At 42.9% G+C, this 57,014-nt stretch carries 64 protein-coding genes and 1 pseudogene (2 of these 65 cut by a window edge); 28 read left to right on the top strand and 37 right to left on the bottom strand.

Annotation, left to right across the window (positions count from 1 at the left end; all coding sequences use genetic code 11):
- The 13 genes and pseudogenes from uvrA to APA_RS07795 all read right to left on the bottom strand — a co-directional run.
- Positions 1-2,554, bottom strand: the 5' portion of a protein-coding gene (uvrA, locus tag APA_RS07855) for an excinuclease ABC subunit UvrA (RefSeq protein ID WP_201321728.1). Its footprint begins 317 nt before the window's first position; only the first 2,554 of its 2,871 coding nucleotides appear in the window; the start codon lies at positions 2,552-2,554; the stop codon falls past the left edge of the window.
- 81 nt (positions 2,555-2,635) lie between these two features.
- The gene (locus APA_RS07850) at positions 2,636-2,992 is read right to left on the bottom strand and encodes a CU044_2847 family protein (protein WP_201321727.1); all 357 of its coding nucleotides are present in this window, start codon (positions 2,990-2,992) and stop codon (positions 2,636-2,638) included.
- A gap of 50 nt (positions 2,993-3,042) precedes the next feature.
- Entirely contained in the window at positions 3,043-3,261 is a 219-nt protein-coding gene (locus tag APA_RS07845) for a toxin-antitoxin system HicB family antitoxin (RefSeq protein WP_201321726.1), read from the bottom strand.
- 38 nt (positions 3,262-3,299) lie between these two features.
- A complete protein-coding gene (locus APA_RS07840; RefSeq protein ID WP_201321725.1) occupies positions 3,300-3,599 on the bottom strand; it encodes a type II toxin-antitoxin system RelE/ParE family toxin in 300 nt (99 codons plus the stop codon).
- Between the two features lie 6 nt (positions 3,600-3,605).
- The gene (locus tag APA_RS07835; protein WP_201321724.1) at positions 3,606-3,863 is read right to left on the bottom strand and encodes a type II toxin-antitoxin system ParD family antitoxin; all 258 of its coding nucleotides are present in this window, start codon (positions 3,861-3,863) and stop codon (positions 3,606-3,608) included.
- A 292-nt stretch (positions 3,864-4,155) separates the two neighbouring features.
- Positions 4,156-4,602 carry a PIN domain-containing protein gene (locus APA_RS07830; RefSeq protein WP_236579451.1) on the bottom strand — a complete coding sequence of 149 codons (447 nt, stop codon included), beginning with the start codon at positions 4,600-4,602 and terminating at the stop codon, positions 4,156-4,158.
- A gap of 121 nt (positions 4,603-4,723) precedes the next feature.
- Positions 4,724-5,167 carry a helix-turn-helix domain-containing protein gene (locus tag APA_RS07825; RefSeq protein ID WP_201321723.1) on the bottom strand — a complete coding sequence of 148 codons (444 nt, stop codon included), beginning with the start codon at positions 5,165-5,167 and terminating at the stop codon, positions 4,724-4,726.
- An 87-nt stretch (positions 5,168-5,254) separates the two neighbouring features.
- Positions 5,255-8,401, bottom strand: a complete 3,147-nt coding sequence (locus APA_RS07820) for an AAA-like domain-containing protein (protein WP_201321722.1) — start codon at positions 8,399-8,401, stop codon at positions 5,255-5,257.
- Positions 8,398-8,823 carry an HNH endonuclease gene (locus APA_RS07815; protein ID WP_201321721.1) on the bottom strand — a complete coding sequence of 142 codons (426 nt, stop codon included), beginning with the start codon at positions 8,821-8,823 and terminating at the stop codon, positions 8,398-8,400. Before APA_RS07815 ends, APA_RS07820 begins: the two co-directional genes overlap by 4 nt.
- Positions 8,820-9,218 (bottom strand): STAS/SEC14 domain-containing protein, encoded by a 399-nt coding sequence (locus APA_RS07810; protein WP_201321720.1) that lies wholly within the window; start codon positions 9,216-9,218, stop codon positions 8,820-8,822. Before APA_RS07810 ends, APA_RS07815 begins: the two co-directional genes overlap by 4 nt.
- A 15-nt stretch (positions 9,219-9,233) precedes the next feature.
- A pseudogene (locus APA_RS07805) lies at positions 9,234-9,570 on the bottom strand (XisI protein).
- Between the two features lie 7 nt (positions 9,571-9,577).
- Positions 9,578-10,201: a restriction endonuclease subunit R gene (locus tag APA_RS07800; RefSeq protein ID WP_201321719.1), complete on the bottom strand. Its 624-nt coding sequence runs from the start codon at positions 10,199-10,201 to the stop codon at positions 9,578-9,580.
- Between the two features lie 3 nt (positions 10,202-10,204).
- A complete protein-coding gene (locus APA_RS07795) occupies positions 10,205-11,812 on the bottom strand; it encodes an AAA-like domain-containing protein (RefSeq protein ID WP_201321718.1) in 1,608 nt (535 codons plus the stop codon).
- Positions 11,813-11,978: 166 nt separating this feature from the next.
- Here APA_RS07795 and nth point away from each other — a divergent pair, with 166 nt between their 5' ends.
- From nth to APA_RS07775, 4 genes are all read left to right on the top strand, one after another.
- Positions 11,979-12,638 (top strand): endonuclease III, encoded by a 660-nt coding sequence (gene nth / locus APA_RS07790; RefSeq protein WP_201321717.1) that lies wholly within the window; start codon positions 11,979-11,981, stop codon positions 12,636-12,638.
- Between the two features lie 151 nt (positions 12,639-12,789).
- Positions 12,790-13,263 carry a photosystem I reaction center subunit XI gene (locus APA_RS07785; protein ID WP_201321716.1) on the top strand — a complete coding sequence of 158 codons (474 nt, stop codon included), beginning with the start codon at positions 12,790-12,792 and terminating at the stop codon, positions 13,261-13,263.
- A 100-nt stretch (positions 13,264-13,363) separates the two neighbouring features.
- Positions 13,364-13,474 (top strand): photosystem I reaction center subunit VIII, encoded by a 111-nt coding sequence (locus tag APA_RS07780; RefSeq protein ID WP_071590184.1) that lies wholly within the window; start codon positions 13,364-13,366, stop codon positions 13,472-13,474.
- A 202-nt stretch (positions 13,475-13,676) separates the two neighbouring features.
- Positions 13,677-14,162 (top strand): pentapeptide repeat-containing protein, encoded by a 486-nt coding sequence (locus APA_RS07775; protein ID WP_201321715.1) that lies wholly within the window; start codon positions 13,677-13,679, stop codon positions 14,160-14,162.
- Positions 14,163-14,187: 25 nt separating this feature from the next.
- On the opposite strand, the gene APA_RS07770 is transcribed toward APA_RS07775, so the two are convergent.
- Positions 14,188-17,367 (bottom strand): adenylate/guanylate cyclase domain-containing protein, encoded by a 3,180-nt coding sequence (locus APA_RS07770; protein ID WP_201321714.1) that lies wholly within the window; start codon positions 17,365-17,367, stop codon positions 14,188-14,190.
- A gap of 332 nt (positions 17,368-17,699) precedes the next feature.
- On the opposite strand from APA_RS07770, the gene gltB reads away from it, so the two are divergent.
- The 6 genes from gltB (at position 17,700) to APA_RS07740 (ending at position 24,742) form a co-directional block, all read left to right on the top strand.
- Entirely contained in the window at positions 17,700-22,286 is a 4,587-nt protein-coding gene (gene gltB / locus APA_RS07765) for a glutamate synthase large subunit (protein WP_201321740.1), read from the top strand.
- Positions 22,287-22,371: 85 nt separating this feature from the next.
- Positions 22,372-22,929, top strand: coding sequence for a DUF3782 domain-containing protein (locus APA_RS07760; protein ID WP_201321713.1), 558 nt, complete (start codon positions 22,372-22,374; stop codon positions 22,927-22,929).
- 141 nt (positions 22,930-23,070) lie between these two features.
- Positions 23,071-23,391: a S1 RNA-binding domain-containing protein gene (locus APA_RS07755; protein WP_201321712.1), complete on the top strand. Its 321-nt coding sequence runs from the start codon at positions 23,071-23,073 to the stop codon at positions 23,389-23,391.
- A gap of 76 nt (positions 23,392-23,467) precedes the next feature.
- Positions 23,468-23,749, top strand: coding sequence for a type II toxin-antitoxin system RelE/ParE family toxin (locus tag APA_RS07750; protein WP_201321711.1), 282 nt, complete (start codon positions 23,468-23,470; stop codon positions 23,747-23,749).
- An 11-nt stretch (positions 23,750-23,760) separates the two neighbouring features.
- The gene (locus tag APA_RS07745; RefSeq protein ID WP_201321710.1) at positions 23,761-24,063 is read left to right on the top strand and encodes a HigA family addiction module antitoxin; all 303 of its coding nucleotides are present in this window, start codon (positions 23,761-23,763) and stop codon (positions 24,061-24,063) included.
- A 160-nt stretch (positions 24,064-24,223) separates the two neighbouring features.
- Positions 24,224-24,742 carry a hypothetical protein gene (locus tag APA_RS07740; RefSeq protein WP_201321709.1) on the top strand — a complete coding sequence of 173 codons (519 nt, stop codon included), beginning with the start codon at positions 24,224-24,226 and terminating at the stop codon, positions 24,740-24,742.
- On the opposite strand, the gene APA_RS25125 is transcribed toward APA_RS07740, so the two are convergent.
- Positions 24,730-24,903 (bottom strand): hypothetical protein, encoded by a 174-nt coding sequence (locus tag APA_RS25125; RefSeq protein WP_236579450.1) that lies wholly within the window; start codon positions 24,901-24,903, stop codon positions 24,730-24,732. The genes APA_RS07740 and APA_RS25125 overlap by 13 nt on opposite strands.
- A 22-nt stretch (positions 24,904-24,925) precedes the next feature.
- On the opposite strand from APA_RS25125, the gene APA_RS07735 reads away from it, so the two are divergent.
- From APA_RS07735 to APA_RS07715, 5 genes are all read left to right on the top strand, one after another.
- Positions 24,926-25,297 carry a type IV pilin-like G/H family protein gene (locus APA_RS07735; RefSeq protein WP_236579449.1) on the top strand — a complete coding sequence of 124 codons (372 nt, stop codon included), beginning with the start codon at positions 24,926-24,928 and terminating at the stop codon, positions 25,295-25,297.
- 159 nt (positions 25,298-25,456) lie between these two features.
- Entirely contained in the window at positions 25,457-25,804 is a 348-nt protein-coding gene (locus tag APA_RS07730; protein WP_201321708.1) for a hypothetical protein, read from the top strand.
- A complete protein-coding gene (locus tag APA_RS07725; protein WP_201321707.1) occupies positions 25,801-26,226 on the top strand; it encodes an HNH endonuclease in 426 nt (141 codons plus the stop codon). The genes APA_RS07730 and APA_RS07725 overlap by 4 nt, the downstream gene beginning before the upstream one ends.
- A gap of 99 nt (positions 26,227-26,325) precedes the next feature.
- A complete protein-coding gene (locus APA_RS07720) occupies positions 26,326-26,565 on the top strand; it encodes a hypothetical protein (RefSeq protein ID WP_201321706.1) in 240 nt (79 codons plus the stop codon).
- A gap of 7 nt (positions 26,566-26,572) precedes the next feature.
- Complete coding sequence (locus APA_RS07715; RefSeq protein ID WP_236579448.1) at positions 26,573-27,025, top strand: HNH endonuclease; 453 nt, start codon at positions 26,573-26,575, stop codon at positions 27,023-27,025.
- Between the two features lie 219 nt (positions 27,026-27,244).
- Here APA_RS07715 and APA_RS07710 read toward each other — a convergent pair whose 3' ends face one another.
- The 3 genes from APA_RS07710 to APA_RS07700 form a co-directional block, all read right to left on the bottom strand.
- Positions 27,245-27,514, bottom strand: coding sequence for a BrnA antitoxin family protein (locus tag APA_RS07710; RefSeq protein ID WP_201321704.1), 270 nt, complete (start codon positions 27,512-27,514; stop codon positions 27,245-27,247).
- A complete protein-coding gene (locus APA_RS07705; RefSeq protein WP_201321738.1) occupies positions 27,492-27,764 on the bottom strand; it encodes a BrnT family toxin in 273 nt (90 codons plus the stop codon). The genes APA_RS07710 and APA_RS07705 overlap by 23 nt, the downstream gene beginning before the upstream one ends.
- Positions 27,765-28,024: 260 nt before the next feature.
- Entirely contained in the window at positions 28,025-29,581 is a 1,557-nt protein-coding gene (locus tag APA_RS07700) for a site-2 protease family protein (RefSeq protein WP_201321703.1), read from the bottom strand.
- Positions 29,582-30,098: 517 nt separating this feature from the next.
- On the opposite strand from APA_RS07700, the gene APA_RS07695 reads away from it, so the two are divergent.
- The gene (locus APA_RS07695; protein ID WP_201321702.1) at positions 30,099-31,124 is read left to right on the top strand and encodes a sulfate/molybdate ABC transporter ATP-binding protein; all 1,026 of its coding nucleotides are present in this window, start codon (positions 30,099-30,101) and stop codon (positions 31,122-31,124) included.
- A 49-nt stretch (positions 31,125-31,173) separates the two neighbouring features.
- On the opposite strand, the gene APA_RS07690 is transcribed toward APA_RS07695, so the two are convergent.
- Complete coding sequence (locus APA_RS07690; protein WP_201321701.1) at positions 31,174-32,028, bottom strand: Rpn family recombination-promoting nuclease/putative transposase; 855 nt, start codon at positions 32,026-32,028, stop codon at positions 31,174-31,176.
- Between the two features lie 246 nt (positions 32,029-32,274).
- Between APA_RS07690 and APA_RS07685 the strand changes: the two genes are divergently transcribed.
- From APA_RS07685 to APA_RS07670, 4 genes are all read left to right on the top strand, one after another.
- The gene (locus tag APA_RS07685) at positions 32,275-32,862 is read left to right on the top strand and encodes a TetR/AcrR family transcriptional regulator (RefSeq protein ID WP_201321700.1); all 588 of its coding nucleotides are present in this window, start codon (positions 32,275-32,277) and stop codon (positions 32,860-32,862) included.
- A gap of 138 nt (positions 32,863-33,000) precedes the next feature.
- Positions 33,001-33,708: a glutathione S-transferase family protein gene (locus APA_RS07680; RefSeq protein ID WP_201321699.1), complete on the top strand. Its 708-nt coding sequence runs from the start codon at positions 33,001-33,003 to the stop codon at positions 33,706-33,708.
- A gap of 107 nt (positions 33,709-33,815) precedes the next feature.
- The gene (locus tag APA_RS07675; RefSeq protein ID WP_201321698.1) at positions 33,816-34,097 is read left to right on the top strand and encodes an antibiotic biosynthesis monooxygenase; all 282 of its coding nucleotides are present in this window, start codon (positions 33,816-33,818) and stop codon (positions 34,095-34,097) included.
- 98 nt (positions 34,098-34,195) lie between these two features.
- On the top strand, positions 34,196-34,534 hold the full coding sequence (locus tag APA_RS07670; protein WP_201321697.1) for a hypothetical protein: 339 nt from the start codon (positions 34,196-34,198) through the stop codon (positions 34,532-34,534).
- Positions 34,535-34,666: 132 nt separating this feature from the next.
- Here the strand turns inward: APA_RS07670 and APA_RS07665 are convergent, their stop codons facing one another.
- The 5 genes from APA_RS07665 to APA_RS07645 all read right to left on the bottom strand — a co-directional run bounded on the left by APA_RS07665 (position 34,667) and on the right by APA_RS07645 (position 39,223).
- Positions 34,667-35,461, bottom strand: coding sequence for a tetratricopeptide repeat protein (locus APA_RS07665; RefSeq protein WP_201321696.1), 795 nt, complete (start codon positions 35,459-35,461; stop codon positions 34,667-34,669).
- Positions 35,462-35,690: 229 nt separating this feature from the next.
- Complete coding sequence (locus APA_RS07660; RefSeq protein WP_201321737.1) at positions 35,691-36,377, bottom strand: isochorismatase family cysteine hydrolase; 687 nt, start codon at positions 36,375-36,377, stop codon at positions 35,691-35,693.
- 71 nt (positions 36,378-36,448) lie between these two features.
- Positions 36,449-36,802, bottom strand: coding sequence for a cupin domain-containing protein (locus tag APA_RS07655; protein WP_201321695.1), 354 nt, complete (start codon positions 36,800-36,802; stop codon positions 36,449-36,451).
- Between the two features lie 61 nt (positions 36,803-36,863).
- The gene (locus tag APA_RS07650; protein WP_236579447.1) at positions 36,864-38,492 is read right to left on the bottom strand and encodes an ABC transporter ATP-binding protein; all 1,629 of its coding nucleotides are present in this window, start codon (positions 38,490-38,492) and stop codon (positions 36,864-36,866) included.
- Positions 38,493-38,539: 47 nt separating this feature from the next.
- The gene (locus APA_RS07645; protein WP_201321694.1) at positions 38,540-39,223 is read right to left on the bottom strand and encodes a cysteine hydrolase family protein; all 684 of its coding nucleotides are present in this window, start codon (positions 39,221-39,223) and stop codon (positions 38,540-38,542) included.
- A 124-nt stretch (positions 39,224-39,347) separates the two neighbouring features.
- Between APA_RS07645 and APA_RS07640 the strand changes: the two genes are divergently transcribed.
- Complete coding sequence (locus APA_RS07640; protein ID WP_201321693.1) at positions 39,348-39,911, top strand: YdeI family protein; 564 nt, start codon at positions 39,348-39,350, stop codon at positions 39,909-39,911.
- A gap of 154 nt (positions 39,912-40,065) precedes the next feature.
- Here APA_RS07640 and APA_RS07635 read toward each other — a convergent pair whose 3' ends face one another.
- From APA_RS07635 to APA_RS07610, 6 genes are all read right to left on the bottom strand, one after another.
- The gene (locus APA_RS07635; RefSeq protein WP_201321692.1) at positions 40,066-40,692 is read right to left on the bottom strand and encodes a carbonic anhydrase; all 627 of its coding nucleotides are present in this window, start codon (positions 40,690-40,692) and stop codon (positions 40,066-40,068) included.
- A 194-nt stretch (positions 40,693-40,886) separates the two neighbouring features.
- A complete protein-coding gene (locus APA_RS07630) occupies positions 40,887-42,560 on the bottom strand; it encodes a bifunctional UDP-sugar hydrolase/5'-nucleotidase (protein WP_201321691.1) in 1,674 nt (557 codons plus the stop codon).
- A 117-nt stretch (positions 42,561-42,677) separates the two neighbouring features.
- Positions 42,678-43,910 (bottom strand): LL-diaminopimelate aminotransferase, encoded by a 1,233-nt coding sequence (locus APA_RS07625; RefSeq protein WP_201321690.1) that lies wholly within the window; start codon positions 43,908-43,910, stop codon positions 42,678-42,680.
- A 79-nt stretch (positions 43,911-43,989) separates the two neighbouring features.
- The gene (locus tag APA_RS07620; RefSeq protein ID WP_201321689.1) at positions 43,990-44,271 is read right to left on the bottom strand and encodes a type II toxin-antitoxin system YafQ family toxin; all 282 of its coding nucleotides are present in this window, start codon (positions 44,269-44,271) and stop codon (positions 43,990-43,992) included.
- Complete coding sequence (locus tag APA_RS07615; RefSeq protein ID WP_201321688.1) at positions 44,252-44,482, bottom strand: hypothetical protein; 231 nt, start codon at positions 44,480-44,482, stop codon at positions 44,252-44,254. The genes APA_RS07620 and APA_RS07615 overlap by 20 nt, the downstream gene beginning before the upstream one ends.
- 27 nt (positions 44,483-44,509) lie before the next feature.
- Positions 44,510-44,821 carry a DUF433 domain-containing protein gene (locus APA_RS07610; RefSeq protein ID WP_201321687.1) on the bottom strand — a complete coding sequence of 104 codons (312 nt, stop codon included), beginning with the start codon at positions 44,819-44,821 and terminating at the stop codon, positions 44,510-44,512.
- A 174-nt stretch (positions 44,822-44,995) separates the two neighbouring features.
- Between APA_RS07610 and APA_RS07605 the strand changes: the two genes are divergently transcribed.
- On the top strand, positions 44,996-45,220 hold the full coding sequence (locus tag APA_RS07605) for a hypothetical protein (RefSeq protein ID WP_201321686.1): 225 nt from the start codon (positions 44,996-44,998) through the stop codon (positions 45,218-45,220).
- A gap of 103 nt (positions 45,221-45,323) precedes the next feature.
- Positions 45,324-47,234 carry a restriction endonuclease gene (locus tag APA_RS07600; protein ID WP_201321685.1) on the top strand — a complete coding sequence of 637 codons (1,911 nt, stop codon included), beginning with the start codon at positions 45,324-45,326 and terminating at the stop codon, positions 47,232-47,234.
- Positions 47,235-47,255: 21 nt separating this feature from the next.
- Here the strand turns inward: APA_RS07600 and APA_RS07595 are convergent, their stop codons facing one another.
- Positions 47,256-47,627, bottom strand: a complete 372-nt coding sequence (locus APA_RS07595) for a DUF433 domain-containing protein (protein ID WP_201321684.1) — start codon at positions 47,625-47,627, stop codon at positions 47,256-47,258.
- Positions 47,628-47,669: 42 nt separating this feature from the next.
- Positions 47,670-48,242 (bottom strand): Uma2 family endonuclease, encoded by a 573-nt coding sequence (locus APA_RS07590; RefSeq protein ID WP_201321683.1) that lies wholly within the window; start codon positions 48,240-48,242, stop codon positions 47,670-47,672.
- Between the two features lie 72 nt (positions 48,243-48,314).
- Between APA_RS07590 and APA_RS07585 the strand changes: the two genes are divergently transcribed.
- The 4 genes from APA_RS07585 (at position 48,315) to APA_RS07570 (ending at position 52,742) form a co-directional block, all read left to right on the top strand.
- Positions 48,315-48,938 (top strand): Vat family streptogramin A O-acetyltransferase, encoded by a 624-nt coding sequence (locus APA_RS07585; protein WP_201321682.1) that lies wholly within the window; start codon positions 48,315-48,317, stop codon positions 48,936-48,938.
- Between the two features lie 108 nt (positions 48,939-49,046).
- Positions 49,047-50,117: an FAD-dependent monooxygenase gene (locus tag APA_RS07580; RefSeq protein ID WP_201321681.1), complete on the top strand. Its 1,071-nt coding sequence runs from the start codon at positions 49,047-49,049 to the stop codon at positions 50,115-50,117.
- A gap of 81 nt (positions 50,118-50,198) precedes the next feature.
- Positions 50,199-50,669 (top strand): DUF3598 family protein, encoded by a 471-nt coding sequence (locus tag APA_RS07575; protein ID WP_201321680.1) that lies wholly within the window; start codon positions 50,199-50,201, stop codon positions 50,667-50,669.
- A 453-nt stretch (positions 50,670-51,122) separates the two neighbouring features.
- Positions 51,123-52,742, top strand: coding sequence for a radical SAM protein (locus APA_RS07570; RefSeq protein ID WP_201321679.1), 1,620 nt, complete (start codon positions 51,123-51,125; stop codon positions 52,740-52,742).
- A 468-nt stretch (positions 52,743-53,210) separates the two neighbouring features.
- Here the strand turns inward: APA_RS07570 and APA_RS07565 are convergent, their stop codons facing one another.
- The 5 genes from APA_RS07565 to APA_RS25455 all read right to left on the bottom strand — a co-directional run bounded on the left by APA_RS07565 (position 53,211) and on the right by APA_RS25455 (position 56,922).
- Positions 53,211-53,528 carry a hypothetical protein gene (locus tag APA_RS07565; RefSeq protein WP_201321678.1) on the bottom strand — a complete coding sequence of 106 codons (318 nt, stop codon included), beginning with the start codon at positions 53,526-53,528 and terminating at the stop codon, positions 53,211-53,213.
- A gap of 993 nt (positions 53,529-54,521) precedes the next feature.
- Complete coding sequence (locus tag APA_RS07560) at positions 54,522-55,781, bottom strand: competence/damage-inducible protein A (RefSeq protein ID WP_201321677.1); 1,260 nt, start codon at positions 55,779-55,781, stop codon at positions 54,522-54,524.
- A 66-nt stretch (positions 55,782-55,847) separates the two neighbouring features.
- A complete protein-coding gene (locus tag APA_RS07555) occupies positions 55,848-56,225 on the bottom strand; it encodes a KH domain-containing protein (RefSeq protein WP_201321676.1) in 378 nt (125 codons plus the stop codon).
- 38 nt (positions 56,226-56,263) lie between these two features.
- Entirely contained in the window at positions 56,264-56,512 is a 249-nt protein-coding gene (gene rpsP / locus APA_RS07550) for a 30S ribosomal protein S16 (protein ID WP_094532087.1), read from the bottom strand.
- 287 nt (positions 56,513-56,799) lie between these two features.
- A complete protein-coding gene (locus APA_RS25455) occupies positions 56,800-56,922 on the bottom strand; it encodes a hypothetical protein (protein ID WP_268961899.1) in 123 nt (40 codons plus the stop codon).
- A 28-nt stretch (positions 56,923-56,950) separates the two neighbouring features.
- On the opposite strand from APA_RS25455, the gene APA_RS07545 reads away from it, so the two are divergent.
- Positions 56,951-57,014: the 5' end (the start) of an aspartate carbamoyltransferase catalytic subunit gene (locus tag APA_RS07545; RefSeq protein WP_201321675.1), read on the top strand. 905 nt of this gene lie beyond the right edge of the window; the window shows 64 of its 969 coding nt (coding positions 1-64); it begins with the start codon at positions 56,951-56,953; the stop codon falls past the right edge of the window.

The raw sequence follows: 57,014 nt of genomic DNA, 5'->3' as shown, positions 1-57,014 counted from the left end.
CTGTCGCTAACTTCACCCGCTGGGCTTCCCCACCTGAGAGCGTGGGCGCAGACTGACCGAGACGCACATAGCCTAAACCAACATCCACCAGCATTCCCAATTTAGTGTGAGCAGAAGGAATATTTTCAAAGAAATGCATTGCTTCTTCGATGGTCATATCTAGGACATCGGCGATCGTCTTCTCTTTGTACTTAACTTGCAGAGTTTCTCGATTATATCTTGCGCCTTTGCAAACATCGCACTGCACATAGACATCGGGCAGGAAGTTCATCGAGATAACATTCACGCCCTGTCCAGAGCAAGCCTCGCAGCGTCCACCTTTGACGTTAAATGAGAACTGTCCCGCTTTGTAGCCTCTCGTTTTCGCCGCCGTTGTTAGCGCAAAGGTTTCGCGAATGACATCAAACAAGCCTGTATAAGTGGAAGGATTGGAACGAGGTGTGCGTCCAATCGGAGATTGATCGATAACGATGAACTTGTCTAGAGATTGGAGTCCCTTAATTTCATCAACACCTTTAGGAGCTGGCTTTTTACGTAAAAAATGATGATCCAGAGAATTATGTAGCAGGTCATTAATGAGAGTAGATTTGCCCGAACCTGATACACCTGTGATACAGACTAGCTTTCCTAAAGGAAGTGTAACATTGACATGTTTAAGGTTATTGAGGTAGGCATTGCAAATTTCTAAATATTTGCCATTACCTTCGCGACGCTCTGCGGGTGTGTGAATTAGCTTCTGTTTGGATAGATAAGCACCTGTGAGGGAGTCAGGATGCTGCTCAATATCCTTGACAGTACCCTGTGCGACAATCCTACCGCCATGCACTCCCGCCCCTGGACCAATGTCTACGAGATAGTCAGCAGCGCGAATGGTTTCTTCATCATGTTCGACCACGATTAGCGTATTACCCAGATCGCGTAGTTTGGTTAAGGTGGCAAGTAGCCGAGAATTATCCCGTTGATGCAGTCCAATGCTTGGCTCATCAAGAACATAGAGAACGCCTGTCAAACCAGAACCAATTTGGGTGGCGAGGCGAATACGCTGTGCTTCGCCGCCAGAGAGGGACATGGTCGAGCGATCGAGGGTGAGATAGTCTAAGCCCACATCCAGCAGAAATTGCAGTCTGGCTTCGATTTCCTGTAAGACCCGATCGCCTATTTGTCTTGTTCGGTGATCGAGATCGAGATTTTTGAGGCGATCGCGACAAGTCCCAATCGGCACTGACACAAAATCATTAATGTTATAACCACCAATCCGAACCGCTAGAGATTCTGGTTTCAGCCTCGTTCCTTCGCAAGTTGAGCAAGACTCTTCGATGAGATAGTTTTCTAGTTTCTGTCTTTGCGATTCCCCTGCTTCTTTATATTGCTGTTCGAGAATAGCGATCGCACCTTCATAGCGCTTGTAATATCCCTCACTGCGATCGCGATAAAGCGAGTCTGGCTTAATTAAAATCTTCTCAGTTGTGCCATGCAGAATCATGTCAATCTGAGATTGGGTAAGATTTTCCCAAGGTGCCGTAATCTCAAAGCCTGCATATTCGCCCACACTGGCTAACAGAGAAATATAGTAAGTATGGGTTTTATCCGCCCAAGGTGCGATCGCGGCATAAACTGGGAAAGATGCATCGGGAACGAGGAGTTCTGGATTAAAGGTTTTGACGCTACCGAGTCCATGACAGGATGGACAAGCACCATAGGGGGAATTAAAAGAGAACATACGCGGCGATAGTTCTTCCATTACCGCGCCATGCTCAGGACAGGCAAAGTTTTCTGAAAAAGTTAGAATATTATTCTTGCTCCCCTCGCCCTCTGGGAGAGGGAGTGAGGGCTGCAAAATCTCGACCATCGCAATCCCTTCAGCACGTTTTAAACAAGTTGCGAGGGAATCAGTCAGGCGTTCTTGAATATCGCTTTTACGAATTAGGCGATCGACCACAATTTCAATATCGTGGAGCTTGTTCTTCTCAAGTTCAATATTATCGCTGAGTTCGCGTACTTCTCCATCCACCCGCACCCGTGCAAAGCCTTCACTCGCTAGGGTAGATAGTAATTTCTTGTGAGTTCCCTTTTTGCCACGAATTACGGGTGCTAGCAACTGAAACTTAGTGCGATCGCTAAGCTCCATAATCGCATCCACCATACGATCAATCGTCTGTGGTGCAATATTGCGATCGCAAATCGGGCAATGTGGCGAACCTGCGCGACCAAATAATAGCCGCAAATAATCATAAATCTCGGTAACCGTACCAACTGTTGATCGTGGGTTATGGGAAGTTGATTTTTGGTCAATCGAAATTGCGGGACTCAAACCCTCGATGTAGTCCACATCGGGCTTATCGACTTGCCCCAAAAATTGCCGTGCATAGGCACTCAGCGACTCTACATAACGGCGCTGACCTTCGGCAAAAATTGTGTCAAAAGCTAGAGATGATTTGCCAGAGCCAGACACACCCGTAAACACGATCAGGCGATCGCGGGGAATTGTGAGGTCAACATTCTTGAGATTGTGCTGTCTAGCACCTCTAACATGGATATGGGTATGGTCTGGCATTCGATCGCGATTTATGCTTTAGCTGGCGTAAAGATTTGTTACTAGTGTATGCGATCGCTGGGAGATTTGTGGTGCTTGTAGTTATTCTGGCTTCTTAGGAAATATGCATTTCACAGTAATTTTCATATTAGATTTTGCGCCGCCTGATGCGATGAAGGGTACGCCAGCTTGTGCATCGAGGCTCACGCCAAACTCTAGGGTGACTTCGCTGACTTCGGCACTTCCTAAATTGCGAAAGGCGTTGAGGGTGTTGAGGGTGTAGCCACGCACGAGGCTTTGCATGGCATGAAAGCTTTGGACTGCTTTTTCCTTAGCGGCTTGGGTATTGTCAGGAAGACCAAAGGAACGGGTTGGCGATGAGGGAATTACCGCAGGTTCGTCAACTTGAAAATAAATAATGGTTCCATCTTCAAGCTCGGTGGGGATGAGTTGGGGCATGGGTTCTCTCTTGCAAATGAAGGGATTTATGTATGTGACTGAGTTTGATCTTATTCGCTCAGTGCATCTAATTTATCGAGAAGTTTTAAACCTGCTTTTTGATCGCCTTTGGCAACTAACAGTTTAAATCTTGTATGGGTGTCAAATTCGACAAGTGCGATCGCTAAAAGTTCTTCGATGAGTTTATTGATGCTCAAGCCTTGACTCTCTGCGAGTTTTTTTAGTCTGAGGTGTTTGTCATCTGGTAGGCGAATGGTTAAGGTTGCCATGAGTCACTCCTGATAATTTGCTCTGGTTTGAGAAGAGCTTACAATTTTTCTTCAAACATAGCTTCTAGATTCCGATCGCCTTTAATCACTCGCATAATTTCTATGTCTTCATCAATGACGCGATAGAAGATGATGTAGTTTTGCATGGGAATACCACGCAGATAATTGCGAATCTGGGCATAGCTTCGACCAATTAAGGGGAATTGGGTGAGACACCGACATTTTTTGGTGAATTCATTGAGTAGCCGATCGCCTGCTTCTACGTTTCTTTCTGTGAAATAGTCGATGATGTCTTCAAGGTCGCGGATAGCTGTGGGGGATATGGTGTATTGGGGCATGGGGAATTAAGCTTCGCGTTTTTTGTGAAGTCTGGCTCTTAGCTGATTAATAGCTGTTTCGCCATCAATACCTTCACCGCGATCTAGTTCTGCGGCGGCTATGTCGATTTTGTTGCCGAGTTCTTCGACCCAGCGATCGTAATGGTTGCGTTTTTCTAGAAGTTGCAATGCTTCGGCGATTACTTCAGTGGCGTTGGTGTAGCGTCCTGTAGCAAGTTGGGTTTGAATGAATTGCTCTTGTTCGGGTTGGAGGGTGATAGGCATAGGTTAGTTGATGTGATTGTTATATCGATTATATCTTTATCTCTAATGTTGGGATTAGTAAACATTCGTAAGGGCATAGCATTCGCGCTACAATTTCTAAATTCTTAGGTTCCCTTGAAAGGAAAAGGGAAAAAGTAAAAAATAGAAATAATCGCGTTTTTCCTTTTGACTTTCTACTTTTTACTTGATTTGGGAATGGTTGCGCAAATGCAAAACCCCTACAAATTTTTTCCTTTTACCTTTTTACTTTTTCCTTGGAGCGTGGACAATGATGAACAGGCGATCGCAGCTTTTATTTACTCTCTTCTGAATGCAACTCTCGAAAAATAGCCACTGATTTTGGTAGTTCTTGCTTTACGAGAATCTCCATGTATTCCTCAAAAGTTTTGGGCGGATTTTTGAAACGCTTTCTAGCAGTTTCCAAGGCTGTCATTACTTTCAATGGGTTTAAATCGATGATATCGACAATAAAATCGTCGGGATGTTTTGCTTCAATGTTGTATTTAGTGAGAACTGAATTGGGAAAATCCTTGAGATTGAAAGTGACAATTACATGAGCTTCGGACACGATCGCTGCTGCTAAAATATGGCGATCGTCAGGATCAGATAAAGCTAGTGAAGGAATTAACCCCTCAAATTCTTGGACTAAGCAATCGCGTATGCTTTTATCCATCAGATCTCTCACAGTCTCAAGCTGAAACATTTTCAGGTCGGGACGATTTTTAAGCACGTTTCGCATCCATTCTTCGTGAATTAGATGAGTCCACTTTGCTCTAAAGAGATCGGTTAACGCGAGTTAAATGAGAATATCTCGCAGGTAATTGGGATAGAGAACGCAAGCATCAAGGAGAGCCACAAACCTAGTCATAAAGTCCTAGTTCTTGAGATTGCTTTACTAACTCGTCTAAGGCACTAGACTTCTCTGTATCAATCTGTTGTTTGTAAGCGATCGCGTCTTTAAGGTGAATGCGGCGGTGCGTTCCGACTTTGCGATAAGGGATTTCACCAGTTTCAAGTAGTTTAATCACAAAGGGGCGAGAGACGTTTAGCATGTCGGCTGCTTCTTGGGTGGTTAGTTCAGCTTGAATGGGTATGAGGCTTACGCCGTTGCCCTGTGACATTAGGGTTAGAGCATCCACGAGCATTTGATAGGCGGCTGCGGGAATTTCTGCGTCTTGTTCGCTGCCATCTTCTTCAAAAAATCTCAGCTTGCGAACTTTATTATGAATATGGGCAGCCAAAATACGGCTACTCACTAAGGAGAGTTTTGTATCGTCGTCGTTAGGAATGTATGCAGAAATCATGGCTAGTTGACGGTAGATAGCTCCCAATCTAAAATATCAAACGCAATAATCGAAACGAAAAAACGAGAGATCTTTCCTTTTACCTTTTTACTTTTGCCTTGGAGGAATGCCACACATCTGTCTGTCTTCATCACTGGCGTTGGGGTTATTAACGAGATAGTCGTGGAGCCACGCGCAACCCTTCGCCATCAGGTCATCAAGATTTAGATTCCACAATTTGACGTTATTGTCATTACTACTGCCCGTGGTGATGATTTTGCCATCGGGACTAAAGGCGACGCTAGTGGCAGTATCGGTATTCCCTTTAAAGGTTTGGAGTTCCTTATCGTTCAGAATCCACAATTTGACGGTTTTGTCGTCACTGCCAGTGACAATCATCTTGCCATCGGGACTAAAGGCGGCGCTCCAGACTCTAGCGGTATGCCCTTTCAAGGTTTGGAGTGCTTTACCGTCTAGACTCCACAATTTCAAGGCGCTGTCCGCACTACCAGTGGCAATGGTCTTGCCATTGGGACTAAAGGCGATGCTAGTGACAGTATCGGTATGCCCTTTAAAGCTTTGCCTTTTATCATCCAGAACCCACAGATTCTGCCATGTCAAGGTGCCATCTGCACTACCAGTGGCAATGGTCTTGCCATCGGGACTAAAGGCGATGCTAGTGACTGGAGTAGCTGTATCTAACCCAAACGATATAAAGTGCAGATTGAACTTACCAGACAGATTCCACACTTGCTCAGTGATGATGGTGTCCTTCCTACCATCACTAGTCCCGATGGCAATGGTCTTGACATCGGGACTAAAGGCGACGCGAAAGACTTTATTAGTTTGTCTGACGGTCTGGAGTTCCTTACCGTCTAGGCTCCACAATTTCACGGTTTTGTCATAACTACCAGTGACAATCGTCTTGCCATCGGGACTAAAGGCAACGATATGGACTTTATCAGTATGCCCTTTAAAGGTCTGGAGTTCCTTACCGTCTAGGCTCCACAATTTCACGGTTTTGTCATAACTACCAGTGACAATCGTCTTGCCATCGGGACTAAAGGCGACGCTATGGACTTTATCAGTATGCCCTTTAAAGGTTTGGAGTTCCTTGCCGTCTAGACTCCACAATTTCACGTTGCTGTCCGCACTACCAGTGGCAATCGTCTTGCTATCGGGACTAAAGGCGACGCTAGTGACTGGAGCAGCGGTATGGGCAACAAAACGATTTTTTTCCTTAACTTCATAGACAAACTTAGACAAATTAGCTATCACAAGCCTTTTTGTATCTGTTTGGTCTCCTTCCCAGATAGCAGGATCTAATTCCTTTACGTTCTTACCTGCGCTGACCGCCTTCAACAAAGCATCGAATACTTGTCCTCCCTGAAAGTCGCCATTAGCATCGAGAATTTTTAGCCTTATGTTTGAAATTTTAATATTATCGGTGGCAACCTTCACCGCTTGAGTTGCCTTTGCCTGCTCTGCTAAAGTAGTCTTAACCTTAGCTTCTGCATCCACGATTTTCGCCTGAGCTGCTGCTACCTTCTCCTCTGACTGCTGCGACACATTTTCTAACTCAGTCTGAGCCGATTGCAGATTTTTTTGCGCCGATTCAACCTTCCCATCCGCTTCTTTTTTCTTCGCTACTGCCTCGCTCACTTTCTGCGCCGCATCAATCTTCTCTTTCTCTGCATTCTTCCCAATGCGATAAGCCTCTTTATTTGCCGAATCCACCTTCTGATCAGCATCTTTCAATTTAGCCAGCGCATCCTTCTGAGTTTCCGCAACCTTCACATTTGAGTCATTTACCGATCGCGTAGCCAACACACCCACCACCGCCGCCAACAACAACATCACCCCCAACACCACCGAACCCACCTTAACCCGATCGCTTGCCTTCCGTTCCGCCGCAACCAAAATCGCATTCGCCTCTTCTGTCGCCGCCAACTGTTGACTAGTCTCAAACCTCTCAAACTCCCGACTTTCCCGTAAAAACTGCTCATCCACATCACTAAGCTTCTTTCCTCTCGCCCAAACCTCCGCCTCCTCAAGCGCCTGACCCCGCAACAGAAACCCCTGATTCTGCCCCTCCTCCGCATCCCGCCAAGCCCGAAACGCCGAACCATAAAACTCTGGACGCAAATCCGCTAACTGACCCTCTACCCATGAGTTATTAAAAACCGCCCCATAGATCGGATTATAGGAAATCAACCTCCCATCCCGTCGCACCACCAACCCCGTCAACCGCAACTTTGATCGCTCCTCACTGCGATCGTCTTCCAATGCTCCATCTGCCAACACCTGCTGATAGCAACCCAACATCCGCCCCCGCAACTTCTCCTCTACACTAATCACGCGATCCCTAATCGTCGTCAAATGTGGCGGCGCATCCTGCGATTCCCAATTCGTGACAATCCGCTCCTGTACCAAATTCTCAACCCAGCCCGCAATATTCTCAGGGGTTGCGATTCCTGCTAACTCCTTCTCCATCATTCCCAACAATCTCTGAATCAGAAAAGGCTGTCCACCCGTCCACCTCACCGCCTCTTCCAGATAATCCTGTGGATTCGCCACCCTACTCGCTAAACCCTGCATCAAAGGCAAAGCCTCCCTCAGCGTAAACCCCGCCATCTCCACCGCATAGCCAATATTAAACGCCGAAGTATTATGACTCTGAATCAAATCCGTCGGTGTCGCCACACCCAAAAACGAAAAAGTGAGACGATTATATTCAGGCTTAGTCGGACGATCTTCAAAAAATGACCTCACCAAACCAAAGAAATCATCCATCCCAAACTTGAGACTCAAAAGGCGATCTATTTCTTCCACAAAAATCACAATCGGCGCATCAATCTCCTGCAACACGACTGTTTCAATAAATTCCGCAAAGCGCTGCACAGGCGACAGCAACTCCCTTTCCCTAATCCAACTCCGCAAATCAAACTTGTTTTTTAAATCCAGATCCCCCACCAAACTCCGAATCGCACTGGCATACCACTGCTCACAAGTCACCTCCACCCCAATCTTCTGCGGATCGATGGTCGCGCACACAATCCCCTCCGCTTGCAACTTATGCGTCACCCGCACCCGCAAACTCGATTTCCCCATCTGCCGACAGTTAAACACATAGCAATATTTACGCTCCTTAAGGAGTTTGTAATAGTCGCGATCGCATTGGCGCTCGACATAACTAGGCGCATCCGCAGGGAGACTACCACCAACTTGATAATTGAAAGAGCTTGCACTAGTCATAATGGCGGGTGATTTCCTGTTGTATAGAGAATACGACGCAGATTGACAACTCCTTGACGATTGAGTTTAAGCAATTCTACAGTTACTCGTCCTGTGGGCGTTAAACCAATGATTTCACTGTAATCATCATTCCAAGTAAAATGCTCCTTCCATTGCTGTTGTCTAGGATGATAAAGATCTGTTACTTGTGAAGTTATGGGGTCAATTGCTTGAGTTTTAGTGTGTTTGTAATTGTTGCATCCTTGACAAGCGAGAGCAAGATTATCAACTGTAGTTTCACCATTTTTCCAAATTGGAATAATATGCTCTACCGAAAGCCTCTGTGTAGAGTAAGTCTCTTGGCTAAGACAATATTCACAACAACCTTTTGCCCTTTCCGTGACTATTTGACGAAGCTTTTCGCTGATTGATTTAGCCGTCATAAAGCCTGTGGTTGTAACTGAAACTCTTGGATTAGCTCATTCAAAGATATTTGTCGAAGTTTCGCAAGTTTAGTTAAATTTTCTAACCTTTTAACATCAATTGCTTCAATATGTTCTCCTAGGTTGATTAACTCTTGGTATTCTTCATCCGTAAGGGCGTTATCTTGACGCTTACCAATAAGCAAATCATAGCGCTCTTGTAGTTGATTGGGAATACATTGAGTAATTTGTTGCAATAGCAAAGATTGATCTTTTGGCAAGCTAAGAGTTTTGCGCTTAGTCTGAACTCGGATTGCTTGGGCAATCAATTGTTCTAGCTCAGACGAATCTAGCTGTTCTACAGTTTGAATAAGCTGCTCAAAGGGAAGTTGAGTTTGAACGGTAATTTGGCTCATAATTTTAGGCTGTACTCAGGCGATCTCATAACCAGTATAGGGACGCACATCCGCAGGATGAAAAGCTAACACAATATCACTAGCGGGGATTCCTGCTGCAACTAATTCTAGAGTTACACTTTCCTCAGTTTCATCGCGCTGTACCCATATTTTTCCATTGATAATATCAAGATGAATCAGGCAACCATGTACGCGAGTTTTTCGATCCCAGCCAAGAGTCATTAGATAGATAACTATCATGTACTTCATCAAAGAGAGGCTTACAAATTAATTCCCCATGAGAATAGGAGATTTCAGTATAAGTAAGCAAAATTGACTGAACGATCTTGCGGTATTTAGTTAGCTTTTCCATTGTGAATTTAATTTATGGCTAATTGAGCAAGATGTTTCAAAATACTGACAACTGTATATAAGTCATTACCACGCTTGATTGAGAATAGATCTGATTCGGCATATTTTAGGCTGTCCTGATGCTGAAGTTTTAGAAAGATAAACTCACTGCCATTCGTAACCAGTCCAAAAACAGGGCGATCAGGGTGGGGATTTGCCATCATGTAAGTCAAGGCTTGGGGAATGCCAACTTCTACAGAATAAGCAGCTCTCTTTGCCTCAATCACGACTACCCAAAAAGGCGGTTTAAATACCAAAACATCAATGCGTCCTTGAACAAGAATATCTTGATCTTGGGAGAGAATATTCACCACCTGCTCGGCTTTGAGATAGAAAGGATCGCGATAGAAACCTGCTAGTTTCAGAATCGGCGATAGCACCACCATTTTTACAAGCGGTTCCAATAGAGAATGTTTCGACAGGTGTAGATAATCTTCTTTGAGATCGTCAAGGCTTAACTGTTCGTTTTCAGTAAGTTTAGGTAAGTCATCGCGCCATTCATCAAAAAATTCTGCATCCCGTGACTGGGCGATCGCAAAAAGTTCCTCTAGCTTTGCCAAATCAATTTCTGATGCTTGTAAAGTTTTAGGCATTGGTTACACTCCTAAACGGTTTTGGAAATAGCGCCGATATAGCTCATTGCGGATCTTTACACCAGTCTCTGTGCGTAATATTAAACCCATTCCATCTAGCTTTGCTGTAGTGGCAAGATCAAAACGGATTGGTTGCGGTGAATTAACCAGCGATCGCAAAACTTCCGTAAGATGAGCATCTTTTTCGACCTTGGCTAAACGAGTGGTGAGATGTTTACCAAAAAGTCCCACTTCCGTCGCTGCACTTTGGATGATCTGCTCAAGGGAATTTGCGCCACTAGCTAAATTATAAAAAGCTAGTCGCACCAGATAGGGATGTCCACCAATTAATTCTGATATTGGTTCGATTTGTGTAGAGGAGAATCCATACATTGCGGCAAGTTCCTGCACTTGAGCAAAGGTAAATTCATCCAAATCAATGGGCGTGCCCACATTAAAAGGTGATTGATTAATATCCTTAGTCGTAAAAGATTCCATCGAATAGGCAAGCACTAGCCGCAACTTACCCCATCTTTTGTCATGTTTACCCTGCTCATGCCACCCCCGCAACAAACCGCAAAAATCCACCTCGATCGCTTCATGCAAAAATATGCGATCCAAATTTTCGATCGCAATCACCAACGGACGATCGTCGTCATCATTTAATAAATATTGCTCAAAAAATTCCTCACAGTTGCCATTAGCGCCAAACATCTCATCCCAGTCATCAGTCGGCTTAGCCTTCACGCCCATGTCGCGACCAATCACTGCACAAAACCACTGCAAAAAGCGATCCATATTTTCAAAAAACTTGCGATCGCACTTTTGCAAATCTAGCCATGTTGTGCGATTCCCCAGCCGTCGCGCTTCTTCTAATACCCGTACCAACAGCGAAGACTTACCCATGCGGTCAGGGGATTTTAATCGCAGCAAGGCATGGGGCATTGCGATCGCTTTAAAGCATTGTTCCTCTTGAGGCGATCGCGGAATATAAAACTCTGAACCAATCCGTACCGCCCCTTCAGGTTCCTCGATAGCTATATTTACCTTCGGTAAAACCTGACTTTCATAGCTGCGTTCCAACAGCACAGGCGTTTGCGCTTCAGGAATATTTTTGAGTGCAATCAGATTTTTGCCCAACTCAAAGGCATCTTTAACAGATTTACCCTCAAACAAAGCCCCATAGAAACCCTTGGCAAACTCGATCGCCGCCACATCGCCGATCGCCTGATTCATACCCAATACATACGGCACATAACGGGCGATCGCCTCCGCTTGCACCTCTGAGAAGCAAGCATTCAGCACCACGCAGTCAATGCCATTTTGCAAAATCCGAAATAAATCCGCCAAAGCCTCTGTTGGTGCAAGTTGCCAATTTCCCGCATCATCTTCTAACACCAACCCATTCGCCGCCGCCCCATGTCCTGAGAAATGCACCACACGCGGCACTTCTTGCAGCAAAATTGGCTGTAAGTCATCAATACGTACTGCTGGCTTCGTTACAATCGCAAAGCGATCTCGCAAACTCGACTTCTGGCAGCATTCCTCAATTTCCCGAAATTCTGCCTCAACCCGCAAGCGATCGGTATTCGCAGGATTCGCCGACAGTAGCAGTACTTTTTTCTTATCCATTCACGAGGTACGGGTTTAGCTACTTAAAATTGAGTGGCGCGGCTTCGCCACGCCACTCAATTTTAAATGAATGCTGCCCGAATTATTTAGCATTGTTTAAAAAAGCTCCTGAAGGAGCTTTTTTAAACAATGCTAAACTGCAAATCATCGCTGTATCGCGCTACTCATGGGAATTATCACCAAACGTTCATCCAAAAAAGTTCGGGCTAACGAAATCCTCATTCGTCTCAAACGGCTTTATCCCAACGCAACCTGTTCGCTTGATTACGAAACACCTGTGCAATTATTGGTAGCAGTCATCCTCTCGGCTCAATGCACCGATGAGCGCGTGAATATGGTCACACCCAAACTATTTGCCCGATATCCCGATGCGATCGCCTTAGCTAATGCCGATCTCGATGAACTCATGGAGTTAGTCCACTCCACAGGCTTTTATCGCAACAAAGCTAAAAATATTAGAAGTGCCTGTGAAATGATCGTGCGGGACTTTGATGGGCAAGTGCCAAATACGATGGAAAAACTGCTCAAGCTTGCAGGAGTAGCCCGAAAAACCGCTAATGTCGTATTAGCCCATGCCTACGGCATTAATGCAGGTGTGACCGTTGACACCCATGTAAAGCGACTGACCAAAAGACTAGGACTAACTAAATTTGAAGAACCAGTAAAGGTCGAGCGGGATCTGATGGGAATGTTGCCCCAACGGGACTGGGAAAACTGGTCAATTAGGATTATTTATCACGGACGCGCGGTTTGTAACGCCCGTAAACCTGCTTGTGATCGCTGTGAACTCGCAGATTTATGTCCATCCTCATCTGTGGCGACTTAAATACCTACAAAAAAAAGTGGCAAAGCCACTGTTTTTTCGTAGAGGTTGTGAAGTTTTCTAAAGATACGCACCCTTTATGCAGTGACATCCGCGCTTATTCCCTAAAATGAAGACAAAATTCTCCCTGCAATCTTTAACTTAATAAAGACTTATGACAGATTTTGTAAAACCCTTCAAGAACGATCCCCAACTAGGGAATTTGTCTACACCCATTAGCGATTCTGCGATCGTTAAGGCTTTTATCGGCAACCTTCCCGCTTACCGCGAAGGCTTGTCTCCTAGCCGTCGTGGTCTAGAGATCGGCATGGCGCATGGCTACTTCATTTACGGGCCATTTGCATTATTGGGACCTCTGAGAAATACTGAATTGGCTAGCCTTGCTGGTCTATTGGCAACGATCGCATCTGTTGTATTGTTGACAGTTGGCTTGTCCTTATATGGTCAAACTGTAACTAAGTTGCAGTCTAGCTCGGCATTAGAAGCTCCTGCTGAATTGGGTACTCCTGCTGGTTGGAGCGAATTTGCTAGCAGCTTCTTGCTTGGTGGTGCTGGTGGTGCTGCATTTGCATACTTCCTCAACTACCTAGAGCCAATGCAAAAATTCCTTGGTTTGCTTTGGACTTAGATTTGTTTTTGGTGTTGTTAACTTCAGCCCCAAGTCACATTAATTTAAGCTAAATCAAATCCTCAAAAATTTATATCTTAATTCAAGGAAACCCACGACCATGACTGGATACTACGCACATTACTACGTCTCTTTCATTTTCGTACCACTCATTGGTGTAATCCTCCCGATCGCCACCATGGGTCTACTTCTCAACTACATCGAGAACTAATTTACAAAATTGGGAACTAGGCTCTTGGTAGTCTTATTTTCAATATCTTTAACTTGCTCTTCGTATCTTTTTTTATCACATTCTCAAAAGCAGGAAAGGCGATCGCTACAATGTAGCGATCGCCTTTCCTGCTTTTGGCAGGAGCTAAGATAAAGCCATTATCTTTAGATTTATTCCTATGTCATTTTTTAAATTTTTAAATATGCAATTTTTACGCTTGGCGATCGCCATAGTAATTGCGATCGCTTATTTACTGGCATCGCCAATTAATGTTCAAGCAGAAGCCCTGTCATTTAGCCATGCTCAGTTAAAAAACAGAGATTTTGCAGGAAGAGATCTGGTTGGCTCAGGTTTTGCCAATGCCAACATGGAAGGGGCAAACTTTGAGAATGCTGATGTACGCGGAGCTGTATTTAGCGCCTCAATTTTACGAAACGCTAATCTCAAAGGAGCAAACTTTTCAAGTGGTTTGCTAGATCAAGCTGATTTTGCTAAAGCCGATCTCAGTGACGCTTTGCTAATGGAAACAATTTTGTTACGTAGTACTTTTGATTTTGTGAATATTGATGGGGCAGATTTTACTGACGCGATCATGGATGGTGGACAGCGTAAATGGCTATGCACTAAAGCTAAAGGCACTAACTCAAAAACTGGCGTAGCCACTAGGGCATCCTTAGAATGCAAATAAAAAGGGTGCGCTTCGCGCACCCTTTTTATTTTGAGGAAGTGGTGAGCCAATAAGTTTGCATTAGCCCTTTGCCTTTGACTTCGATCGCACCACGCGCGACTAGCTCAAATTTATGTTTGAGCAATTCATAGGTGGCGGCAGTCACTTGAATTTTACCAACTTCGCTGTGGGACTCCATCCGACTCGCCACATTCACCGTATCACCCCAGAGATCGTAAATAAACTTTTGCGTACCAATTACCCCTGCAATTACAGCGCCAGTATGAATACCGATACGGATTTGCAGTGGTTTACCAGTCAATTTGCGGAGTTCATCCACTTTATCGACCATATCTAATGCCATAGCTGCGATCGCCTCCGCATGATCTTCTGTCGGGAGAGGGATACCACCTGCCACCATATAGGCATCACCGATGGTTTTGATTTTCTCCAATCCATAGGTTTCGCAAAGGGTATCAAAATTAGAAAAAATTAGATTAAGCAGATCGACCAACTCCTGAGGAGAAAGCTCTGAGGACATTTTGGTAAAGCTGACCAGATCGGCAAAAAGAACCGTAACTGACTCGAAGCTATCGGCAATAACTCCGTGAAATTGTTTAAGGCGATCAGCGATCGCTTTAGGCAAAATGTTTAATAATAATTTCTCGGATTTTTCTTGCTCACTATGAAGTGCTTCCTCGGCAAGTTTTCGTTCGGTAACGTCATCAAGTACACCCAAAATACCAATAGTCTTGCCCTCTGCATCAATAATTGGCAACTTACTAATATCTAGCCATATTGATTTCCCCGACTTGTCTGGATTAAGCTTCCGCTGAATTACATGCATTTCAGGAATATTCGATGCCATTATTTGCTGATCATGGGCGCGAAATATATTTGCTAACTCAGGATTTCCAATTAGATCGTAATCAGTTTTGCCCACTACGCTTTCTGGGGTTGCTAGTTGAGCAGACATCGCCCAATTCTTATTACAGCCTCGGAAAACCAGATTTGTATCTTTCCAGAAAATTTGTTGCGGAATACTATCAATTATTAATCGCAAATAAGTTTTTTGTTCTTCGAGAGCTTGCTCTGCTCTCACACGAGCAGTTATATCTTGGAAACTCCATACACGCCCAATAATCTGATTGCCAATCCTCTGTGGACGGGAATAGCGTTCCAATACTCGGCCATCGATGAGTTCTAACAAATCATAACTTTCATATTCAGGATGACGATAGAACTCTTGCGATCGCAGCATAAAGTCTTGAGGATCAATCATCATTGTCGATAGAAATTCCAATCTAAGATCAGCATCGTTTGTAGATAGAATCTCTGGAGATAGCAAGAACATATCGACAAATCGCTGATTGTAACTATTGACATGACCTAGCTGATCCACTGCCACTACTCCATCAGCGATCGATTCAAAGGTAGCTTTTTGTAAACTCACAAACTCTTCAAGAGTGGACTCTATTTTCTTTCTTTCCGTAATATCAATTCCAATCGAGAGAACCTCTACTAGTCTCCCTGAATCATCCAAAATTGGACAGTTTGCCCAAGATATCCAAACTTCTTCTCCATCATTGCGAATGTTTTGACTTTCTTGAAACATAGAAACTTGGGGAACCTTAGGGCTGTTTCCCATCCAGTTAAGCAAATCAGTAATAGTTGTATCATCACTATCTTTGATAATTGTGCCACTAATATTTTTGCCTACCATCTCATCATGATTGCGAAATCCAAAGAAAGTTAAACCATATTCATTAATAAATTTAATTGTGCCAGCAATATCTCTCCGTAAAATGATGCAATTAGCCGCTTCTACAAGGGTACGGTATTTAGTCTCACTAGTTTTCAAATCAGAAGTACGCTGTTCTACCCGAATTTCCAATTCTTCTTTACTTTGGGCAAGCGCAGTAAAAGAGATTTGCAACTGTTGAGCCATTTGATTAAAGGAATCAGCCAAAATTGATAGCTCTCGAACATTCGCAGTTTGAATGGGTTTATAGGGCTGACCAGTAGCAAGATCGGCTGAGGCAGAGAGATTTGCTAGCAAATGCGAAGCATCGATTAGTTTCTCTACGGGTTTTGCAATCCACTTTGATGTATAGAAGCCTGTCACACTAGCTAAGATAAAAGCTAAAGCACATAACACAATTGTGTTGCGCGTATTGATGTTAATGCGATCGCGAAAGTCTTGTTCCGACACTGCCACGATCATCAACCAGTCTAGCCCCTGATCGTTTCGCAATCTCGTAATCTGTACATATTGAGTCGCACCTTCCCATTCCATTTGGATTTGCAAATACTTGGGAATATCAGCAGAATTAGGATATTTTTGTTGCAGATTTTGAAAAATTAATCGCAGTAAAGGATTTTGACTTTTATTAGCATGAATACGTTGTTGTTTTTTATCTATGGAAATATAAGGCGCTTCAGAAGTTGACGTAGCGACGATTTCTCCTGATGGTTCGAGAATAAATGCTTGTCCTGTTTTGGAGATTTTTAGTTGTCGTAGAAAGTCACCAATTTGAGAAAGGGTCAAGTCGATCGCAATGACTCCGCGTAAGTTACCAGATTCGCTATAAATCGGCAAAGAAGCTGTAATCCCTAAAATTGGACGCGCCACAAATAGATAAATCGGACTCCAAACTGCTTGACGAGCCTTGACAGCACTTTTATACCAAGGGCGATCGCGAGGATCGTAAATATTCGCTTCAATCTGGTTTAGGATTTTTCCAACAGTATCTAATCGATAGATTAATTTTTGCAGGGAAGCTGATGAATTTTGCAAGAAAGATTGATGTAATACCAAAGCATTACCTTCCCTACGCTCAACACCGATAAATTGCCCTTGTGGATTTGCTGCGTAGAAAAAATATAAACTTTGAGCTTGGCGCATCTGTTGCCAAAATATCTTATCTAAACTATTTAAATTCTCAAAATTTAAATAGCCTGCCCTTGCCATTGCTCCATGGGCTTGCAAAATTTCTAAAGGTGCATCGAAGTAGCCACGCACATGGGCTTCAATTGTGTTGGTTACTTCTTGTCCAATCTGGGGAGCTAGCTCTTGAGTTGCTTCGCGTCCGTTCTGTACAGATAGCCAGCCTGTGATACCCACCGCCAAAATCACTTGCGTCACAAAAGGAACAATCAGCAATATCTTGAGAGACATCTGGCGATCGCGTTGGGATTTGTGATCTGTACTGATGGGATCAGTCATACAAAAGCTGCGTAAAAATGCTAGACAATCCCCATAATAAAGCGATCCTCGATTAAAAGTATGTGTCTGCGCCTATTTGCTCAGATTTATTTGCTCAGCATCAATCAATTCCGCATAGGTAGTTTTAAACAACTTTAATTTGTTTGGTTTCGTAACAAGCGCAACAAAAACAGCTCTGAGCATCACTGGATCTGCCCAAAAGATGATCAATTCCTTAAAACATCCTACCTAAGGCATAAATTTATTAGTACAATCCAAGGTAGCGATCGTAACTACCCGATTACGATGAAGCTCACATAATAGTTCTTTAACACCATCCCTTTCAGTCCATGATGAATAGCAACGCACTACCCGTAAAACAAGGTTTGTACGATCCACAGTTTGAACACGACGCTTGTGGAGTCGGCTTTATCGTACATAAATCAGGAAAGAAATCCCATGCGATCGTTGAGCAAGGGCTGACGATTTTGGAGAACTTGGAACATCGCGGCGCGTGCGGTTGCGAGACAAATACGGGTGACGGTGCTGGGATTTTGATGCAGATCCCCCATAAGTTTTTGGTAAAAGTGGCAACAGCAGCAAATATTTCTTTGCCAGAGGTCGGTCAGTATGGCGTGGGCATGGTTTACGCTTCGCCAGATCCTGAAGCGCGTAAAAATGGTAGGCAAACTTTTGAAAAGTTGGTTGAGTCTGAAGGCTTAAAAGTTCTCGGTTGGCGCGATGTCCCGACCGATAATTCCTCCTTGGGAGCAACAGCGCAATCGAGCGAGCCGTTCATGCAGCAAGTATTTATTTTGCGATCGCCAAATCTAGCAGATGATCTTGCCTTCGATCGCAAGTTATTTGTAATTCGCAAACTCGCTCATACTGCAATTCGCACTTCCAAGATCGATCCCTATTGGTATCCCCCTAGCCTTTCCTGTCGGACGATGGTCTATAAGGGAATGCTGATGACGGCGCAGGTTGGTAAATATTATCCTGAACTTCATGATCCCGATCTAGAGAGCGCTCTGGCGCTAGTTCACTCGCGCTTTAGTACGAATACTTTCCCCAGTTGGGAGCGCTCTCACCCTTATCGCTACATTGCTCACAATGGCGAAATCAATACTTTGCGCGGCAATACTAACTGGATGATTGCGCGTCAGTCGATGTTTGAGTCGGATTTGTTTGGGGATGATATCTCCAAGATCAAGCCCGTCATTAACATCGAAGGTAGCGACTCCACTATTTTTGATAATGCCTTGGAATTGCTTGTACTTGCAGGGCGATCGCTGCCTCACGCGGTGATGATGATGATTCCTGAGCCTTGGACGGCTCATGAGGCGATGAGCGATGAGAAGAAAGCATTTTACGAATATCATTCCTGCTTAATGGAACCTTGGGATGGACCTGCTTCAATCGCATTCACCGATGGCACGATGATCGGCGCAGTATTAGATCGCAATGGCTTGCGTCCTTCGCGTTATTATGTCACTAGGGATGATTTAGTGATCTTTGCATCGGAAGCAGGTGTATTGAATATTGCACCCGAAATGATTGAATCGAAAGGTCGCTTGCAACCAGGAAGGATGTTCCTAGTAAATATGGAAGAAGGGCGGATTGTTGCTGATGAAGAAATCAAGCATCAAATCGCGACCGAACATCCATATCGTGAATGGATTAATCAGCATATGGTGGACATCGCCAATCTCAAAGATGGCGTAGCTAGTGAACCAGAAGCAATTCCTTTAACTCAGAAACAAAGTGCCTTCGGCTATTCCTTTGAAGATCTGCGCTTGCTATTAACACCAATGGCAAGAGATGGTGTAGAAGCTGTAGGTGCGATGGGTAATGATGCTCCTTTAGCAGTTCTTTCCAATCGTCCCAAACTACTCTACGATTATTTTCAACAGTTATTTGCACAGGTAACCAATCCACCGATTGACTCTATTCGTGAAGAGATTATCACTTCTGCCGAAACCACAATTGGTGCAGAACGAAATCTCTTAAAACCTGAGCCAGAAAGCTGTCACTTGATTGAGTTAAAAACTCCGATCCTCAGTGATGCCGAACTTGCGAAGTTGAAGCACATTAACGAAGGTGGTTTTAAATCGGTTACTCTTTCTACTTTGTTCAATCCTAAAGATGGAGTCAATGGATTAGAAGCAGTGATTACGCAAATTTGTGCTAAAGCTGATCAGGCGATCGCAGATGACGTGAATATTTTGATTCTTAGCGATCGCGGCGTGAATTCCGACAATGCACCGATTCCAGCTTTACTTGCTGTATCAGGCTTACATCACCATCTCATCCGCACGGGAACCCGTACTAGGGTCGGTCTAGTCCTCGAATCTGGCGAACCTAGAGAAGTGCATCATTTTGCCCTATTGATCGGCTATGGTTGCGGCGCAATCAATCCTTACCTTGCCTTTGAAACCATCAAAGACATGATCGATCAACATCTCTTGGTAAATGTCGATTTCAAAACTGCGGTTAAGAACTATATCAAGTCGGCGACCAAAGGCGTAACCAAGGTTGCCTCCAAAATCGGTATTTCCACAATCCAGAGCTATCGCGGCGCTCAAATCTTTGAAGCCGTTGGCTTGAATCAAGATGTGATCAAGAAGTACTTCACTTGGACAGCCTCACGCATCGAAGGCGCAGATTTGGAAGTAATCGCCAAAGAAGCGATCGCTCGTCATACCCACGCTTTCCCCAATCGCCCTGCTAGTGGCAACACCCTCGATGTTGGCGGCGATTATCAATGGCGCAAAGATGGAGAAGCGCACCTATTTAGCCCTGAAACTATTCACGCATTACAAAAAGCGGTTCGTGATGGCAACTATGAACTGTTCAAGAAATATTCCAGTTTGGTAAATGAGCAAAATCAACAGCATTTCACCCTGCGCGGCTTACTCGATTTCAAATCCCGTAAGTCGATTCCCCTTGAAGAAGTGGAACCGATTGAATCAATCTTGAGCCGCTTCAAAACGGGGGCGATGAGTTATGGTTCGATCTCGAAGGAAGCCCATGAAGCTCTGGCGATCGCCATGAATCGCATCGGCGGCAAGTCCAACACAGGCGAAGGTGGTGAAGATCCCGATCGCTACACATGGACAAACGAACAAGGCGATTCCAAAAATAGCGCCATCAAACAGGTTGCCTCTGGACGTTTCGGTGTCACCAGTCTCTATCTCTCCCAAGCGAAAGAGCTACAAATCAAAATGGCTCAAGGCGCAAAACCAGGGGAAGGCGGTCAGCTTCCAGGGAAGAAGGTCTATCCTTGGATTGCCAAAGTCCGCCACTCTACCCCTGGTGTAGGCTTGATTTCACCACCACCTCACCATGATATCTACTCCATCGAAGACCTTGCTGAGTTGATTCATGATCTTAAAAATGCCAACCGCGCCGCCCGTATCAGCGTTAAGCTCGTATCGGAAGTGGGAGTAGGCACAATCGCCGCAGGAGTTTCTAAAGCCCACGCCGATGTAGTGCTCATCTCTGGCTACGATGGCGGCACAGGCGCATCACCCCAAACCTCGATCAAGCACGCTGGCTTACCTTGGGAACTCGGACTCGCCGAAACCCACCAAACCCTCGTTCTCAACAACCTCCGCAGCCGCATCGTCGTGGAAACCGACGGACAAATGAAAACAGGGCGTGATGTTGTCATCGCCGCTCTACTAGGAGCCGAAGAGTTCGGCTTTGCTACGGCTCCCCTCGTCACCCTCGGCTGTATCATGATGCGCGTCTGCCACCTCAACACCTGCCCCGTTGGTGTCGCCACCCAAGATCCCCAACTGCGCGACAAGTTCACAGGCGATCCTGCCCACACCGTCAACTTCATGACCTTCATCGCGATGGAAGTCCGCGAACTGATGGCGAAACTGGGTTTCCGCACCCTTGATGAAATGGTCGGACGTACTGAAGTTCTAGAAGCCAAGCAAGCAGTCGAGCATTGGAAACTCAAGGGCTTAGACTTCTCGAAGATTCTCTACCAACCAGAAGTTGGCGAAGATGTCGGTCGCTATTGCCAAATCCCTCAAGATCACGGTTTGGACAAATCCCTTGACATGAATGTGTTATTAGATTTATGTCAAGCTGCGATCGTGGATGGCGAACCCGTCGAAGCAGTAGTTCCCATTAAGAATATCAATCGTGCCGTCGGTACGATTCTCGGCAACGAAATCACCAAGCGTCATTGGGAAGGATTGCCCGATGACACCGTGCATCTACATTTCCAAGGTACGGCTGGTCAAAGCTTCGGTGCATTCGTTCCCTCTGGTGTGACGATGGAACTCGAAGGCGATACCAACGACTACCTCGGCAAAGGTCTGAGCGGCGGCAAAATCATTCTCTATCCTGACAAAGCTTCTACTTTTGTTGCGGAAGAGAACGTAATCGCAGGTAACGTCGCACTCTACGGCGCAACCAGTGGCGAAGTCTACATTTGTGGTATTGCTGGCGAACGCTTTGCAGTACGCAACTCTGGCGTAAATGCTGTAGTCGAAGGCATTGGCGATCATGGTTGTGAATATATGACTGGCGGTAAGGTCGTGGTCTTGGGCTTAACAGGACGGAACTTCGCGGCTGGTATGAGTGGCGGTATTGCCTACATTCTCGATGAGTCTGGCGACTTCGCAACCCGTTGCAATACTTCAATGGTCGGCTTAGAGAAACTCGAAGATCCCGAAGAAATCAAGGATCTGAAGCAGTTGATTCAACAGCATGTTGACTATACAGAGAGTGCTAAGGGTGCGAAGGTTCTCGCTGATTGGAATGCGATGCTTCCTAAATTCGTGAAGGTAATGCCCAAGGATTACAAGCGAGTATTACAAGCGATTAAGGAAGCCTTGGAAGATGGTTTGAGTGGTGATGATGCCCTCAACGCCGCCTTTGAAGCCAATTCCCGCGATGTCGCCCGTATCGGTGGCAGCTAATTAACAAGAGGCAGGGGGCGCAAGCCCCTTGTTTTTTATGTGATAATTTAGATATGGAAAATTTGATGGAACAAATACGAAGTTTATGAGTACCCCTGCAACTATTGATGACATCTACAAGCTATTTCAAGCCTCTAAAGAGGAGTACGATCGCCGTGCTGCTGAAGCTGATCGCCGTATGGTAAAGCTAGAAAAAACAGTTGATAGAACTAGTAAGGCTGTTGAAGCACTTACAACGAGATGGGGACGTTTTGTCGAAGAGTTAGTTGAACCTGCGGTTTTGCGACTATTTCAAGAAAAAGGCATTGATGTAAAAGAAGTGTATCCTCGTGCCAGAACTAAACGCCAAGGGGTTGCAATGGAGATTGACATTCTGGCTGTGGATGATACAGAACTGGTGTTAGTGGAATGTAAGTCGCGTTTATCAAAGGATGATGTGGATGAGTTTGTTGAGAAGTTAACGCGCTTTAAAGATGCTTTTCCACATTATGGCAACTTCAAAGCCTATGGTGCTGTGGCAGGAATTGAGATTAATGAGGGGATAGATCGTTATGCTTATCGTCAAGGTTTGTTTGTGATTAAGCCTTCGGGTGATGGTGTGGCGATCGCAAATGATGACGATTTTAAACCTGTTACATGGTAAATCTTGACCAAGAAACATACGATCGCCTTTTTAAATCGCTTGAGAGGACTTATCAGGGCGGTTCGTATAGAGTTACCGATCCCTCATGATTTATTTCCAACTTTAAACCAGTTCCCTAGAGTGTTAAAGCGAGAATAGCTAATGAATAGTCAATTTTGGAATCAAGTCAAAACTAAGTATCAGCTTGGGAAGCTAATTTATGGAAAAGTAGAATTTTATGCGCCTTTTGGGGTGTTTGTTGATATTGGGGATGATAATGTAAAGGGAATTATCCAGATTCCAGATTTTTTGGATAATGGGGCGATGATTCCAGAAATGTATCCTGAGATTGGTTCGCCTGTGGGGGCGGTGGTGGTTGGCTATACTGAGGACGATCGCAATCAAGTTTGGTTGAGTGTTAAGCCGAGTGTGTTGCAAAAGTCTTTGGTTAAGTTGAGAATGCCAGTTGCTAGTCAAGTGTAAATTTTGTAGCGATCGCAAATGCTGGCGATTTTAAAACTGTTACTGATCGCTAAGGGCTGAATATCCACAAACAAAAATGATTATTTCGTTTGGTTGTAAAGAAACCGAGAAGATTTGGCAAGGCTTGCGATCGCGTAAGCTACCATCTGATATACAGGAAAGAGCTTTACGCAAATTACGTCAACTTGATGTGTCGGCTAATCTAGAAGATCTCCGCGTACCACCTGCTAATCATTTAGAAGCACTGGTTGGCGATCGCATTGGACAATACAGCATTCGCATCACTAAGCAGTGGCGATTGTGTTTTGTTTGGCAAAATGGAAATGCTTATGATGTTGAGATAGTTGATTATCATTAGGAGCAAAGGCAATGGAAGATACTTTACTGCGTAACCCCCATGTTGGCGAAATCTTGCAATATGAGTTTTTGGAAGAGTTAGATATTAGTGCAAATAGTTTGGCTGAGAGTTTGCGGTTGCCATATTTGAGTATGCAGCAAATTATTCAAGGTAAGGCTCCTATGACCGCGGATGTTGATTTGCGGTTATGTCGCTATTTTGGGTTGTCGGATGGTTATTTTTTGCGGTTACATTATGCCTACGAGTTAATGGAAGCAAAAAGAAATTTAGGCGATATATTGCGTCAAATAGTCCCAATCACAGCATTACATTAGATAATCATCTCAGTAACAAGATCGCAATCAAGTTTGGTTGAGTGTTAAGCCGAGTGTGTTACAAAAGTCTTTGGTTAAGTTGAGAGTGACAGGTACTAGTCAATCTTAAACAAATTATATTGTATTATCAGTGAAATAATCGCTAATCAAGCAAACGTAAATGTCTCAAAAACCTCCTATTAATATTGCAATTTGGCAATGGGCTTTGATTGGTGCTGGTTCTACAATAGTATTGGTACTTGCTGCATATGGTGCATTTAATTTAATCGGTAATTCAAAAGGTTTAGTCACTACTAGCGCAAGCTCGACCCATCAAAATAAAAATTCTGACGCTAATAGCCAATCAACTACAAATAAATCTTTTCAAAGTCAAAGTGTTTCCAATAACCTTATTGCTGGAACTTGGCTAATTGACATTGCTGGCAGAAACATTGAAGTTGTCATTACTAATGATGGTCGCGTTATTGTTCCTGATCCAAAGAATTCATCTAGAGCTATTGAAGGTGGTATAAACATCAAGAAAATATCTAGTAATAACTATTCATCCTTAAATGGTTTTAGCCCTTTAGTTGGAACTTGGTCATTTGAGATGCAGGCAATAGGATCAAACTTTGAAACTATTCAAGCAGTGATTACTAATGATGGTGATATTGATATTGCTAATCCCTATGGTACATAACCATCAGGACGAATTGCAAAAGTAGTCAGAAAGTTATCTGACGATACTACTGTAACTTTCTCAACTACTATTAAATTCGTAGATTTTGACAATGGTTGTAATGCAGAAATAATAAGTAGAGCCAGACAGTCAGAAGCAATAACATATGTCAACGCGCTCACTCGATCTCAGCAAGCATTTTACTTGGAAAAAGTACGATTTGCACCTACAATTAGAGATCTTGGAGTTATAGATAGAGATGAGACTGAAAACTATAAATATCGTATATTTGCTCCAAACTCTGAGGTTTTTCGTCGTAACAGTCACAAGATTCATTTTAGTCTTGGTGTCGCAGTATACCAGATTGGACAAGCAAAGAAACCAAATCTGGAAAGTTATGTTGGTGCAGTTAGATTTATTAAGGTTGGAGATAATATTATGACAAACTCAATTATCTGTGAGACAGATAGTGCATCCACATCAGAACCACCTTTTCCAGTCCTGATTGGAGATAACCAACTTAAATGTGCTCCTGGCACACACGATTACAATTCGAGACCCTCGCTTTGTAAGTGAGAGAGAGACGATCACTGTTTTGATGTTGTTGGTTTGTTGAGGGCGATCGCTTGTGTGGTGAAAGTGTTGATGTTTTAGGTGATCGCTTTAAGATTGAAATTAGGGACGATCTGATAAAATGAAAGCCAAAAGATAACATTAATAATCACTTCCCACCCTATGCAAATCACCCTAGACATACCAGACGATATCGCCACCACTGTGCAGGACAACCTGCCGCAAATATTGGTGCTAGGATTGCGAGAAATGAACGCTAATCCCAACAATGGCTTTTCTGGATTAACAGAAATCTTACACTTTTTAGCCAAACTTCCATCTCCTCAAGAAGTCCTAAATTTACGCCTCGCACCAGATGCACAGCAAGAAATTGATAATCTATTAGAAAAAAATCGTACTCAAGGCTTTAACGAAAGCGATCGCCTCCTATGGCAGCATTATGAATTTATCGAGCATTTAGTTCGCCTTGCCAAGACTCAAGCCCTGACTAAGCTACAGCAGAGTCAATGAGTAAGAGTTATATTTCCACTAAACTTAGAAAACTAGTCAGCGATCGCGCTCAAAACTGTTGTGAATATTGCCTAATTCCCGAAAGTTTAACTTTAGTTTCCCATCAAGTAGATCATGTAATTGCTGAAAAGCATGGAGGCAAGACCACAGAAGAAAATTTAGCTTTATCTTGCTCACTCTGCAATCAAGCTAAGGGTAGTGATATTGCTTCTATCGATTTAGAGACAGGTGATGTTATTAGACTTTATCATCCTAGACAAGACCAATGGCGAGAAAATTTTCAAATCGAAGAATCTAGTGGCGTAATTTATCCATTGACCGCAATTGGGCGCGTAACAATACAGCTACTGAAGATAAATCGATCAGCTTGCCTACCATATCGGCAAATGCTGGCTCAAGCAAAAATATTGGTGCAAAAATGATGTTTTTGGTTTGTTGGGGGCGATCGCTTGTTCGTGGAAGTATAGATATTTTAGGCGATCGCTTATAATTGTTACTAGCAAGAGAATGGAGTTAAGCAAATGATGACTCAAACAATGGTAAAGCCCTCTTCGTGGATATCCACAGGAATTATTACCGCAAAAGTTCGCGATCGGTATTTATTTAAGTTCTCTGAGCCATTACAAGAGCGCTTAGATAATTTGAATGAACGACTTAAAGGAATTGGACTAAATGACCAAGAAAAAGCAGAATTAGCGGGAATTTTGGAATTAGACCAGATTTTTACCTTACTTAATGCCAAAATCATTAGCGAATCCTAGATTTTGTATGGCAATTCCTACAGCAGTAAGACTCCAAATAAGACAAAGAGCTAGTTTTTTATGTGAGTATTGTCATTCTTCAGAAGAAATTAGTCCTGCAAGGTTTGAGATAGATCACATTCAACCGAGATCTATTGGAGGTTCAGATAACATTGATAACTTAGCCCTAGCTTGCCAGCGCTGCAACTCACACCATTACAACTTCATCCAAGGCAAAGATCCAGAAACATTAAACGCCGTAAATCTATTTCATCCCCGTCAGCAAGTATGGAATCATCATTTTATTTGGAGTAACGATGGATGTAGAATTATTGGTATTACAGAAGTGGGAAGAGCAACTGTAACCCGACTAGATTTGAATGATGAAATTCGAGGTGAAGGAGAAATTATGCGAGCTAGAAAAGCATGGGTGAAAGTCGGTTGGCATCCTCCATTGAGTGATTCAAGAAAATTTTTTTAGTTTTTGTTACAAGTTAATATGGCGATCGCTTGTGTGGTGAAAGTATGGATAATTGAGGCGATCGCTTTGTAGCTGAGATTAGGGAGTGATCGCTGTTTTGATGTTGGTTATGTTGGGGGCGATCGCTTGTGTGGTGAAAGTATGGATAATTGAGGCGATCGCTTTTTGTTGAGATTAGAGGCGATCGCGTACCTCACTAGCTTAGAATTCCTATGAAATTTAGGATTTTGTAGTTGTGAGATAAGACTTGTGCGCTTCTGCATAGATTTTTAATGCGGCTGACATTTGCTGAGCAGCATTTTCGCCCTGTGATTGAAACCATGCAAAAGTTTCAGAATCAATTTGAACCGATGTTGTAATTTGTTTAGGACTGCTCAATTGCGCTTTAGCCCAAAAACCTGCTGATAGTGGTGGAATATCAGATGTATCTATATCCTCATCATTCATTGCATCAATTCTCTCCCAATCAGTCTTCGAGGTATTGTTCATAGTATCTGCGTTCAGAAGATAGTGCCTTTCGTAATGAAATAATCCTAACTGTTTGTTCATCAGGTTCTGTATAGACAATGACTACAACTCGACCTTGGAGTAAACCAATACCGATGTAGCGATCTTCTCCGTAGTTCTCTCTTTCGTCAAGTTCAACAACCATAGGCAGATTGAAGACTAGATAAGCATCTGCGAAGTCAAATCCATGTTTATCAAGGTTAATCTGATTTTTGCGTTCATCCCACTCAATTTCATCTTAAAGTTTACTAGTTGTGTCCAGTCTGGGATTTTCTTAATCCTAGCTTGTATTTAATGTTTGATAGTAAGATGCTTGCTGTTTTGATGCTGTTGGTTTGTTGGGGGCGATCGCTTGTGTGGTGAAAGTATGGATGTTTGAGGCGATCGCTTTGTAGTTGAGATTAGGGAGTGATCGCTATTTTGATGTTGTTTATGTTGAAGGAGATCTCATTATCTATTCAAAAGAATAAGCGATCGCTTATTCTTTTGAACTCATGGAAGTAGACCACCACCACTACCAATGCCTAGACGCTCCGCAACACCAGAGGTAAGTGGAAGCAAAGTAATCACCATCCAAAATAGCGCCACTACACCCAAGGCTTCGCGATCGCCATCGAGTTCTGAGAGTTCATTCAGCATTGGACGTTCCAGATCTCGCAATAGAATCAAGACAATGCCACCCCAATAGAGCGCAAGTGGATTAATCACTGTGGCAATCACTAAGAAAATCAACGTCAATACTGTCGTCCAGCTTGCCGTGCGTCGTCCGTAAATTGATTGCACGATCCGACCACCATCTAACTGACCTGCGGGCATCAAGTTCAAGGCGGTGATAGCCGAGCCGAGCCAGCCGAGAACTACTAAGGGATGAATCGAAATAAAGCTAGTATGTAATGCATCACCGAAGAAGAGCTTTGCTAAGGTTCCTGCAAGTACCGATGCTTGGAAAATTTGACTGGGAATATCGATACTGCCCATACCGATCGCAGATAGGCGTAAACCAATTAGAAGCATGATCAAAGATAGTAATCCACTTGCCAAGGCTGGGGCGATCGCAATATCAAACAGAGAAAGCCGATGGGGTAATGGCGAAGAAATTCGACTGAATGCGCCAAAGGAACCTAATTGTGATGAAGGCAAGAGAAACGGTAAACTCATATTTACTTTGTATTTCTTTGCCATCAGACGCATAGCCAACTCACGCACAGCTAAAATCGCCCCAAGACCAATAGCAAAGGGTAATCCCACTAAATATTGTTGAGGTTCTTGGACTACAGGAATACCCGCAACTAACGCGCCCAAATTCAAGGCTGTGTAGCCATTCGCGACAATCAACACCGCAATTAATACTCTTTGAGGAATTGTATTGTTATCGACGTTACTAACGCGGCTAGGCAGCACAATCACTACTGGTTTACGATCTTGACCTTCCACCAAAAATAGATTGTATTTATCGCTAAGGCGATCTCTGAGGGATTTAGTCAGGCGATCGTGAACGACATCAGGCTCACCACGCAAATTACCTTTAAAAATCGCCCCTTCTTGATAGGGAATCGTTTCGGTGACGTAATAGGTTTCAATCCCAAAGATTCCTTGTATCAGCTTCATATCTTCCGCAGGAAGAGCCTTAAACATTTTTAGCTGCGTCTTACCCTGTGACATAGCCACAGCTATCGGACTGTTAACGGGTGGCTTATTGGTTGAATTATCGGGAGAATTAGGGCGATCGCTAGCAGTCGCATCAAGATCTTGTTTGAGTTTTTGCTCGATCGTCGATCTTTCCTCTGCGGCAGCTTTGCGTAATTGATTACTAATCGCCACATAAGCGATCGTAGAGCTAAGTAATAAAAATAATAGCGTTGTGAAATTTATAAAAACACCCGACACAAACAAGCCGAAGTAAACTAGCCAAGGTGACATGAGCGCCACAAATTGCAGCCAAGACAGTAACCCAAGCTTGCCAAACTTGCGGGAACGAAAATATCCCCAACCCAGCAAAGCGAGGGTGAGTATAAATACGGCGATCGGCAGAAGTGGAGTTGATATCATAAAAATAAATTACAGGAAATACTAGGAATTCTTGACGACAAGCCACAATCCCCTACAATTCCTGAGTAGTTAGGCGGTGTTCTATGTATCCACTTTAGCGATAAACCGTAATCTCATGCTTAGAAAGTTTTGAAAATATAGCAATGTAAGTTTTGCTTAAGCCATAAAACCCAAAAGAGTAATGGTGGCGCTTCGCGCCACCATTACTCTTTTGGGTTTTGATTTTTCCTAACTAACTCAATCATTGCTATAACTTGCTACGCAAGCTATAAGTACCTCATCGGAACCAAACCCCAAACTCAAGAACTATGCCACCCGTGCAATGGGCGACATAGTTTTTGGAGATTGTTTTTACAAACTTTCTGATTTTTCTAGCAGCACGAAGTACTGTAATATGTAATTATATTCAATCAACGGTAAACACATAGATTAACTGTGGATTTGGACAAACTTTTATAAAAGGGTTTGTAAAGGCGATCGCGTCGGTCATATCAAGACAATTTGAGGTAAGTGCAACGTGGGCATTGTTGTAGAAAATGTAGTTAAGCAATTTGGTGATTTTTTAGCCCTAGATAATATCAATCTTGAGGTCAAAACTGGCTCATTGGTGGCATTATTAGGTCCGTCGGGTTCTGGTAAGTCCACCCTATTAAGATTGATTGCAGGCTTAGAAACCCCCGATCGCGGCAAAATTTTTCTGACTGGTAAAGATGCCACAGATCAAGATGTACGCGATCGCAATATTGGTTTTGTGTTTCAGCACTACGCCCTCTTCAAGCACATGACCATTCGCAAAAATATTGCTTTCGGTCTAGAGATCCGCAAAGAACCCAAAGCAAAAATAGCCGATCGCGTCGAAGAATTACTAGAACTAATCCAACTTAAAGGTTTAGGCAATCGCTACCCATCACAACTATCTGGCGGACAACGCCAACGAGTTGCCCTCGCCCGCGCCCTCGCTGTCCAACCCAGTGTATTACTCCTTGATGAACCTTTTGGAGCGCTAGACGCAAAAGTCCGTAAAGAACTGCGGGCATGGCTGCGCCGCCTCCATGATGAAGTACATGTCACCAGTGTATTTGTCACCCACGACCAAGAAGAAGCGATGGAAGTGTCTGATGTGATCGTGGTGATGAACAAAGGAAAGATCGAGCAAATTGGCACACCAGCAGAAGTTTACGATAATCCAGCGACTCCCTTTGTGATGAGCTTTATTGGCCCCGTAAATGTACTTCCCGCTAATCGCGATCGCTTAAGTGAATTCCATAAGATCCACAAACACAATGCAGGCGATGATGTTTACATCCGTCCCCGCGATATTCTGGTTGAGATAGAACCAACCAGTACTTCTATATCCGCAAGAATCACCCGCCTGATTCATCTTGGTTGGGAAGTTCAAGCCGATTTGGTACTGGAAGATGGACAGATTTTGACGGCTCACCTCACTCGCGAACGTTTTGACGAGTTGAAATTACAACCACAGCAATATGTCCATATCGAGCCAAAGGATGCCAAGTCTTTCCCTCTAGATTATTCAATCTAACGATCTCCACCAATTAGCGATCGCCGAAATCTTGCTTTTACTGGCCAGATTAAGATTTTGGGTATCTCTTTGGCTTTGAAACCTTCGGAGTTTGAGACTGTTTTACGGAATTTTTTTGCAGCTTTTGGACTTGTTTTAGGGTTAGTCCTGTAAATTGGGCGACTAAGTCTAGGGAAATGTTGGAGAGCAACATATTTAGAGCGATCTGGTTTCTTTCTTTAGTTTTGCCTTTGGCTTCGCCTTCAGCTATTCCTTCAGCTATTCCTTCAGCCTTGCCTTCTCGCAGTATTTCTTGATAAATTACTGATTCTTTCATGATTTCACTCCTTAGTAATCTTTGGATGATTTCTTTATTCAGGGCTATTCCTGATATTATAGCGGTCGATGCGGCAACGTTACTTTGTAGCTGTTTATCTTCAATATTTTCGATTTGCCTTACAATTTGTCTTAGGGTTTCTTCGGAGTTTTCGGTTTTGGTTAGGGTCGCGAAGGGGAAGAGTCCTTGGTATTGCTGAAATATTTCTGTTGGTTGTTCCCAGAGTCTGATGACGTTGAATTCATGGTTGAGTGTGCCAATACTAAATTTGGTTTCATAGACTAAAGGTGATTGGCTGGGGGTGAGATAGATGACGACTTGATGGATTTGTTTATCGAGAAATTTACGATATAGCCGCAATCGATAATCTGCCATGCGGAAGGGGATGTTTTTATTTGGCTCGGTCTGAAATTCAATGTGTAGGATGATTTCTGATGATTCGAGAAATATCACTGAGTCAGCGCGAATTGGCTCGACTGACAGCTCAGAAGGTTCGAGTTTGGTTAGGGTAATGGCTTCGCCTAGCAACCAACTAGCGAAGTCTGCGGAAAAACTCTCTGCTAAAAATTTACAGATGTTATCGATCATTGCGGAATTTTATCATCTCAAGAGCATTTGAGAATGACTCAATCCATAGTTCAAATGTGCGATCGCTAGTTCAAGAGAAGCGATCGCACATTTGCATGGAGATCTCTGGAATAATGGGATTAGATTTCAAGTAGATTTATTTGGTGCGTTTCATTTCATGAACGCATCCTAATCGACTATAGCAAAACCTTGCTTTTTGTTATTCTTCTTGCTAGTCTTAAAAAGACTGATCGGTCTTTAATGTAAATGTCAAAAGCCCAAGAAACTAAAACACGTATTATCGAGCAAGCGGCAACTCTGTTTAATCAGCAAGGATATGCAGGGACTTCCGTTTCAGATTTGATGCGGGCCACAGGATTACAGAAAGGAGGCATCTACAACCACTTCCATAGCAAAGATGAGTTAGCTTTAGAAGCATTCGACTTTGCCGTTAATTGTGTGCAACAGAAATTTATGGGTGCTTTGAAAGGAAAACGTCAGGCAGTAGATCGACTGCTTGCCATCCTTAGCGTTTACGAAAACATCCTCGATAATCCACCAATACAAGGCGGTTGTCCAATTCTGAATACAGCCGTGGAGAGCGATGATTTTCATCCAGCTTTACGGGCGCGATCGCAACTAGCAATGGATGCTTGGCGTGATTTGATTCGGCGCATTGTTGACAAAGGCATAGTGCGTGGTGAATTTCACTCGACGGTTGATGCAGATACTGTTGCCACAATTTTGATTGCTACTATTGAGGGGGCGGTCATGCTCAGCAAACTATATGGCGATGCTTCCCATATGGAACGCGGATTAAAGCATCTCAAACTTTACATTCAACAGCAGCTATAGCGATTTGTGAGAGTGCGCCCCGAAGGAGCGCACTCTCACAGATTACTTTAGACTTCTATCAAAACAGTGATATAGTTTTCTTGAATAAAAAAGACTGATCGGTCTTTTTTATTCAAGCTCATTTAGTACAAAACACCCATGCTGAAACTTTACTATGCTCGTCCTTCGGCCTATGCTCGCCCCGTATGGTTAGCACTATTAGAAAAACAACTTCCTTTTGAGTTGATTCCAGTGGATTTAAGTGGCAAACAATTCGAGCCTGAGTTCCTTTCTCTGAATCCTTTTAGCCATGTCCCAGTTTTAGTAGATGGTGATTTTCGGGTGATTGAATCCTTAGCGATTTTGGATTATCTGGAAGCCAAGTATCCCACTCCATCACTACTTCCTACCGATGCGATCGCTCTGGCAAAGACTCGGATGGCACAACTGGTTGCGCTCAATGAGTTACTACCTGCGGTCATTAAGCTGATCATTAATGAAGACCAAACCGAAAAATCAGCAGACTTTGAGTTTGCTCGGCTACGCGCAAGCAATACATTAGGTTTTTTAGAGAACTTATTGGGTGATTCTCTCTACTTTGCTGGCGAACAACTCACAATGGCAGAAATTGTGGCTGGAACATTTGTTTATAGAATGCCTTCCTTAGGAGTTCCGTTAACCGATTATCCAAAATTGCAAGTTTGGTCTGAGCGATTATTGTTGCGTCCCGCTTGGCAGCAGATTGAGCTAAGTTTAGAGGAGTGGAGTAGTTTTAAACGACATATGAAAGTAATTCCAAAGATTTGGGAGCGTCGCCGTCGCCAACGAATTAGTTCTTTATCTGAGCAAAGACTACAAGCAATTTAATCGTTCACCGCAATAGTAAATAATATATAAAATCCCTAAATCTGTACCACCCACGTAGCGGGCGGTACAGATTTAGGGGCTGTTTTTTTAATTATGCCGAGGTACTTATGAAATACGTTTTAATCATTCATGAAGTTGAGGCTTATCCAGCATGGAAAGCCATTTTTGACCAAGCCGCAGACATCAGAAAAACCGCTGGAGAAATCAGCTATCAGTTACTGCGATACGACAATGACACAAATAACATCGTCCATTTCTCAGAGTGGGCTTCGCTCGACAATGCTCGACGCTTCTTTGAGTCCAGAGAATTGGTAGAAATCAGAAAGAAAGCTGGCGTAAAAGCACCAAACTTTATTTACCTGCATGAGATAGAACATGGCGTGCTATAGCTTACAGCGCTTTGCGCTGTAATTTTATGGGCGATCGCTACACGTCACAAAAATTTTGGTATAGACTAGTGACTAGATGTTATCAATGAGCAAAAACTATGATTTTCAAAACTATTTCGCTAGTCGCGGCTAGCCTCGTCTCAGCAACAATATTTGCATCGGCTGGTGCGATCGCCCAAATTACGCCAGCGCCAACCCTATCCGAACAAACCTTACGTGAAGCTCAGCAACAAGAAAGAAGCTCACTTAGTGTCGGTGGCAGTAACCTCAACTTATTGCAACTAATTAATAATATCAACCTAGCTGGCGGCAAATCTCCAGAGCAGTTTCGCGCTAGTCAAGCTGAATCCTTTGACGAGGCTGTGACTAATTTTAGAACGCAACAACGCCGCGATGTGAAGATTGAGATCCCCGCAGCAAATACTCCAGCCAATTAATAATCCAAAAAAATAATGGCTACGCCATTATTTTTTTGGATTATTAATTGGGTTTGATTCTTAACTCACAAAAGTGTCGGCACACTTTTGTTCGGACAAAAAAAGAGCTAGCAATTTGTGCTAGCTCTTTTTTTATTTCAAAGTCAAGAACTTTTCGAGAGCCTTGACCAATGAGGGCGGCCAACGGCGAATATTTTTTACCCAATTGATATCTCGATAACGCGGATCGAGATTTTCGACAGATACCCAATTGCTCTCGGCTTCACCTTGTTTTTTATTATCCCAAAGCGCCGCAGTCAGGGCAGCACGCACATCCGTAAAATTCGGATATTTGCGTAATATATTTTTCATCGCCTTAATTGCTTCATCGCTTTTACCGATCTCGTACAGAGCGATCGCATTATTACCAAAGGAAGTACTAAAGCGCGAATTAACATTCATCGCAACTTGATAATCCGAGATCGCCTCTTCCCATTTGCCTAAGCCAGCTTTGGCATTACCGCGATTGTTATAGGCTGCTGCATCCTTAGGATCAATTGCTAACACGCGATCGTAGTCAGCGATCGCCTCTTCCCATTTGCCCAAGCTTTCCAAAGCCGCACCACGATTGAGATAAGGATCGGGGAAATTAGGAGCAAGTTCTACGGATTTGTTATAGTCAGCAAGCGCTTCTTGAGGATGGTTTTGGCTCATTTTTGAGTTACCGCGATTGCTCCAACCTGCGGCATTGTCAGGATAGAGCTTGATTAAATCTGTCCAATAGCCCTCTGCGGCTGTGAATTCACCTGCATCAGTGGCGGTAAAGGCTTTTTTGACCAAGGCATCCAGTTGATTTGATTCGGCTTCGGTAATGTTGAGTTGAGCTTGCACTGGTGCAGGATTCAAAAGTAAACATAGGGCAAGAAAAAGTGCAAATAGCGATCGCATGAGTATTGAATCCTTAAGATTAAGCTTAACTACAAAATAATAGTCATGAAGCCATAATACTCAAAAATAAAAAGCGGTGCTTCGCACCGCTTTTTATTTTTGAAATTGCAACACCTTTTAATACCAATACACAAAAGTGTGACGACACTTTTGTGTATTGGAAACCAAATCCAGTAAGGGTTTTAAAAACAAAAAATGGCTACGCCATTTTTTGTTTTGGTATAAGCGATTAAGCGATCGCCATTGCTTTAGGTGCTAATGCCGAAATCACCGCATCAGCGTTAGCTGTCCAGCCAATGATCCCGCCTTGAGCGCGCAGCATTTCAATCGTTGATTGTTTAAACTCTGGGAAATAGCTAGCAGTTCCATCCTCGATCAGTAGGCATTCATAGCCGCGATCGTTGGCTTCTCTCATTGTTGTTTGTACGCATACTTCCGTAGTAACGCCAGTAAAGAGAAGATGGGTAATCTCTTCTTTCTTTAAAATCTCTTCTAAGTTGGTTCGACAAAATGCGCCTTTCCCTGGTTTGACAATCACAATTTCATTGTCTAGAGGCGTAAGCTCAGGAATAATATTATTGCCATCTTCACCGACAATTAAGATTCTGCCCATTGTCCCTTGGTCACCAATTTTAGGATTTCCTTGACCGCGATTGAGCTTCGAGGGAGGACAGTCTGATAAATCAGGAGAATGAGCTTCGATGGTGTGAATTACGGGGAAATCTAGCGATCGGAAAGTTTCTAATAGGCTCTTAACTGTTGGCACAATGCTTTGTAGCTGTGTGACATCATTACCTAGTGCATCACCAAAACCACCATATTCTAGAAAATCACGTTGCATATCGATAATGACTAGAGCTATTTTGCTCTCAGTAGGCAATTCATAATCGTAAGGTTGAGCCGCGATCGCAGGCATAAGTTTCTCCTCAATAATTTGAGTATAGGGTTTTGGAGTTTTCATTTTGCTTAAAGCAAAATGAAAACGGCTTATTCGTTAATAATTACAGGCTTTTCCCAGACAATGAGAACTACGCATCCCTCTTCACTAGAGACTTGATGACTAGTATCAGGAGGATTAATGACTACGGAACCTTTGGTATATTTGCCATTTGCATCGGCTTGTGAACCCGATAATACAAATATATGTTCGTACCCTGAATGAGAATGATGGGGAACCTTTGCTCCTGCTTCATAGCGCAGCAGAGCTGCACTTGCTCCCATATCATTCTTGTATAAAGGATAGATTTCAACCCCTTGGCGAAATGCCTCCCATGGTAGATCGTCATAGCTAGAACGAGTGAGCAATTCAGGAAAGACCTGAACCTGTTGATTGATAATCATGTTTTTTTAATATAAAGGTTTTACATTTGCTGTAGGCAAATGCAAAACCTCAAAGTCCTATTTAATGTCCTGCCATTTTCTGTCCGATCTCAGCGAGATTAGCTTCAGCACTGGTGCTTTCGTAGACGAATTTACCATCGCTAATCACCAGAATGCGATCGCTTAGAGTCAAAATCTCATCAAGATCTTCGCTGACCAAGAGTACAGCCACGCCACGATTTCGAGCTTCCACAATTTGATTGTGAATATACTCAACCGCCGCGAAGTCTAGACCAAAGACAGGATTTGCCACAATTAATAATTTGATTTTCTCTGCGGAAAGCTCTCTCGCAAGAACTGTACGCTGGACATTACCGCCTGAGAGATTACCGACGGGGGTTTCAGGCGATGGCGTTTTGATCGAGAAGACCTTAATCAAATTCTTGGCAGTTTCGCGAATTGCTTTGAATAGCAGTAAAATCCCACCTTTAGCTTGTGGAGTGCGATCAAAGGTTCTTAAAGCCAAATTCTCAGCGACGCTCATATACGGTACACAGGCATTCCGCAGAGGTTCTTCGGGCAGTGAAAACACTTGATGGCTATACATTTCCTTGCGCGTTGCATAGTAGCGATCGCCATTGACAAAAACTTCGCCAGAGGTGGGGATGCGCTGACCAGATAAAACTTCCACTAGTTCTTTCTGACCATTACCTGACACGCCAGCGATACCAACGATTTCACCTCCTTTGATTTTCAAATCAACACCAGCAACTGCTTCTAAACCATTGTCGCGATCGGCATGAATATTCCGCACTTCGAGAACTAGATTATCCGTCGCAACTTCTGTTTTTATAACTTGACGTGCTTCTTTGGCTTCACCGAGCATCATTGCTGCCATATCCGAGACTGACAGATCTTTAGTAGAACCTGTCCCTGCAAATTTGCCTTTACGCAGCACTGTGACATCATCGGCAAAGGCAGTAATTTCACGGAACTTGTGACTGATCATCAGCACACTCAAGCGTCCTGCGGTAACTTCTTCTCGCAATAGTCCTAACACCTCATCGGCTTCTTGAGGAGTCAAAACTGATGTTGGTTCATCAAGAATGAGAATGCGACTTTTGAGATAAAGTTGTTTGAGGATTTCTAACTTCTGCTTTTGTCCAGCCGCCAATTGCGAGATTGGAGTATTGAGATCAATTTTAAAAGGAGCCGAAGCCATAAATGCTTCTAGCTTTTCTAATTCATCCTTCCAATTAATGATCGTTGGTGTGTCAGGACGCACCAACAAAAGATTCTCGGCAACAGTCATCGCAGGCACAACCGTGAAATGTTGATAAACCATGCCAATGCCATAGTTATAGGCATCACGCGGACTATTGATTTCGCGGGAATGCTTATTAATCAAAATATCGCCGTGACTAGCAGCATGGAAACCCATAATGCATTTAACCAACGTGCTTTTACCTGCACCATTTTCACCTAGCAGCGCATGAAAAGTACCAGGGGCAAGTTTGAGCGAGACATTATCAACGGCGACGAACGAGCCGAATTTCTTGGAGATATTTACTAGCTCCAACTCAGGAGGTAGATGAGATCGCAGGGTATCAGCGGAAACACTAGATGGAATAGTCAAGGATGGTATCGACTCTTTCATAGATTCTTCTTCGACCAGATTAGCAGCAAGATTGCTTTCAAGATCGTCAGGCATCGGTTTTTCCATAGCGACAGTACACTTAGCACATTTTTACAATTTAACTAGAAACTTTGCTTAATTGCTGTAGTCAATGTTTCAGAATCACTGACTGCACCAAACACGCCACCTTGCATTTCGATCATTTTCAGCGCCGCAAGATGATTGCCATAATCAGTTGCACCTGTGCAATCAGATAGCATCAAACATTCATAGCCGCGATCGTTGGCATCGCGCATGGTCGTATGTACGCAGACATCGGTGGTAATGCCCGACAAGATAATATTTTGAATGCCGTTACGTTTCAAAAGCAGGTCTAGATCGGTGGCATAGAATGAGCCTTTTCCAGGTTTGTCGATAATCGGTTCACCTGCGATCGGGTAAAGCTCTGGAATGATATCCCAACCTTTTTCTCCACGGACTAAGATTTTGCCGCAGGGACCATCATCCCCGATACCTGCACCAATTCTTTGCGATCGCCAGCGCTTGTTTTCGGGTAAATCTGATAAGTCGGGGCGATGTCCTTCGCGGGTGTGAATAATCAGAAAGCCTTTTTCGCGAAAAAGGGTCAAAACTTTTTTAATTGGCTCAATCGGGGCACGGGTAAGTGACAGGTCATAGCCCATTTTGTCCACATAGCCACCAACTCCGCAGAAGTCTGTCTGCATATCGATGATGATCAGGGCAGTATTGTCTGGTCTGAGGTCGCCATTGTAGGGGTAAGGATAGGGCGTAGAGTTGATATACATAAGCGATTTTTTTAAGATTAATACAAATTGCGTTGTAGATTTGTATTAATTGTTGAGGATTTGATTAGCCCAGACTGTTACTCAGAAACTTATAGCGATCGCAACTTTAATCTGCTAAACCAAAATGAACACTTTTTATCCTGAAAATCGGGAACAATGGCGAGAATGGTTGGCTAGGAATCATTCTACAGAAAGCTCTATTTGGCTAATCTATTACAAGAAAAACAGTGGCAAACCTTCCATAAATTACAGTGATGCTGTAGACGAAGCGCTCTGTTTTGGCTGGATAGACAGCAAGGCAAAGTCTATTGACACAGAAAAATACATGCAATTTTTTAGCGTAAGAAAGCCAAATAGTGTGTGGTCTAAGGTGAACAAAGAGAAAGTCGCTAGTCTAATTGAGCAGAACCTGATGACACAAGCTGGACTTAATGCGATCGCGATCGCTAAAAGTAATGGCTCTTGGAACATTCTTGATGAAGTTGAAGCTTTAATTATTCCCGATGACTTGATGACAGCATTATCTTCAATTCCAGTTGCAAAAGAGTATTTTCTAAATTTAAGTCGAACAGACAAAAGAAATCTTTTGCAATGGATAACTTTAGCAAAAAGGGAAGAGACAAGACAAAAAAGAATCAGAGAAATTGTGATTTCCGCAGAAAATCAAAGAAAGCCAAAGCAGTTTTGAGAGATGAACTCAGTAAGAGAAGAAATCATCTGCGAAAACTGTGTAGTCATAGCTACGATCGTGCCTAGCCCAAAAAAGCACCAACCTCTCGTAGACAGAGATTAAGATCCCCGACTTTTAAGGAAGGGCAGCGCTTCGCGCCGCCCTTCCTTACCTATTTAGTGCTACCTAGAAACTCAACCTTCCCCGTCGCCAATCGATAATAAGCAGGAACAACCTTCAAATTTCCATTCTTTACTTCATGGGACAAAATGGGGACCGTAGATTCAATCTCCTTTACCATCAAATTGACATGCGCCTTCACCGTATCGCTCACCACACAATCACCATTAGCTTCCTGACCAGCCTGCACCGCAGGCTCAATATACTTAATCAACGAATTGAGCTTACCCTCAGAAAATGCATGTCCGATCGCAGCCATCACTGCACCGCATCGCTCATGTCCAAGGACGACAACCAGCCTCGTCCCCAAATGCTCAACCGCAAACTCAATACTAGCAATCACCGCATCGTCAGCCACATTTCCCGCAACTCTAAGCACAAACAAATCCCCAACCCCTTGATCGAAAATTAGTTCAGGCACAACCCGCGAATCGGCACAACCTAAGACGATCGCAAAAGGATGCTGGGCAATTGACAGATCGACTCGACGTTGCGCACCTTCATGGGGATGTTCTACATGATCGAGTGCATAGCGATCGTTTCCTTCTTTTAGCTCCCGCAGGGCAGCTTCAGCATCTAGATTCTCGACTGTATAATAGGTTTGATTTGCCGTGAGCATGGGCGATCATTAAATTGGTAATGCTCAAAGTTAACTAGCTATCCATTCTGAAATAGTAGTGAATTTAACATAAGCTCGATAGAAGCTATTGAATGTATTGTTCTCATAACTAAACTGCGCGATCGCAATTTAACAACAAACCAAACCCAATGATTGTAAAAGCCATGCGAAGCATGGCTTTTACAATCATTGGGTTACTGACGTACAATGCGATTCTCTGTTTTTACCTGCAAAGGCGACCTAGTACTGATATATTCTGCGATCGTATCCGATAGTAAATAACCAGTTTCTAAAAGATTATTCCCCTCTGCAAAACTGCGATATCCATCGCCACCAGAAGCGAGAAAATTAGTTGTCGCCACCCGATAAACTGCTTCTGGATTCAATAATTGGAGGTTGCCAGATTCAGAAACAATCTCAACCCTAATAACGCGCTTCCCTGCTGGCAATTTTGCATCCCACACAAAATGTATTCCTGCCACTTGCGGAAATCTTCCTTCCCCTTGTTCCGCAAGACTCACACCATGCTCTAGAGCCTCTAGCAACTGCTTGCCAGTCAACTCTACCCTTGTAATCGTATTACCAAAAGGAAGTGCTTCTAGTACATTTCCCATCATGATATTGCCTAAAGGGAATCCATTACGAATACCACCAGAATTAACCAGAGCCACTTGCACGCGATCGCCTTTTGTTTTTGCCAACATCGCATCAGCAATCAAGTTACCTAAACTGGTTTCGCTAGTCCGCAGCTTAACGCGATCGCCATCGAGGGCAACTAGTGACTTACCAATGATTTTCTGACGTAAAGATTCAATCGGTGCAGCATAGGCTTTGAGTTTATCCGCAAATTCTGGATCGGGTTTGACGCTTGCATCAAGAGCATGGGGTTTACCTGCCCAAGCAATCAACTTACCTGTGCGATCGAAACTCACTGACAAATCACCCAAATATTTACCCCATTCCCAATCCGTTACTACTAGCACAGGTTCCTTTGTGCCATTCTTCTCAACCAATGGATAGGGATGATTAGAATTGGGAATATTGCCAACAGAAGTATGGCTATGACCACCAATAATAATATCAATGTCAGCGACTTTTTGCGCCAGAGCCACATCATACTCAAAGCCAATGTGAGTCAGCGCCACAATCTTATTAATGCCCAGTTGTTTCAGAGCGCGAACCGATGAACGTGCTGCTGCGATCGGATCGGTAAACTTCACCCCATCACCAACGCTAGCTAAAATCGCAGTATCTGGAGTCGTCAATCCGAACACACCGATCTTTTCGCCTTTCACTTCGAGAACATGCCAAGGACGAACTTTGCCATAGAGAGGCGATTCAGGCGCGATGTCTATATTTGCAGAAATAATAGGAAACTTGGCTTTAGCGATGAAGTCGGCAAGTACCTGCTGTCCGCGATCGAATTCATGATTGCCAATCGTGCCAGCATCATAGGCAAGAGCATTATAAAAATCAAGATCCGCCTGTCCCAGATATTGATTGAAATAAAGAGTTCCTTGAAAAATATCCCCTGCATCCAATAACAGCAAAGGCTCTTGATTAGTCTTATTCTCAGCGCGGATTTGATCGATGAGAGTGCGGCGACGGGCTATTCCCCCCAACATGCGATCGCCATATTTGACAGGTTCCAAATGCGCGTGGTGATCGTTGGTATGCAAAATCCTGAGTGAGAAGCGATTTTCCTGTGCAACGACATTTAACAAAGCTGGAGAAACGGCAATGATAAATGTAATCACGAAAGCTACAAATATCTGAAAAGACCGCCTCATTTGAGGTTTCAGCTTTAAGTAATTGGCGATCGCTTTAAAAATATTCTTCGCTTGCACAGTCATCACCCTCAAAGTCACAATTTTTCTATGCTAGTTTAACTCTTGCTTTTAGAAATAGTTCACTTGCTCAACTGATTGTCACATTTGCGATCGCCCCAAAAGAAAGGTGGCATTTTATGCCACCTTTCTTTTGGATTATTTTAACTTGTCGAGAATGCGGCGCATGGCTTCATTCACATTATCGCGGCTATTGAAGGCCGAAATACGGAAGTAACCTTCACCTGCTGCACCAAAACCAGAACCGGGGGTTCCCACCACGTTACAGGTTTGCAAGAGCTTATCAAAGAAATCCCAACTGGTCAGCCCTGCGGGAGTCTTCACCCATACATAGGGAGCATTCTCGCCACCATAGACAGCCAAACCAGCTTCGGTCAACTTCTCACGGATAATCTTGGCATTTTCCATGTAGAAGTCAATCAAAGCTCTAGTTTGCGCTTTTCCTTCTTCCGAATAGACTGCTTCAGCACCACGTTGGACGATGTAGGAAACACCATTAAACTTAGTCGATTGACGACGATTCCAGAGCTTCCATAATTCTACGTTAGAACCGTCTTTCGCCTTGCCAATCAAGTTCTTAGGCACTACAGTTAAGGCGCAACGAGTACCTGTAAATCCTGCATTTTTGGAGAAAGAACGGAACTCGATCGCACATTCCTTAGCGCCTTCAATTTCATAAATTGAGTGAGGAAGGCTAGGATCGGTGATAAATGCTTCGTAGGCAGCATCAAAGAAGATGATTGAACCATTAGCACGCGCATAATCGACCCATGCTTGCAGATGTTCCTTAGTGGCAGTTGCGCCTGTGGGGTTGTTGGGGAAGCAGAGATAAATTAGATCGACTTTTTGGGTAGGAATCTCGGCGGTGAAATTATTTTCCGCAGTTACAGGTAAATAAACTAAGCCTTCGTATTCGCCTTTGTCGTTGATATCGCCCGTGTGACCTGCCATGACGTTGGTATCGACATACACGGGATAGACAGGATCGGTAACGGCAATAATATTGTCATCGCCAAAAATATCGAGAATGTTGCCGCAGTCGCACTTAGAGCCATCGGAAATGAAAATCTCAGAAGCGTCAATATCACAGCCTCTCGCCTGAAAATCATGTGCTGCAATCTTTTCACGCAACCATGCGTAGCCTTGTTCGGGGCCATAGCCCTTAAATGAATTGCGATCGCCCATATCTTCAACCGCTTTGATCATGGCACTGCGACATGCCTCTGGCAAGGGTTCGGTGACATCGCCAATGCCAAGGCGGATCACTTTTGCGTCAGGATTTGCCTCGATAAAGGCGTTTACCCGTCTTGCGATTTCGGGAAACAGGTAGCCTGCCTTGAGTTTGAGATAGTTGTCGTTAACGGTAGCCATGATGGATGAGTTAATCTTTTTTGATTTTTGTATAGTTTTATATTATGCCTTTATCAAGTTACTTAAGTCACCAAAAGCTCTAATAGACTTCATCATGACTGCCAATATCTACTAGCAAAATCACTATTTCCAGCAGTTTCTCCTCTTCAGAAAAGCTAAAAATAATTCTGCAATCATAGGCAACAGAACAAGACCATAAACCCGCAAGGTTTCCTCCTAGTTTGTGAGACTTGAGCGAGGGTGTAAATGGATCATCAGCCAATAGCTTTAAAGCTTTAACAATTTGAGCTTGTAATTGTGGATTTTTCTTAATAATTTTCTTGAAAGAGCGCTTAAATCCACTACTCCAGACGATTTCCATCATCGTCTCCTAGTAAGTCTGCTATTAAGTCATCAACAGAGCCTCTTTTTGCTGTGCCATTTTTAAAAGCTTGTTGTACTTCTTGGGCGTTAGCCAAAATTTCAGCCCGTCGATTCTCAATCCGTCGCTTACGGATTAATTCAAATAAATATTCCTGATCTTCTATTGATAAACTCTCAATAGAATCAATTATCTCTTGAAAAACTAGCATATTGACTCCTTAATTAATATAGAACCTTTACAGAACTCCTTGCGCTTTCATCCTGATATAAAAAGGCGATCGCACAGATTGGCTAGTACTTCCTTGGACTTGCTCCCATTCTTCTTTGATTTCTTGGTCAATTTCTTTTTGATGGTCGAAGTAATACCCCATTGCTGCATGAGTTTCGGCGGGTGTCAGGTAAAGGTGCTGACGACATATTTCTTCGACTGACCAGCCATAGGCGAGATAGTCCATGACGATTTGCGCTACTCGAATGCGCGGTAAGCGTTGCAGTCTGGCGGGTTGGTTGCCGCTTTTCTCGATGTGTGGATAACTTAGGGCTAACATAATATTTTATTTTGATGCATGAGCGATTTGTTGCACTGTCGTAATAACAGCATTAAATTCGGTCATGGGCTTAGATTTAGTCCAATAACTTACAACAAGTATACTTTTACTTTCTGTTTGCATATTTTTAAACTAGATTACAATTTATACAAAGTAACCTTTAAATTCTTTGTTATGACATCACAAGAACTACAAAAACAAGCTTTGCAATTGCCGATTAGCGATCGCTGGCATTTGGTGCAAACTCTCCTAGAGTCACTAAAACGAGAGTCTCAACCAAGCGTAAAACGTGGTAATTTATCGAGCCTTAAAGGTATAGCCAAAAGTTCGGCTGGAATGAATGAACTTGAGGCTAAGGAGGATTATGTTAACTATCTAGCAAAGAAAGCAGAAATTTAGAGCGTGATTAGTTTTGCCTATGAAGTAACAGAACTTACGCCGAGCTTTTGCTATAACCAAGTAATTAGTGCAATAAAAATCAATATGTTAAGCGAATAGAGACATGACGAGAGAAATATATTCTGATAAAGCAAAAGCACTGCAAGATTTAGGAAACCAGCGAACTCAGCCTCCATGGTTAGAGCAATCTCACTCTCTACCATTTAATTTATTATCCGATGATGAATTTGAAATACTCTGCTATTTACTTTTGCTCAGAGAAAATCCTAAAGATCAAATTTTTTATTATGGCAAGACTGGAGATGCAGGTCGAGATATTGTTTGGGTCAGACCAGACAACTCAATAGAACTGATTCAATGTAAGAGATTCCAAAAGAACGTAGGAATTAATGAAGTTAAAAGTGAAATAGCAAAAATATATGTTAATTGTCATAGAAATATAATTCCAGAAAAACCACACTTGATCAATTTTTATGTTTCGTCGGGTTTTACTTCAGATGCATTAGATATAATTCGGTATCCTGATAAATGGACAAAATTATCTAAATTAGCTTTTGAGAAGCACTTAAAGACAAAGCCAGACAAGCCATTATTAGATTTTTCCTCAGAATGGAAGCCTAGCTTTTCTCATCAAATGGGTCTTGACATTACTGAAAGGTTGAAAAAATATACTGATTTAATGGATGAATTCTTTTGTGTTAGAAAAGTAACCGATAACACCGAGATTCAGAAAGTTAGTCAGAATATTGACACACATCTAAGTAAGCAAGATTCTAATATCCAATACATGACTCAACTATTAGAGGAAATGAAGAGTGGGAATATCCCTGCTACTTTCCAAAGCGATGATCCATTTTTTCCCATTAAAGAGTTAATTAGAAAAGCGGAAGAAAATGCACCTGGAGTCTGCTTTAAATTTCTTGAAATTGATTCCTCAGGTGCAGTTCGTTTTTTGGTTTTCGCAAAGCCAGGACATAGAGAAAAACCTTTATGCAACTTGATTTTCCCAGATACAGAGCTAGGGGGTCAAGGCGCAGAAAAGTTCAGATCGTTTATTGAGCAAGGATACGATATAACCCTCAGGAAAGGAGAATTTATACTAGAGTATTTATTCCCATTACCACCTCAGTTTCTATATCATCATGAATCTGAAAGAAGAGTCATTAACCTAAGACATAATTCATCATCCCATAAAATGCCTGTTCGACTAGAAGTATTGGGTGACAATGAGGAAATTGTAGAGAGATTAGAATTATCCTATCTTCAATTTACAAGAGCGGGAATAGAAGAGTTGGAAGTAGTAATTGAAGGTGAACATTTTGTTGGAAAGGCTATCGGGATTATATCTAGGAAACATAACTTCCAGTCATATTTCACATTTCATGGAGGTAGTGATGACCTCAAATCTGTTAAGGCATCTTTCGCAAAAGCAACTATTGCTCTAATTTTGAATATATTTCACAATAAGAAGGTCAGAGTTGTACTTCTTGAAGATCCTGATATTTCAGTGGATTTGGGTGGTGCAGGAATCAATAATCAACCTAATATCCCTGAAGACTTCCTTAAAGCTTCATATCGTTTTTTAGAGAACTTAATAAAAATCAATCGAAAATTTGGAATTGATTTACGTCACCCTGGAAGCCTTAAAGCAGAAGATATCCATCAAGCTGAAATGCTTGTTGCCGTCATAGAAGGCTTAACAATTTCCTACGGATATGGAAAATATAGCTATCTTGTTAACCGTCAAGACTTAATACAATTAATAGATTTTCTAAAGCAAATGGAAAGTAGAGGAATATCAGATTTTCCGACATTAACCGATGAAAATGAATTGAACCTAGAAATATTAGGATATCAAGCACCAAAAGTTGAATGTACAACTGAATATAGTGGAGTACACTTTATTAAAAATATTGTAGAGTTAGAGCAACTGTGTAGTAGCTTATCCAACGAAGAGCCTATAGAGATTGAGTTTGAATATGAGAGTGCTATCCGAAAATTTGGTAGCTGGTGAGATTGTGATCGATCAAGAAAATCATACTTTTAGCTCACGCTGCGATCGCAATTTTTGGAGCTTTTCCCAAGCAGCCTCATTACCAGTTTTTACCTTTGCAGCAGTACTAATTAGGCGATCGCGATTTTGATTAGCATAATATGCTTGAAGTTCTTCAGTCTCTCTAACCACTTGAGCATACTCAGTTTCCACCACATCCCGATTTATCTCAATGTAGGATAGAGCCGCATTAATTTGCTCATCCGTAAGTTCAAACAAACTTTGGATAAACTTAGCAGGATATTGAGCTTTCACATAGTCCATCACATCATAAAGAGTAATGCGAGTACCAGATATTGTTAACCCTCTCTCAGTGCGGATAATTGCTACTTTTACATTAGGTTGTGAAATCATATCCCTAGCCTCCTATAGCCTAGCTCCATACTACATTTATTCTCAAAGCGATCGCAAGTCTAAACTAAACTCAGGCAATACATCCTCACCAGATAACACATCAGGATTATTGAGAACTTCCACTGCTTGATTTTGGCGATAAATCTCGACAATATTTTTCCTGCGATCTAGCAACCAACCTAGCCTTGCGCCATTCTCGATATATTCTTGCATTTTCGCTTGAGTCTCCTTGCGCGTATCCGTTGGCGACATCAACTCCAAAACAAAATCAGGCGTAATCGGTGGAAACTTTTCTCTTTGAGAATCGGTTAATGCATTCCATCGCTCCAGACTAATCCACGATACATCAGGCGATCGGTTAGCATTATTCAGCAACTTAAAACAAGTCGATGAATCAAACACCTTGCCATGCTTAAAGCGATTATTCCAAATCCAAAACTGAGCAATCAAACCTGCATTATAAATTCCCGTTTCTCCACCCGTCGGAGCCAAAATAATTACCTCTCCTCTAGAATTACGCTCAAACTTGACATCAGGATTAGCTAGACAGAGATCGTAAAACTGCTCGTCAGCTAATTTCGAGATTGGCGCAAGATTTAAAGTTACCGTATTCATGTGTTTAGTTTGAAGATACAGTATTAAAATCTTAGCACTTGCAACTGTTTTTCATACCCCATTAGCTTATCTATGCAATATCCAGACCCTAAGAATCCTCATCCAATGGCAGGATTTCCCCAAGTTTGCTTTATTCAAAACACAGTCTCTAACCCGAATATCATCATCGGCGACTACACCTATTACGACGATCCCGAAGACTCCGAAAACTTTGAACGTAACGTCCTGTATCACTTTGACTTCATCGGGGACAAACTAATTATCGGTAAATTTTGCGCGATCGCTCGTGGCGTAAAATTCATCATGAACGGCGCAAACCACAGTATGTCGGGTATCTCTACCTATCCATTTCAAATCTTTTGGAATGAATGGAAACCACAAAATCTAGAATTTCCCTACAAAGGCGATACCGTAATAGGGAATGATGTCTGGATTGGCTACGAAGCGGTGATTATGGCGGGAGTGAAGATTGGTGATGGCGCGATTATTGCCTCCAAATCTGTCGTTACTAAAGACGTGCCACCCTATGCGATCGTCGGTGGTAATCCCGCGACAGTCATCCGTCCGAGATTTGACGATCAGGCGATCGCGCAATTACTCGAAATCGCATGGTGGAATTGGGACATGGAGAAGATTACGAGAAATCTGGATCGGATTGTGAGCGCTGACATCGCAGCCCTGCAAATCTGCGTTTAAGTTAGAGTTATCGCAATGTTACATAAAATACAAAAAGCTGATAGATAAAGAAATATTGATTATGATCAAAACAACGCCAAATTAAACGTCAAAGTCAAAGAGGCTTAAATGATTTCTACGAATAGCAAGATAGGTATCATCGGCGCAGGGACATCTGGGGCTTATCTTGCCAGTTTACTCATTCAAGAAGGATTTCAGGTTAGCTTATTTGAGAAAGCACCAGTAGTCCGTACCGATGGATGTGGCATTCTAATTGTCCAGTCGGGAATGAAAGCACTGCATGAGGGCAACCCAAAAATCAGTCAAAACATTATTGAGGCTGGTAATCCTGTTAAATTGTTTGAGTTCCGCAATCTTAAGGGCGGATTCATCAATTCAGAATCAGTTACCTATGCTGAAGATGAATTGCCAGGGATGCTCGTTCACCGTAAGGCAATTTTAGAAGCAATTCTCGATACTTTACCCCCTGACAGGATTAAATTCAATGCTCAATTGGCTGCAATATCTCAAACTGATAGTAGCGCGATCGCCCATTTTAAAGATGGTAGTCAATGGGAAGGAGATTTAATTATTGGTGCGGATGGGATTCTGTCTAAGGTGCGTCAGTCTGTCGTTCCTAATGTTGAACTTCACTATCTAGGGGATCTAGTTTGGCGCGGAATTGTTGAGGATCGTAGTTTCTGTCCCGAAGGAAACTTTTTTGTTTATGTACGTGGTCGTGGCATTTATGCAAACTTCTTTCATATTGACGATACTCATACCCATTGGGGATTCTTTATCGAAACGGAACAAACAGATACTGAGAAGGGAATACTACAACCAATTAACACAACTATTCCTGCTCAAGAATTAGCTAAACTTCCTGAAGATGCGCGAAAGGTAATTGAATCAACCCCTCTAGAAAATATGATTTGTCGTTACTCCTACGATATCGATCCCTTACCACAGTTATATGATGGACGCGTGCTTTTAATTGGTGATGCCGCTCATGCGAAAAGTTCCACTCGTGCTAGAGGCATGACTTCAGGGTGGGAAGACGGTTTGTTGTTAACGCAGTATTTAAAATCTAGCGCCAGTATTTCCGAAGCTCTCGATAAATACCAGGCCGAAAGATTACCAATTGTCCATGAATATCAACGCACTAGCCGCGAAGTGAGTCAAAAAATCGGTCGTCGTTAACAAATAGAGAGAGAGTGCGCCCCTTCGGGGCGCACTCTCTCAAACCATAAATGCAAAGTTGTTTAGTAAAAACTAAATCAAATGATTACAACCTCTGAAATTGCTCCAGATTTAGAACAAGTTCCTGAAATATTTACCCGTCATATTGGCACTTGGAATGGCGAATATATCAAAACTGATAGGCAGGGACATTTTTCGCGTAGCTTTGTCGGCAGCTTTACGATCGCGATCGCAGGTAATCAGTATCAACAGGTGAACAAGTATGAATACGCCGATGGTTCGCGCCTTCAGCTTGATTTTGAAGGATACTTTGAGGATCGGATTTTGAAAATGCGTTCTAGTAGTTATGCTGATTTTTCGGCGATCGCATGGGATGCTGGTCAGGATTTAGTTTGCTTTCGGGCAAATAAAACTCAGGATGACGTATTCATTACGTTTATAGAAACAATGACTTTACTGAACGAAAATCATCGCGTTCGCAGCACCCAAGCCTTTAAAGATGGAGTTTTTGATGGGATTTCCTTTATTGAGGAAATGCGAATTGATTACTGACGTTACGTTGAACCCTCATCCCCCATCCCCTTCTCCCGCAAGGAGAAGGGGAGCAAAACCCATATTTTCTTGTTCCCCTCTCCTGCGGGAGCTACCGTGTACACACAAGTCTTAAACCCTAGCTAAGTCAACAATTATCTGCCCCCTAGCCCCCAATTCTGGGGGAACAAGAAAATAAAATTCTTTCAAAGCCCCCCAGAATTGGGGGATTTAGGGGGCTTAAAGAGATCGAAACGTAGACAATTAGACTTGTGTGTACACGGCAGCCTGCGGGAGAGGGGCTAGGGGTGAGGGCTTTACAATCTTCCACGTAACACCAGTTAATTAGGTCAACGCCTAGAACCAATAGCAATTTGGAAAAGTACTGCAAAGCAGTACTTTTCCAAATTGCTATTGGTTCACTGATCGAAAATTGCTGGCATAATAGCGATATTGCGATCTATTGCCGAAACCTTGAATCAATCCTATTTTCAGTCCGAATATTTACTCTTTGACCCAGCTACACCAGATCGTGATGCGGTAAATATTGTCTTTGCTTTCCCAAATACTTACACTGTAGGAATCACTAGCTTAGGCTATCAAGGAGTTTGGGCAAACTTAGCCACGCGATCGCAGATTAACGTAAGCCGATGGTTTACAGATGCCCATGAGGACTTACCACGCCAGATTGAGATATTGGGCTTTTCATTTTCGTGGGAACTTGATTATGTCAATATTCTTGCCGCATTGAAAAAATTTGACATTCCGATTAATACTTGCGATCGCACTGACGAGCATCCATTAGTTTTTGGTGGTGGACCAGTCCTAACCGCCAATCCTGAACCCTTCGCAGCATGGTTTGATATTGTACTACTCGGTGATGGCGAAGAATTAATTGGAAACTTCCTAAACGCTTATCAAGAAGTACGTCATGCTAGCCGTGAAGTAAAATTGCGCCATTTAGCAAAATTAGATGGAATTTATGTTCCATTATTATATGAAGTAACCTATGAATCCGATGATGGTGCGATCGCTTCGATTCAACCTGTAGATTCTGATATTCCCTCAATAATTCATAAACAGACCTATAAAGGAAATACTCTTTCAGCTTCAACGATCGTTACGGAAAAAGCTGCATGGGAGAGTATTTTTATGGTAGAAGTGGTGCGGAGTTGCCCAGAAATGTGTCGCTTCTGTTTAGCCAGCTATTTAACGCTTCCCTTTCGGACTGCAAGTTTGGAGTCAAGTCTGATGCCTGCGATCGCCAAAGGACTAGAAGTAACTAAACGCTTAGGTTTACTTGGAGCATCAATCACCCAACATCCTGAATTTGATACATTGCTGGATTATCTCGCGCAACCACAGTTTGATGATGTGCGATTGAGTCTAGCTTCTGTCCGCACTAATACATTAACCGAAAAATTAGCGCGAATTCTCGCTACCCGTGATAGTCGTTCCGTGACCATTGCGATCGAGAGTGGCTCAGAGCGTTTGCGCAAAATCATTAATAAGAAGTTACATAATGATGAAATCGAGCAAGCGGCAATCAATGCTCAGGCAGGTGGTTTAAAATCTCTGAAGCTTTACGGTATGGCAGGTGTGCCGATGGAAAATGATGACGATATCGACCAAACTATCGAGATGCTAATTTCTCTCCGCAAAATTGCACCAAAGCTGAAGCTTACTTTTGGTTGCAGTACCTTTGTGCCTAAATCTCATACACCTTGGCAATGGCAGGGCATCAGCAATACTGCCGAAAAGAAAATGCAGTATTTTCGCAAAAAACTATTACCTAAAGGCATTGATTTTCGCCCTGAAAGTTATAAAGACTCGATTGTGCAAGGGCTAATTTCAAGAGGCGATCGTCGTCTGACCAAGTTATTACGTCTGGCTTGCAGCTATAGCGATGCTGATGTACCGAGCGATGGTTCCTATAAACGTGCCTTTAAGGAATTGCGTGGACAGTTACCGCCTCTGGCTTGGTATGTCCATGAGGATTGGGATGTTAATCAAGTTCTACCTTGGCAACATCTTCGCAGCGCTTTGCCCGTAGAGACATTAATCAAGCATCGCGAGACTTCTCTTGCTTTTTAATGCCCAAAAGGGTTGTGATCAAAAAGCAAATGACAGCCGAATAGATAAAGAGAACTTTTCCCATGCCTTCAGTTAATGTCTAACGGATATAGTCAGCGGTTTCCCATACCTTTGAAACACACAAGCGGCTTTAGTCAATCCGCTGCACCAGAACGTTAGCCTGTTCAGTTGCAAGATGATTATATTTTTTGTGAAATTTTAATTTTTGCGTGCCCGTCGAATTATAGAAGCTTTAGCTTTACTAAAACTTATACGTCTAAAACCCCGAATCGTGGGGTAAAGCGGAATTTCATACACACCAATCTCCCTCTTAAGAGCAGTCTCCAATGCTGCAATTTTATCAATAAGAACTTCACTTTCCAAACTTCGCGAGCTATTGCAAGCATCTTTCAGTTTATTGCTATCCGAAGTTTCAAGTAATGCATACATATAACGTCTCAAATTATATGCTATTGCTATACTGGTAAATTACTCATTTCCTTCTATCCAAGGAGTATCTGACATATAAATTGCATTGTAGCTATCCCATTCTTCAATTTCTTCAAGATACTTAAGCAGCTTTCCTCTTAAGTCAGGTTCATTCAGATCAGCAAGTTTCTTGAATTCAATATCTTTGATGAATCTACTCAAAATTCTATAGAGTTCTTTATACGCATCGATACGCTTTTCAAAAAGTTTGATACTAAAACTTTGGGTTACTTGATTTCGGGTTTGATATGTTGTAATGAAGAACGATACAAGAGCTGCTATCAAACTTGGAATTAAAACACTAGAAATAGGATTCACGACGATCTCAGTTTAACGACTAGAATGATTAGCTTATTTAATGCTTTGGCATAGTATAAATTTCACTTCAAGTAGTTCAAGAGATGATTTATGGAATAATACAGCAGGCTAACTATGTATTAGACGGAATTTTTCTGTCTAATCTGACTATAGGGTATATAGGCTGAAAGTCAAGTTTCTACCCATATATCCTAGGGCAACCGCACACGTTTCTAAATAATTTACGAATAACTCGCAAACGATTGCTAGATAATGGTTTCAATCAAAATGAATACAAAATAGGAAGTTCTTTCAAAACCCGTCAATTGTGTATTTATTGTGAAACTTGTGATCGCAGAATTCTAGGATCAAGCAATCTCGTTCCTAAAAGTGAACTATACCAAAATATTCAGAAACGTGTGCGATTGCCCTGCTATGTACCCTAATACGGGATGATACATAGAAAAATTTTTCCTAAGATTCCATTTTGGGATGATTAGACGGAAAGTTTCTTCATAAGATCCCATTTTGGTTTGTTAGCCTGACAATGTCATGCATTATTTAGATACATAAACCTGAACCACTTAAATATAAATATACGCAAGTTGAGCCACAACCACACAAATTTTTAGATCTGATCCCAGACTTAGATAGTGAGATTGTTTTACTCTTTGGCTTTGTTTGCGATCGCCCCAACAATCTCTTTACTGCATGTAACCAAAATTTAATTTACCTAAAAGAAAAGGGGTAGTGCAAAGCACTACCCCTTTTCTTTTAGGTAAATCGTCAAACGCTCCCCCCACAAAATATAAGACCCGCATAGCGAGTCTTATAACCTTAATAGCGATTAACACGCCGAGAGTTATTTCTTACGGGTATAGGAATCAACTCAGGCTGGGGCTGATTTTGTCCCAAAAGGGCGTCAAGAACGCGATTTAGAATTTCGCCGATCTCTTTCAGTGCTTTCTTGATCGCTTTCACTATACTTGGCTCCCTATCATCGTCTAGGTTTATTTACTTAATCATAACAAATCTTTTCCTAAACAAATCTAAAGCTGACATTACAGTTGCCTTTCTGATCCAATTTCTACCTCTAGAGGGACTAAAACGCAACTCGATCGCCTCGACTTTGCCATCTGGATGCGCGATCCCCACATAAATCAATCCAACGGGTTTAGTCTCAGTGCCGCCATTTGGTCCCGCGATCCCCGTAATGCTGATGCCCCAATCAGATTTGAGTTTTGCTTTGATCCCGATCGCCATTTGTTCAGCAACGATCGCACTGACCGCCCCATACTGATCAAGAATTTGGCGATCGACATTGAGTAAATCAACTTTGACATCATTGCTATAACTGATCACTCCACCAAGAAAATAACTGGAACTACCAGACACCTCGGTTAAAATTTCACCTAACCACCCGCCCGTGCAGGATTCAGCAACTGCAAGAGTTTGCCCGCGCCCTTGCAAAAGGCTACCAGCAACACTCGCGAGGGTATCCTCATCAGTGCCATAGCAAAACTCGCCCGTGAGTTCGCGAATTTCGGCTTCGACGGGCGCGATTAAGGCGATCGCCTCTTCTTGAGTATTTGCCCTTGCGGTAATTCGTAGTCTTGCTTGTCCATAATTGGCATAGGGTGCAACAGTGGGATTCTTAAGATCAAATAAGTGATTGACTTCCGCCGCAAGGGCAGACTCAGCTATGCCCCAGTACAGCAAAACCTTAGAGTGAAATGTCCCTTGTCCATAGTTTCGGGATTGCAGCAATGGTGCAGCAGTCTGCTCCCACATGGGATGCATCTCGCTAGGCACACCAGGAAAAGTAAGGATCAATAAATTGGGCTGCGGTTCCCAGATCATGCCTGGGGCAGTCCCGACGGGATTATGTAATATTTCTGCACCCTTGGGCAGTAGCGCTTGTTTGCGATTGTTAGGCGTGAGAGTTCGCCCTGTTTGCGCCGCCATCTGCTGGATGCGCTCCCAAATTTCAGCACGTTCTTCGAGCGGTGTGTTGAAAAAATTGGCGATCGCCTCAGTTGTGAGATCGTCAGGTGTGGGGCCAAGTCCACCAGTGGTAATAATTAAATTTGAGCGGCTAGCCGCAATTTCTAAAGCTTGATGAATGCGATCGGGATTGTCACCAACAACGGTTTGATAAAAATGTGGCACTCCCAACAAGGCAAGTTGCTGCGCTAAATACTGGGCATTACTATTGAGGATTTCGCCTAGTAATAACTCTGTGCCAATGCAAAGGATTTCCGCGCCAACATTCATATACTTGATCTCACTGGTTGATAAAAATAAAAGGGGTGCGTTGCACCCCCATTTTAGTTATTGATTTTAGTTATTGATTTCCCGTCGCCTCGGTTTTTCGACATTGATCCGAGGACGCTCAACTTGTACTTGTTGTCGTTCGGGATCTGAATACTCTGCATTTCGGTCTTGATAATCTTCAGGATTTGAGTTGGGGGTTGGGTCAAAAACCTCAAATCTGGCGTTATGACCAGCTTCTTCGGCTGCGGTCATCACCACAGTCCGAACTGCTTGAATTGTCCGTCCCCCTTTACCAAAAATTCGCCCCCGATCTTCTGGATCGAAAGCAACTCTGATCCAGACGCGATCGCTTTTGCTATTTGACTCAAAATCAACCCGAAGCGCCTCTGGATGAGCTAATAATGGCTTCAGCAAAAAACTAATTAAGGCGTTATAGTCTGGCACAAGTTTAGATTTGCACGAATTTAGAATTAATTCAAGAATTAGGCGGTAACGAGATCGAATACCTTCGCTTTTTCGAGGATGCGACGTACTGTGTCAGTAGGTTGAGCGCCTTGCTTGATGCGAAGAACGATCGCAGGTACATCGAGTTGGGTTTCTTTGGTACGTGGGTTATAGAAACCGAGTTCAGCAAGAGGACGACCATCGCGACGGCTGGTGCTGTTTACGGCAACGATGCGATAGCTGGCTTCAAATTTTTTGCCAAATCGCTTTAATCTCAACTTCATCATGGGTTTATGGCTCTAGTTTCTGTGGTTGATCTAGTTCAATACTATTTGGATATTTTAGCAGGCTTATTAATATAGCATTATTTTATGGTTTAAATTGCAGCAATTCTGATTATGAACCCAATTCAGGGATTAGCAGCGCCGACGGCGCTGCTAATCCCTGAATTGGGTTTAACGAAAGTCCGCCCTTGAAGGACTTTCGTTAAACCCAATTTTTAAAATGAGAATTGCTGTTTAAATCGTAGATAATGAAACTGTCATATATGATTTAAAACCGTGCCATTTTTTCGTCAATACATTGCACCGTTCATCATCTTTGCAATCTTTTTGTTTACGTTAGTACTGGTTAGCTCACGCGCTTTCTTGCCAGACGACATGGTTGCCCCTGCCCCCATCGGCGTACTTTCGGGCATATCCCTTATCTCCTAGCTTTAAAGCATCATGACTGAACTTACTTGGCAGCGACGACATGTGATCTCGCTAGCCGATTTTACGACGAATGATT

This window comes from Pseudanabaena sp. lw0831 (assembly GCF_016584665.1).
Taxonomy (GTDB): Bacteria; Cyanobacteriota; Cyanobacteriia; order Pseudanabaenales; family Pseudanabaenaceae; genus Pseudanabaena.
The sequence above is the reverse complement of the archived record's forward strand: the minus strand, read 5'-3'. Positions and strand labels throughout refer to the sequence as shown.

Coding starts and splice junctions, on each gene's coding strand:
- APA_RS07850 (WP_201321727.1), bottom strand. CDS start 2,992: ATGCCCCAACTCATCCCCACCGAGCTTGAAGATGGAACCATTATTTAT.
- APA_RS07845 (WP_201321726.1), bottom strand. CDS start 3,261: ATGGCAACCTTAACCATTCGCCTACCAGATGACAAACACCTCAGACTA.
- APA_RS07840 (WP_201321725.1), bottom strand. CDS start 3,599: ATGCCCCAATACACCATATCCCCCACAGCTATCCGCGACCTTGAAGAC.
- APA_RS07835 (WP_201321724.1), bottom strand. CDS start 3,863: ATGCCTATCACCCTCCAACCCGAACAAGAGCAATTCATTCAAACCCAA.
- APA_RS07830 (WP_236579451.1), bottom strand. CDS start 4,602: ATGCGAAACGTGCTTAAAAATCGTCCCGACCTGAAAATGTTTCAGCTT.
- APA_RS07825 (WP_201321723.1), bottom strand. CDS start 5,167: ATGATTTCTGCATACATTCCTAACGACGACGATACAAAACTCTCCTTA.
- APA_RS07820 (WP_201321722.1), bottom strand. CDS start 8,401: ATGACTAGTGCAAGCTCTTTCAATTATCAAGTTGGTGGTAGTCTCCCT.
- APA_RS07815 (WP_201321721.1), bottom strand. CDS start 8,823: ATGACGGCTAAATCAATCAGCGAAAAGCTTCGTCAAATAGTCACGGAA.
- APA_RS07810 (WP_201321720.1), bottom strand. CDS start 9,218: ATGAGCCAAATTACCGTTCAAACTCAACTTCCCTTTGAGCAGCTTATT.
- APA_RS07800 (WP_201321719.1), bottom strand. CDS start 10,201: ATGCCTAAAACTTTACAAGCATCAGAAATTGATTTGGCAAAGCTAGAG.
- APA_RS07795 (WP_201321718.1), bottom strand. CDS start 11,812: ATGGATAAGAAAAAAGTACTGCTACTGTCGGCGAATCCTGCGAATACC.
- nth (WP_201321717.1), top strand. CDS start 11,979: ATGGGAATTATCACCAAACGTTCATCCAAAAAAGTTCGGGCTAACGAA.
- APA_RS07785 (WP_201321716.1), top strand. CDS start 12,790: ATGACAGATTTTGTAAAACCCTTCAAGAACGATCCCCAACTAGGGAAT.
- APA_RS07780 (WP_071590184.1), top strand. CDS start 13,364: ATGACTGGATACTACGCACATTACTACGTCTCTTTCATTTTCGTACCA.
- APA_RS07775 (WP_201321715.1), top strand. CDS start 13,677: ATGCAATTTTTACGCTTGGCGATCGCCATAGTAATTGCGATCGCTTAT.
- APA_RS07770 (WP_201321714.1), bottom strand. CDS start 17,367: ATGACTGATCCCATCAGTACAGATCACAAATCCCAACGCGATCGCCAG.
- gltB (WP_201321740.1), top strand. CDS start 17,700: ATGAATAGCAACGCACTACCCGTAAAACAAGGTTTGTACGATCCACAG.
- APA_RS07760 (WP_201321713.1), top strand. CDS start 22,372: ATGAGTACCCCTGCAACTATTGATGACATCTACAAGCTATTTCAAGCC.
- APA_RS07755 (WP_201321712.1), top strand. CDS start 23,071: ATGAATAGTCAATTTTGGAATCAAGTCAAAACTAAGTATCAGCTTGGG.
- APA_RS07750 (WP_201321711.1), top strand. CDS start 23,468: ATGATTATTTCGTTTGGTTGTAAAGAAACCGAGAAGATTTGGCAAGGC.
- APA_RS07745 (WP_201321710.1), top strand. CDS start 23,761: ATGGAAGATACTTTACTGCGTAACCCCCATGTTGGCGAAATCTTGCAA.
- APA_RS07740 (WP_201321709.1), top strand. CDS start 24,224: ATGTCTCAAAAACCTCCTATTAATATTGCAATTTGGCAATGGGCTTTG.
- APA_RS07730 (WP_201321708.1), top strand. CDS start 25,457: ATGCAAATCACCCTAGACATACCAGACGATATCGCCACCACTGTGCAG.
- APA_RS07725 (WP_201321707.1), top strand. CDS start 25,801: ATGAGTAAGAGTTATATTTCCACTAAACTTAGAAAACTAGTCAGCGAT.
- APA_RS07720 (WP_201321706.1), top strand. CDS start 26,326: ATGATGACTCAAACAATGGTAAAGCCCTCTTCGTGGATATCCACAGGA.
- APA_RS07715 (WP_236579448.1), top strand. CDS start 26,573: ATGGCAATTCCTACAGCAGTAAGACTCCAAATAAGACAAAGAGCTAGT.
- APA_RS07710 (WP_201321704.1), bottom strand. CDS start 27,514: ATGAACAATACCTCGAAGACTGATTGGGAGAGAATTGATGCAATGAAT.
- APA_RS07700 (WP_201321703.1), bottom strand. CDS start 29,581: ATGATATCAACTCCACTTCTGCCGATCGCCGTATTTATACTCACCCTC.
- APA_RS07690 (WP_201321701.1), bottom strand. CDS start 32,028: ATGATCGATAACATCTGTAAATTTTTAGCAGAGAGTTTTTCCGCAGAC.
- APA_RS07685 (WP_201321700.1), top strand. CDS start 32,275: ATGTCAAAAGCCCAAGAAACTAAAACACGTATTATCGAGCAAGCGGCA.
- APA_RS07680 (WP_201321699.1), top strand. CDS start 33,001: ATGCTGAAACTTTACTATGCTCGTCCTTCGGCCTATGCTCGCCCCGTA.
- APA_RS07675 (WP_201321698.1), top strand. CDS start 33,816: ATGAAATACGTTTTAATCATTCATGAAGTTGAGGCTTATCCAGCATGG.
- APA_RS07670 (WP_201321697.1), top strand. CDS start 34,196: ATGATTTTCAAAACTATTTCGCTAGTCGCGGCTAGCCTCGTCTCAGCA.
- APA_RS07665 (WP_201321696.1), bottom strand. CDS start 35,461: ATGCGATCGCTATTTGCACTTTTTCTTGCCCTATGTTTACTTTTGAAT.
- APA_RS07660 (WP_201321737.1), bottom strand. CDS start 36,377: ATGCCTGCGATCGCGGCTCAACCTTACGATTATGAATTGCCTACTGAG.
- APA_RS07655 (WP_201321695.1), bottom strand. CDS start 36,802: ATGATTATCAATCAACAGGTTCAGGTCTTTCCTGAATTGCTCACTCGT.
- APA_RS07650 (WP_236579447.1), bottom strand. CDS start 38,492: ATGCCTGACGATCTTGAAAGCAATCTTGCTGCTAATCTGGTCGAAGAA.
- APA_RS07645 (WP_201321694.1), bottom strand. CDS start 39,223: ATGTATATCAACTCTACGCCCTATCCTTACCCCTACAATGGCGACCTC.
- APA_RS07640 (WP_201321693.1), top strand. CDS start 39,348: ATGAACACTTTTTATCCTGAAAATCGGGAACAATGGCGAGAATGGTTG.
- APA_RS07635 (WP_201321692.1), bottom strand. CDS start 40,692: ATGCTCACGGCAAATCAAACCTATTATACAGTCGAGAATCTAGATGCT.
- APA_RS07625 (WP_201321690.1), bottom strand. CDS start 43,910: ATGGCTACCGTTAACGACAACTATCTCAAACTCAAGGCAGGCTACCTG.
- APA_RS07620 (WP_201321689.1), bottom strand. CDS start 44,271: ATGGAAATCGTCTGGAGTAGTGGATTTAAGCGCTCTTTCAAGAAAATT.
- APA_RS07615 (WP_201321688.1), bottom strand. CDS start 44,482: ATGCTAGTTTTTCAAGAGATAATTGATTCTATTGAGAGTTTATCAATA.
- APA_RS07610 (WP_201321687.1), bottom strand. CDS start 44,821: ATGTTAGCCCTAAGTTATCCACACATCGAGAAAAGCGGCAACCAACCC.
- APA_RS07605 (WP_201321686.1), top strand. CDS start 44,996: ATGACATCACAAGAACTACAAAAACAAGCTTTGCAATTGCCGATTAGC.
- APA_RS07600 (WP_201321685.1), top strand. CDS start 45,324: ATGACGAGAGAAATATATTCTGATAAAGCAAAAGCACTGCAAGATTTA.
- APA_RS07595 (WP_201321684.1), bottom strand. CDS start 47,627: ATGATTTCACAACCTAATGTAAAAGTAGCAATTATCCGCACTGAGAGA.
- APA_RS07590 (WP_201321683.1), bottom strand. CDS start 48,242: ATGAATACGGTAACTTTAAATCTTGCGCCAATCTCGAAATTAGCTGAC.
- APA_RS07585 (WP_201321682.1), top strand. CDS start 48,315: ATGCAATATCCAGACCCTAAGAATCCTCATCCAATGGCAGGATTTCCC.
- APA_RS07580 (WP_201321681.1), top strand. CDS start 49,047: ATGATTTCTACGAATAGCAAGATAGGTATCATCGGCGCAGGGACATCT.
- APA_RS07575 (WP_201321680.1), top strand. CDS start 50,199: ATGATTACAACCTCTGAAATTGCTCCAGATTTAGAACAAGTTCCTGAA.
- APA_RS07560 (WP_201321677.1), bottom strand. CDS start 55,781: ATGAATGTTGGCGCGGAAATCCTTTGCATTGGCACAGAGTTATTACTA.
- rpsP (WP_094532087.1), bottom strand. CDS start 56,512: ATGATGAAGTTGAGATTAAAGCGATTTGGCAAAAAATTTGAAGCCAGC.
- APA_RS25455 (WP_268961899.1), bottom strand. CDS start 56,922: ATGCCCGAAAGTACGCCGATGGGGGCAGGGGCAACCATGTCGTCTGGC.